The organism is Pandoraea sp. PE-S2T-3 (assembly GCF_002179965.1).
Taxonomy (GTDB): Bacteria; Pseudomonadota; Gammaproteobacteria; order Burkholderiales; family Burkholderiaceae; genus Pandoraea.
On record NZ_NGUQ01000007.1, the window covers coordinates 171,524 to 227,968 of the forward strand.

Genomic DNA, 56,445 nt, shown 5'->3' on the forward strand with positions numbered 1-56,445 from the left:
GACAGCTACCCGTCGCAACTCTCGGGCGGTCAGCAGCAGCGAGTGGCGATTGCGCGCTCGCTGGCCATGTCGCCCGCGGTGCTGCTGTGCGATGAAATTACGTCGGCGCTCGACCCGGAGCTGGTCGCCGAGGTGCTGAAGGTGCTGGAGGATCTGGCGGCGGAAGGCATGACGCTGATTCTGGTCACGCACGAGATGCGCTTCGCGCGCCACGTGTCGGATCGGGTGGTGTTCATGCATCAGGGCAAGATCTGGGAATCGGGTGAACCCGAGGCACTGTTCACGCGCCCGGCGACGCCGGAATTGCAGCGTTTTATCTGCCAATAAAGTCTCCGTGGAAAGGCGCTGCCGATCGGTCATTCGCACGATTTTGGTGCGCCCTCTAATCGTGTCAAAGAGCAGTGGCGCGGCGTGATCGCCGTGCTTATGATGAGCAGCTACAGCGCGCCTCAGGGCCTGTCCACCCTAATTGCTTCGCATTGAAATTCACCTGTCACGATGAAGCTCACTCCTCGCGAAAAAGACAAGTTACTCATCTTCACCGCCGCCCTGCTCGCCGAACGCCGGCGCGCGCGCGGACTGAAGCTGAACTATCCGGAGGCCGTGGCCTTCATCAGCGCCGCGCTCATGGAAGGCGCGCGCGATGGCAAGACGGTCGCCGAACTCATGCACTTCGGCACGACCTTGCTCACGCGCGATGACGTGATGGACGGCGTGCCCGAGATGATCCCCGACATTCAGGTCGAGGCCACGTTTCCCGACGGCACGAAACTCGTGACCGTGCATCACCCGATTCCGTAATCCGGTCATTCACGTCAGTACACATCGATAACAACACCCGAAGGACGCACCATGTCACGCGATCGCTCGTTCACCGTATCCGCCACTTCGTCGGCACGCCGCTGGTCACGCGCGGCCGCCGGCCTTGCCCTGCTCGCCGCGTCGGGCGCCGCCCTCGCGCATCCGGGTCACCCGGGGCATGACGCCGCCAGCAGCTTTGCCGCGGGCTTCGTCCATCCGCTCACCGGCGCCGACCACTTGTGCGCCATGATCGTCGTCGGTCTGTGGAGCGCGCTCACCTCGCGCCGCGTCTGGCTGGCGCCCATTGCGTTTGTCGCGATGCTTGCGGCCGGTGGCTTGCTCGGCATGTCGCATTGGTTTGCGTTGCCGGGCGTCGAGCCGATGATCGCCGTCTCGCTGCTGGTACTCGGGCTGATGCTCGCCACGCGCACGAAGTTGCCCGGTTGGGCTGGCGCGGCCGTGGTCGGTGCGTTCGCTATCTTCCACGGCTTCGCGCACGGTGCCGAGTTGCCGGACGAAGCCAGCGCCATGCATTACATGGCCGGCTTCCTGCTCGCCACGGGCATGCTGCATGGCATCGGTATCGCGGCGGGTGTGGCGCTGCGTGAGCGCACGGTGTGGGTGCCGCGCCTGTTAGGCGCGGGCGTGCTGGCGTACGGCGTGTCGCTGCTGGCTGTTGCGGCCTGAGCGCGGACGTAGCCCCCTTGAGGAGACACGCATGATTCCCGGAGAGCTGCTGACTGCTGCTGGCGAGATCGAGCTGAACGTGGGACGCCCCACGATCAGCGTGACGGTCGCCAACACCGGTGACCGGCCGATTCAGATCGGCTCGCATTTCCATTTCTATGAAGTCAACGATGCGCTGCAATTCGACCGCGAGGCTGCGCGCGGATTTCGTCTGAACATTGCCGCCGGGACTGCCGTGCGGTTCGAGCCGGGTCAGCAACGCACCGTCGAGTTGGTTGCGCTGGCGGGCGATCGGCGCGTGTTCGGCTTTGCCGGGCGTGTCATGGGGGCCTTATGAAGATTTCACGCCGCGCTTATGCGGAGATGTTCGGCCCGACCACCGGTGACCGGCTGCGGTTGGCCGATACGGAACTCATCATCGAGATCGAGCGCGATTACACGATCTACGGCGAAGAGGTGAAGTTCGGCGGCGGCAAGGTCATTCGCGACGGCATGGGCCAGTCGCAACGCACGCGCGCCGACGTGGTTGACACCGTCATTACCAATGCCGTGATCATCGATCACTGGGGCATCGTCAAAGCGGATATCGGGCTGAAAGACGGCCGCATCTGGGGCATCGGCAAGGCCGGCAATCCGGACATTCAGCCGGGTGTGACGATTCCCCTCGGTGCCGCCACCGAAGTCATCGCGGGCGAAGGCATGATCGTCACCGCGGGCGGCATCGATTCGCACATCCACTTCATTTGTCCGCAACAGATCGAGGAAGCGCTGTCGTCGGGCGTAACGACGTTGCTCGGCGGCGGCACTGGCCCGGCCACGGGCACCAACGCCACGACGTGCACACCGGGGCCGTGGCACATCGAGCGCATGTTGCAGGCGGCGGACGGCTGGCCGATCAACCTCGGTTTTCTCGGCAAGGGCAACGTGAGTCAGCCCGAGCCGCTCACCGAACAAATCGAAGCCGGCGCCATCGGGTTGAAGCTGCACGAGGACTGGGGCTCGACCCCGGCGGCCATCGATGCGTGTCTGTCGGTCGCTGACGCTACCGATACGCAGGTCGCCATTCACACCGACACGCTCAACGAGGGCGGTTTTGTCGAAGCGACGGTCGCGGCGATCAAGGGCCGCACGATTCACACGTATCACACCGAGGGCGCGGGCGGCGGGCATGCGCCCGACATTCTCAAGGTCTGCGGCGAGCCGAATGTGTTGCCGTCGTCGACGAACCCGACGCGGCCTTACACGATCAACACGCTCGACGAGCATCTCGACATGTTGATGGTGTGCCATCACCTCGACCCCGCGATTGCCGAGGACATTGCGTTCGCCGAATCACGCATCCGGCGCGAGACGATTGCCGCCGAGGACATCCTGCATGACTTGGGCGCGTTGTCGATGATCTCGTCGGATTCGCAAGCCATGGGGCGGGTGGGTGAAGTGGTGCTGCGCACGTGGCAGACGGCACACAAGATGAAGGTGCAGCGCGGCGCGCTCGGTACGGATTCGGCACAGGCCGACAATTTCCGCGTGAAGCGTTACGTGGCGAAGTACACGATCAACCCGGCCATCACGCACGGCATGGCGCATGAAATCGGGTCGATCGAAGTCGGCAAGTGGGCGGATCTGGTGCTGTGGGAACCGGCGTTTTTCGGCGTGAAGCCGTCGCTGATTCTCAAGGGCGGCATGATCACGTCAGCGCTGATGGGCGACCCCAATGCATCGATTCCGACGCCGCAGCCCGTGCACTATCGCGAGATGTTCGGGGCACGTGCCGGGGCGATGGCGCGCACCTCGCTGACGTTCGTGTCGCAAGCGGCGTACGATGGCGACGTGGCTGGCCGTTACGGCCTGTCCAAGCGCATCGTGCCGGTGCGCAATATCCGGCAGGTGACCAAAGCCAACATGATCAACAACGACTGGCTGCCTCAGATCAGCGTCGACCCCGAGACCTATCAGGTCATCGCCGACGGACAACTGCTGACGTGCGAGCCGGCGACCGTGCTGCCGATGGCGCAACGTTATTTCCTTTTCTAGACCATGTCGCAAGCCTCCGATTCCGCGCCCGATTCCTCGCCCGATTACGCGCCCGATTCCTCCTCTCATTCGCACGCTGACGATGCGGCGGATGCTGTGTCGTCTTCGTCGTCGGCTTCTTCGTCGGCGACGCTGCGTCGTGTCGAGAAGCGCTTCGAAGCCGGCCGCATCGCTGCACCGCTCGCACGGCGTGCGCCTGCGCTGGTGCTGCCTTTCGATGCGCGCGGCAAAAGCCGTCTGCGTGCCACGCTGGAAACCGGTGAAGAAGTCGCAGTGTTCCTGCCGCGCGGCACGGTGCTACGCGGTGGCGATGTGCTTGTGGCAGATGACGGTGGATTGATTCGCGTGGAAGCCGCGCCGGAAACGGTGTTGCTGGTGACGGCGTCGACGCCGCTCGCGCTCACTCGGGCGGCGTATCACCTCGGCAATCGTCACACGCCGGTCGAAGTTGGCGACGGGTATCTCAAGCTCGAATCCGATCCGGTACTGCGCGACATGCTGCTGCGACTGGATGTCGACGTGGCCGAAGCGCTGATGCCCTTCGAGCCGGAAGCGGGTGCCTACGGTGGCGGACACAAACACGGCCACGACTCGACGTTCGCGGAAGACTATGCGCTCGCGCAGCAGGTTTTCCATGAGCACCATGGACATTCGCATGACCACGATCATGAACATGGTCATGCGCACGTTCATGGCCCCGACTGCGGGCATGACCATGCGCATCATGGCCACACGCACGCGCCTGCACATGTGCACGGCCCTGACTGCGGCCACGCTCACGCGCATACGTCTTCCGGCGAGGACGATGCGTCGGTGAAACCCTCTCCTTCGAGCGCTCCCGATGACGGCAAGTCTGGCCAGTCCTCTCACTGAGCCCGTTGCGGCTGCGTCGCTGCAATCGCTTGCGGCGCTGCTCCACCTTGCGTCGCCCGCGCTGCCCATCGGGGCGTTCAGCTATTCGCAAGGACTCGAAGCCGCCGTTGAGCACGGCATCATCGTCGACGCCCCCGGTGCGGAGCGCTGGATCGCAAGCCAACTCGACGGCGTGTTCACCACGGGTGAGCTGGCACTGCTGGCGAGACAATGGCGTCACTGGCAAGCGAACGACTTCGCTGCGCTGATCCGTGTGAACGACTGGCTGCTGGCGACGAGAGAAGCGGCTGAACTTCGCGCCGAAACCGAACAAATGGGCTGGTCGCTCACGCAACTGGCGATGTCGCTCGAATGGGGCACGGCTGCGCAGCGCGAGCAACTGGCGTCGATTCGCCCGATCGCGTTGCCGACGGCATTCGCGTTCGCCGCACTCACGCATGGCGCGCCGCTCGCGGACATGCTCGTCGCTTACGCATTCAGCTGGCTGGAGAATCAGGTGGCCGGTGCACTCAAAGCGGTGCCGTTGGGGCAAGTCGCAGCGCAACGGGTGATCGTGGCACTGCGGCCGCGCATCATCGACGCTGCACATCGCGCCGCGACATTGCCCGACGATCGAATCAATACGTTTTCCCCGGCGCTCGCGATTCTGGCGTCGCGCCACGAGACGCAATACTCAAGGCTGTTCCGTTCCTGAGGGGTGAGCGTGCTTCACGCGCTCGCCGCTTCGCTCCCTCACTGGACCCTCATCACTCTGCGCCACTCACGACACTCCTTATGACGACATCTGCCAACGCCCGTCGTACCAAGAAGAACCCGCCGCTGCGTGTCGGTATCGGCGGCCCGGTCGGCTCCGGTAAAACTACGCTGACGGAGATGCTCTGCAAAGCCATGCGAGACCGTTACGATCTCGTGGTCATCACCAACGATATCTACACGAAGGAAGATCAGCGCCTGTTGACCGTCGCCGGCGCCCTCGAACCCGAGCGCATTCTAGGCGTGGAAACGGGAGGTTGCCCGCACACGGCAATTCGCGAAGACGCATCGATTAATCTCGAAGCGGTCGAGCGCATGCTGGAGCGTTTTCCCGATGCCGATGTCGTGTTCATCGAATCGGGCGGCGACAATCTCGCGGCCACGTTCAGCCCCGAGTTATCCGATCTGACGATCTATGTGATCGATGTGGCCGGTGGTGAGAAGATTCCGCGCAAGGGTGGCCCGGGCATCACCAAATCGGATCTGCTGATCATCAACAAGACCGATCTCGCGCCGTACGTTGGCGCGTCGCTCGACATCATGCGCGCCGACACGCAGAAAATGCGCGGCATGCGCCCCTTCGTCATGGGCAACATGAAGGAAGGCAAAGGCCTTCAGGAAATCATCCAGTTTATTGAAGCGCGGGGGATGTTGGCTTGAGGGGATGCGAGGGCCACCGGCCGAATCGACGGGTCAAAATAGACGGGTCAATCGTGATACGAATGGACCTTCGGAGGCCAAGGGCGACCGACGTTATGTAGTGCAATGATGGTGACTGCGTTCTCTCCTAGTCGATAAACCAATCGGTAATGTCTGTGAGCAACTAGCTCACGTGTGTTTCTCAGCTCGCCCAGGCGACCTATCGATGGAAAAGCGCGCAAGTTTTTCATTGCGTGCTTTATCCGTTCTTCAAAATGTACCGCGGCTCTCAGACTTAGGTTTGCCAGCGTATTTCTCATGACGATACGATCCCGTTGCGCACGCTGCGTCCAGCGAATCGTCGTGCTCACAAGCGTTCCAATGCGCTCCTTACCCACGCATCAGCTTCAGCGCTGACCACCTCATCCGGGATCGTCCGCCCGGCCTCAAGATCGGCGAGACCTTCGAGGACGCTCTGAATCATGCCCTCGTCGTACGCCTCGGTATCGTAGTGTGGCGTCGAATATTCCCGCATGGAAACAGAGGGGAATTCCGTTGTCATGCGCTGCGTGGCAACGACTTCTTTGGCAGCGTCGTTGTAAAACTCCATGTCGATGGTCATCGTGATGACAGCGTTCCGTTGGCTGGGGGGCCACTCAAGCGAGTGATCACAAATTAACCGTCCACGGCAGGGAGCGTCAATACAGGTCGGGGAGTTATCGGGCGATTCCTAACGGAACCGCCCTGATGTCCGAAGCGGGTTTCGGACTAGCGCTGCGCGACCGAGAAGCCATGCTCTCGCAGCAGTTGCAGCACGCCATGCGGGCCGCCAAGATGCAGTGTACCGATGGCAACGAACACCGGCTTGCCCGGGTCCGCGAGAAACAGCATCCGCGCCAAAAAGCGGCGGTTGCGTGAGTACAGAATGCGCTCGTCGATAGCGTCGGCCAGCGCCACGTTGCGTCGCACTTGTGCCGCCTTGCCCTGCGACCAATCGAACACCAGCTCCGCATCGCCCGCGCGCCAAAGACGGTGCAACTCCTCCACCTGTGCCGTGGCCTTCTTCGGGGTCAGCACCAGCTCCTGCGCAAGCAACTCGTTTTGCTGTGCCGCCGACAACCCCGTGAATGCATCCATCTGCTCGGCCAACGACTCCAGCCCGACAATGCGCCCGCGGTAAATATTCTCCAGCTGGTTCTCGGTGCCGTATTCCGTTTGCAGATCGGCGCCCATCGAGTCGAGCGTCTCCACGAGCAGCGCCGCCAGCCAGGGCCGCATGTGGCGAATCTCGGTGAGCATCGCCGGATTGCCCTTGAGGCGGTCGCGCAACTTGCGCCATAACGGCGCCGGAATCATCCTCGGCAGACACGCGCGCGTGCACATGCCGTACTTCTGCACGTCGTCCTGCGACATCGTCAGATCGTCAGGCGAGAGCTCGAACGCCACCACCTTCGAGACGCGCAGCGCATCGACCACTACTTTGCGGAACGGATAGTCGTCGGGCTTGCCGACGTGCAGGGTACCCATGACGTAGATCGTCATGTCGCCCTTGCGGGCTTCGTAGAACGGCAGATTGGCGCCGGGCGGCGATTCGCCCGGCTCGGGCACCACCAGCGGCAACGCCCGCGGCGTAACGACGCGGGGTGTCACCGTCGATGCCGCATCGAGCGTGACGGCGAGCGTCATCAGCAGGCAGCCCAGCAGCCAACCGGTCAAAGCGACGCCCCGACGGACATGCGTCGCGCGTGGTGGTCCACCCAATCTCGTCATCCCTCAATGTCTTCAACCCGATGGCACGCCACCAGACGTCCTTCGAGCTCGCGCAATTGCGGCACTTCCTCTCGGCAATGGTCGACGGCATACGGACAGCGCGGCGCAAACGCACACCCCGGCGGCGGACGCAGCGGCGACGGCAACTCGCCGATCAACGCAATCTTCACGCGCCGCTCGCTCGGCTTGATGGCCGGCGTCGCCGACATCAGCGCCTTGGTGTACGGGTGCAGCGGCTTGCCGAACACGGCGGCCTTGGGACCGTGTTCGACCGCGCGGCCGAGATACATCACCATCACGTCGTCGGCCACGTGCTCGACTACGGCGAGATTATGCGACACGAATACGTAACTCGTCGCGTATCGGTCCTGCAAATCCATGAAAAGATTCAGGATCTGTGCCTGAATTGAGACATCCAGGGCCGAGACCGGCTCGTCCGCCACCACGATCGCCGGCGACAGAATCATCGCCCGTGCGATCGCCACGCGCTGCCGCTGCCCGCCCGAGAACATATGCGGATACCGCGCCACATGCTCCGGCCGAAGCCCCACCGTGCGCATCATCGCCGCAATCTTCTCGCCCCGCTCGGCGCGGGTGAGCGCCGTATTGATGGCCAGCGGCTCATCCAGCGCCTGCCCGACCGTCTTGCGCGGATTGAGCGACGCGTACGGGTTCTGGAACACCATCTGCACCCGCGTACGCAACGGGGCCAGATCGCCTGCCGATGCCCCGGTCGTCTCGGTCGCGTCGATGGCGAGTGTGCCGGACGTCGGCGGCTCGATCAACGTCAGCACCCGTGCCAGCGTCGATTTGCCGCACCCCGACTCGCCCACCACGGCCAGCGTCCGGCCAGCCGACAACTCGAACGACACGCCGTTCAGGGCCTTGACGCTCGCGTCCGCGCGGAACATGCCCCGGTTGACGGTGTAAAAACGCTTCAGATCGCGGGCGGCCAACACCGTGCGATTCGGCTCGCGCTCACGCGTCGTAGCGTGCGGGGTATGTGGGGTGTCCGGGCCGCCCGGCGGCGTCGCGAAAACGGTTTCACTCATTGCGCACCTCCGGTAACTAGTCCACGTGCCGCACCACCCGCCAGACCACCCGCCGCATGCGGCAGTGGCTTGAAACACCGCACACGCGGCGACCCGACAGCACTCGGCCCGGTATAGGGCTCAAGCTTGGGTTGCACCGTACGGCAATGGTCATCGGCATAAGGACAGCGCGGCGACAGCAGACACCCGGCCGGCCGATCGTCACGGCCCGGCACCACGCCGGGCAAGGTGTGCAGGCGTCGCACGCCCCGGTTGTGTTCGGGAATCGCCGCGAGCAGCGCCTCGGTGTAGGGATGATGCGGCGCGTCGAACAGCGCCGGCACCTGCTGCACCTCGATCACCTGCCCCGCATACATCACGGCCACCCGGTGCGCGACTTCGGCCACCACGGCCAGATCGTGCGAAATCAGCACGAGCGACATGCCGTGGTCGCGCTGCAAACGCAGCAGCAGCGCCATGATCTGCGCCTGAATGGTCACGTCGAGCGCGGTCGTCGGTTCGTCGGCAATCAGCAACTTCGGCTGGCACGCAATCGCCATCGCGATCATCACGCGCTGGTTCATCCCGCCCGAGAGTTGATGCGGATACGCGCTGAGCCGGTTCGCAGCATCGGGAATTTCCACCTGTTCGAGCAACTCCACGATGCGATCGCGCAGCGCCCGGCCACGCAGCCCCATGTGCCGGCGCAGCACTTCACCGATCTGATAGCCGATGGAATAGCTCGGGTTCAGGCTCGAGAGCGCGTCCTGAAAGATCATGGAAACGTCGCGCCCGACGATGTTGCGCCGCTGCCGCGCCGAGGCGTGCAGCAGATCGCGCCCGTCGAAGCTGACTTCGTCGGCAGTGACGCGCCCGGGGGCGTCGATCAGCCCCATAAGCGCGAGCATCGTCACGCTCTTGCCGGAGCCGGACTCGCCGACCACGCCGAGAATCTCGCCCTGGCCAACGTCGAGGTCGATGCCTTCGACGGCGCGCGCACCTTCAAAGTCGACCGATAGATTGCGGATAGTGAGCAGACTCATGCGATTCGCTTCAGTTTGGGGTCAAGGGCGTCGCGCAGGCCGTCACCGACCAGGTTGATCGCAAGGACCGAGATGACGATCGCAAGACCCGGCAGCGTCACAATCCACCAGGCACTTTCCATATAGTCGCGCGCCGACGCGAGCATCGAGCCCCACTCGGCGAGCGGCGGTTGCACGCCCAGGCCGAGAAAGCCGAGCGCCGCCGCATCGAGAATGGCCACCGAGAAGCTCAGCGTCGCCTGCACGATCAGCGGTGCCGCACAGTTCGGCAGCACGGTCGAGAACATCAAGCGCAGCGTGCCGGCACCGGCCATGCGCGAGGCGGTCACGTACTCGCGCTGCAATTCGCCGATGGCAGCCGCGCGCGTGAGACGCACATACGCGGGCAGCGTCACGATCGCAATTGCGATGGTCGTGTTAGCCAGCCCCGGGCCGATGATGGCCACGACGGCCACGGCCAGCAGCAGCGACGGCAGCGCCATCATCATGTCCATCAGGCGCATGATCGGCGTGTCGAGCCAGCGCGGGAAAAACGCCGCGAGCAGCCCCAGCAGAATGCCCGGAATCAGCGACAACACCACCGACGACAGACCGATCCAGAACGACAGGCGTGCGCCGAAGATCAGGCGTGAAAGGATGTCGCGGCCGGCTTCATCGGTACCCAGCAGAAAGCGTGCGTTGCCGCCTTCAAACCAGGCGGGCGGAATCTTCACGAAATCGCGGTATTGCTCGATGGGACTGTGCGGCGCGATCAGCGGCGCAAAGATGGCCGCAAGGAACATCAATATCAAGATAATCGCGGCGAACGTCGCGCCGCGATTGGCGGTAAAGCTGCGCAGGAATTCCCGCACCAGGCGCGCGCGAGGCGTGGCCGTAATGGCGGCGGGCGGCGGCAGCGTAGCAGGCGTGTCACTCATTGTTGACCTCCTTCAGTGCCGAATGCGCGGATTGACGACGCCGTAGAGCACGTCGACCAGCAAGTTGACCAGAATGACGCCCGTCGCGATGAGCAGAATCCCGCCCTGCACCACCGGATAGTCGCGTCGCAAAATGGCGTCGATCAGCCACTTCCCGATGCCGGGCCACGAGAACACGTTCTCGGTGAGCACCGCGCCCGCGAGCAGCGTGCCGACTTGCAGCCCGATCACGGTAATCACCGGAATGAGCGCGTTGCGCAGCGCATGCACGACGATCACGCGCCAAGGCGACAGCCCTTTCGCGCGCGCCGTCCGGATGTAGTCCTCACGCAGCACTTCGAGCATGGCCGAGCGCGTCATGCGCGCGATCACCGCCAGCGGCACGGTGCCGAGCACGATGGTCGGCAGAATCAGATGGCTCACGGCGGACGAGAACGCACCCGGTTCGCCCGAGAGCAACGTGTCGATGAGCATGAAGCCGGTCACGAACGGCACGTCGTATTCCACACCGATGCGCCCTGACACGGGTGTCCATTGCAGATCGACCGAGAACAGCATGATCAGCAACAGCCCCCACCAGAAGATGGGCATCGAATAGCCGGTCAGCGCCGCCCCCATGGTGGTGTGGTCGAGCATCTTGCCGCGCCGCAACGAGGCGGCGACACCGGCAGGCAGACCGATGATCAGCGCGAAGAGCATCGCGCAAGTGGCCAGTTCGAGCGTGGCGGGGAAGCGCGAGAAGAACTCGTGCAGCACGCCCTCGTTGGTCACGATGGAGCGCCCGAGGTCGCCTTGTGCGGCGTGCTTCAGGTAGACGAAGTATTGGGTGGTGAGCGGTTGATCGAGCCCGAGCCGTTTCATGGCTTCGGCGTGCATGACGGGGTCGAGGTTTCGCTCGCCCACGAGCACTTCGATCGGATCGCCGGGAATGAGGTGGATCAGCGCGAACGCCAGGACGGTGATGCCGATGAAGGTCGGGATCACCATGCCCAGTCGTCGCAGGACGAATCTCAGCATATGAGGGTTCCGTGGGCTTGCGCACCGCCCGCCCCCGGCGGCAGGACGGGTGGCGCTGTGCCGCGTTATTCAGTCGTGAACGACCGTTTGTCTTGGTGCGGCGGGCAGATCCGGCGCGGCGGCCGGGTCTGCCCGCTTGATACCAATCTATTGCTTGTTCCCGGCAAAGGCCGTTGCCGAGCCATTGCCGGGTGGCGAAACTCGATCAGTCGAGTATCAGTCGAGCATCAGTCGAGAGATACGCCAGCAAAACTGTTACGGCTGAACGGGCTGAGCTTGAAGCCCTTCACGTTCGTCGCCATCGGCTTGTACTGCGTGGAGTGCGCGATCGGCGAGAACGGCAGTTGCTGCGCGAAGATTTCCTGCGCCTGCGTGTACAGCTTCGTACGCGCTGCAACGTCCGTGGTCTGACGCGCCTGCTTGATGAGGTCGTCGAACGGCTTGTAGCACCACTTCGAGAAGTTGTTGCCGTTCATCGAGTCGCAACCGAGCAGCACGCCGAGCCAGTTGTCCGGATCGCCGTTGTCGCCGGTCCAGCCAATCAACAGCGCATCGTGCTCGCCAGCCTTCGCGCGCTTGATGTACTCACCCCACTCGTACGTGACGATGTTCGCCTTCACGCCGATCTTCGCCCAGTCGGCCTGAATCATTTCCGCCATGAGCTTGCCGTTCGGGTTGTACGGACGCTGCACCGGCATCGCCCACAGCGTGATTTCGATACCCTTCACGCCTGCCTTGTCGAGCAACGCCTTGGCTTTCTCGGGATCGTAGCCGGACGGCTTGATGTTCTTGTCGTAGGACCATTGCGTCGGCGGCATCGGCGCGCCGTTCGACAACTGTCCGGCCGAGCCGTAGACGGACTGGAGAATCGCCTGCTTGTTGATCGCCATGTCGAGTGCCTGACGCACTTCCACGCGGTCGAGCGGCTTCTTCTGCACGTTGTACGCCACATAGCCGAGGTTGAAACCCACCTGATCCGGCATCTTCAGCTTCGACGCCTTGCCCTGTGCCGAGATATCGGCCTTGAGCGAATCGACGTCCGCCGGGCGCGGGTACGTTGCGACCTGGCATTCGTTGCGCTTGAGCTTCTGGATACGGACGTTGGCGTCGGTGGTGATCGCGAAGATCAGCTTGCCCACCTTCGGCGGCAGATTCGTATTCCAGTAGTCCTTGTTGCCATCCAGACGCAGCGTGGCGTCCTTCGTGTAGCTGCGGAAGATGAACGGCCCGGTGCCGACCGGCTTGAGCGCGATGTCGCGGGAATTGTTCGCGGCGAGCAGCTTGTCCGCGTATTCCTTCGAGAGGATCGACGCGAACGACATGGCCAGATTCTGGATGAACGGTGCGTCGACCTGCTTCAGCACGAAGCGCACGGTGTACGGATCGACGATCTCGATACGGTCGATATCCTTCTGGAGTCCCATATCGACGAAATACGGGAATTCAGCCGGATAGGCCTTGCGGAAGGGCATCTCGCGATCGCCCATGCGCTCGAACGTGAACTTCACGTCTTCGGCATTGAAGTCCCGCGTGGGCGTGAAGTATTCGGTGGTGTGGAACTTGACGCCTTTTCGCAGATGGAAGGTGTAGACCTTGTTGTCCGGCGAAATGTCCCACTTCTCGGCGAGCGACGGCATCACCCCGGTTTCGCCCGGCACGAAGGCGATCAGACGGTTGTAGATGGCGTCGGCGGGATCGAAGTCCGTGCCGGTGGTCAGTTGCCCCGGATCGAAGCCGGCCGGGCTGCCCTCAGAGCAGTAGACAAGGGTCTTGTTCGGGAGCTCGACTGCTGCGGCGGACTGGATCGCGGTCGCGCCGGCAAGCAGAGTCGCAGCCAAAAGCAAACGCAGGGTGTGGGTTCGTTTCATAGGCTCCTCGGAATGATATTTTTCGAGGCTCAGGATCAGGTCGTCCGGTTAGGGGTCGCCGCCGAGCACCCGGGAATATTACTGAAGGTTACCTCGCGTCACAACACGCCAAATCCCTAGCAATTCGCCGATTTGCAGCGTTTTCAATTAGGAAATCACTTAATTTTGATTAGGATTGACATTCAGGTGCCTGATCGGCGCAATCGCCGCCCAGCCAGCGATGACGCGCGAAGGTGCAGCGCTGCACCGGCGCGGGGAGCGAAGGCGGCCACGATTTGAAAGCCGTAGCGCGTATGGGAAGTGTCTGAAGTGCCGAGGGGGCAAGGGGCAAGGCCCGGCGAGTGCGCGGCGCGCGGCCGTGAGACCTGAAGACGATCGATGCGCCCTGTCATGGGGCGCACCGACATTGACGCCGTTTGCGATTGCTGGAAGTCAGCCGGGCTTACAGACCCAGCCGCTGCCACATCGCCTTGGTGGCGGCTGCCGCGTTGAGCGTATAGAAATGCAACCCCGGGGCGCCGTCGGCGAGCAGGCGCTCACACAGTGCGGTCACCACGTCGAGGCCGAACGCGCGAATCGACTCGCGGTCGTCGCCGAAGCCTTCGAGGCGCTTGGCGATCCAGCGCGGCACTTCTGCCCCGCACATTTCCGAGAACCGCATCATCTGCGAGTAGTTCGTGATCGGCATGATGCCCGGCACGATCGGCACGTTCACGCCAAGGCGCGCGGCATCGTCGACAAAGCGGAAGTAGGCGTCCGCATTGAAGAAATACTGCGTGATCGCGGCATTGGCCCCGGCCTTCACCTTGTTGGCGAAGTGTTCGAGGTCCAGACGCGGCGACTTCGCCTGCGGGTGGTACTCGGGGTAGGCCGCCACTTCGATGTGGAACCAGTCGCCCGTCTCCGCGCGAATGAATTCGACCAGCTCCGACGCGTAACGAAATTCACCGATTTCGCCCATGCCCGACGGCAGATCCCCGCGCAGCGCCACGATGTGACGGATGCCGTGACTGCGGTACGTCTGCAAGATGTCGCGGATGTTGTCTTTGGTCGACCCCACGCACGACAAGTGCGGTGCCGCTTCGACGCCTTCGCGTTGGATTTCCACCACCGTATCGATCGTACCCTGCTGGGTCGAACCGCCGGCACCGAACGTCACCGAGACGAATTTCGGACCGAGCGGAAACAGTTGCTGGCGCGTCGCGCGCAGCTTCTCCGCGCCTTCGGCGGTCTTGGGCGGGAAGAATTCGAAGCTGAAAGAGGGTTGCGTCATGATCTTCTGATTATCGAGAGAGTCGCTCGCAGGGCACTCATGCCGCCTTGGCATGCGTGGCGTGTACGAAAAACTCCCGGTTACCGTCACCGCCCGTAATCGGGCTGTCGAACCAGCCGGCCACCGTGAGGCCGAGCGATTCGCAGGCGGTGCGGATCTTTGTCTCCACCTGCGCGTATTGCGCGGGGTCGCGCACGAGGCCGCCGCGCCCGATGTTCTCGCGTCCCACTTCAAACTGCGGCTTGACCAGCATCAGCAAGTTGCCGCCCGGTGCCAGCAGCGGCGCAAGCGCCGGCAGCACCAGCGTGAGCGAGATGAACGACACGTCGCCCACGATCACGTCGAAGCCCGCCTCGGGGGTCGTCGGTGCGGGCGCCGACGCAGCCGCGCCCTCGCTCGCCGCAGACGACTTCCACTGCGCCAACTGCTCATCCAGCATTTCACGCGTCAGGTGCCGCGCGTTGATCCCTTCCAGCGAGATCAGTCGCGGCTCCGTCACCAACCGGCCATGCAGTTGCCCATGGCCGACATCCACACCGACGACCTGCGCCACACCCTTCTGCAAGAGGCAGTCGGCAAAGCCACCGGTCGACAGTCCGACGTCGAGCGCCGTGCGCCCTGCCAGCACATCCGCCCCCAGCCCGGCAGCCGCAAGCGCGCCTTCGAGCTTGAGGCCGCCGCGAGAAACGTAGCGATCCTCGCCCGGCAACCCATCGACGGCGGCACGCACTTCGAGCACTTCATCGCTCGCCACGAGCTGGCTGGCTTTCTTGAGGACGGTGTCGGTGTCGGCGACGTACACCCGCCCCGCATCGATCAAACGCTGCGCGACAGTCCGCGAAGACGCGAGGCCTCGCGACACGAGTGCCTGATCGACACGAAGGGATGGCGACATGACAACAAATTCCTGCGGAGAAAAGCAGGCACGCTGGCGGCAGCGTGCCGGTTGAACGGTGGATTAAACGTTAGTCGCGCGATCGCCGCCGAACACCAGCGCCGACAGAATCCACGAGATCAGGCTGTACAACAGCGAGCCGAAGAGCGCCGCCCAGAAGCCCGAGACTTCGAACCCCTTGACCACGTTGGCGGCCAGCCAGAACAGCAACGCATTGATCACGAAGATGAACAATCCGAGCGTGACGACCGTGACCGGCAGCGTAAGCACCACGAGCAGCGGACGCAGGAATGCGTTGATCAGGCCGAGCACGACCGCAACGATCAGCGCCGTACCGATGCCCTTGAGCTGAACGCCCGAGATGATGTGCGGCAAAACGAGAAGTGCGATGGCATTGATGAGCCAAATCAGCAGCAGACGCATGGCAAGCTCCGAAGGACAAGCCGGTGCGAGACGTCGACGTCAACACCGGCAGTTACAAGAATTCGTACGCGGCTGCGCGTGTGGCGCAGCCGCGTGGGTACTGCCCGTTACTTAATAGCGCGACCCAATGGGCCGGCCTGACAGGCCGGCCTGATCGTGCAACTTAATAACGGTAGTGCGACGGCTTGAACGGACCGTTCTTGTCGACGCTGATGTACTTCGCCTGATCGTCGCTCAGCACGGTCAGTTCGGCACCGATACGGCCCAGGTGCAGACGCGCGACCTTCTCGTCCAGATGCTTCGGCAGCACGTACACGCTGTTCTTGTACTTGGCGCCGTCCACGAACAATTCAATCTGCGCAAGCGTCTGGTTGGTGAACGAGTTGCTCATCACGAACGACGGGTGACCCGTGGCGCAGCCCAGGTTCACGAGGCGGCCTTCGGCCAGCAGGATGATGCGCTTGCCGTCCGGGAAGATGATGTGGTCGACTTGCGGCTTGATGTTTTCCCACTCGTACTTGCGGGTCGACGCGACGTTGATTTCCGAGTCGAAGTGACCGATGTTGCACACGATCGCCTGATTCTTCATCGCAGCCATGTGGTCGTGATCGATCACGTGGAAGTTGCCCGTGGCGGTCACGAAGATGTCGGCCTTGTCGGCGGCATATTCCATCGTCACGACGCGGTAGCCTTCCATCGCGGCTTGCAGTGCGCAGATCGGGTCGATTTCGGTGACCCACACCGTCGCGCCCAGACCACGCAGGCTTTGTGCGCAGCCCTTGCCCACGTCGCCGTAGCCGGCCACGAGTGCGATCTTGCCGGCGATCATCACGTCGGTCGCGCGCTTGATACCGTCGACGAGCGACTCGCGGCAGCCGTACAGATTGTCGAACTTCGACTTGGTCACCGAGTCGTTGACGTTGATGGCCGGGAACGGCAGCGTGCCGTCCTTTTCCATCTGATACAGACGGTGCACGCCCGTGGTGGTCTCTTCGGTCACGCCTTGGATTTTCGACAGGCGCTTGCTGTACCACTGCGGATCGAGGGCGATGTGACGCTTGATCGCCGCGTACAGGGCCACTTCTTCTTCGTTGGTCGGGTTGGCGACGACCGAGAGGTCCTTCTCGGCCTTGCTGCCCAGAATCAGCAGCAGCGTGGCGTCGCCGCCGTCATCGAGAATCATGTTGGCGAACTCGCCGTTCGGCCATTCGAAGATGCGGTGGCTGTATTCCCAGTATTCGTCGAGCGATTCGCCCTTGAACGCGAACACGGGGATACCGGCGGCAGCGATGGCCGCAGCGGCGTGATCTTGCGTCGAGAAAATGTTGCACGAGGCCCAGCGCACTTCGGCGCCCAGCGCGGTCAGCGTCTCGATGAGCACGCCCGTCTGGATCGTCATGTGGAGCGAGCCGGCAATGCGGGCGCCCTTGAGCGGCTGGGTGGCCTTGAACTCTTCACGCGTGGCCATCAGACCCGGCATTTCGCTCTCGGCGATGCGCAGTTCCTTGCGGCCCCAATCGGCCAGCTTGATATCAGCTACGTGGAAATCGGTGAATTTCGAATCGACTACGGCGTTCATCACGCCTCCTTTCTCTAAATGTCTAGATAGTTGGGACGTGAGCGCCGTTCTTGGGGCTTACGCGCCGAACTATCCGGGGGAAACCGGGGGCCGGCGGGGGCCAATGGGAAGGATCTTGAGCCTGGCAGCGGTATCCGCTGTCGCAACGCTCCTCAAGACTGGCGCATTGTAGCAAAACTCATGCGGCGCGTCGGGTCAGGGGCGACGTTCGAAGGGTTATTTTTTGGGGGAGCAACGGCAGGAGGAACGGCGAAGAAGGTGCACGGGGTGCACCTTCCCATCATCAGATCGGCAAGTGCGTGAGCAGCGGCGCGGCAAACACCATCACGATGCCGTTGATCATCATCACAAGGCTCGCGACCACGCCCTCTTCGCTGCCGATCTGGCGCGCCTTGGCCGTGCCGAACCCGTGAGCCCCAGCGCCAAACGGTGCGCCACGCGCCATGCGGGTACGCAACGGCAGCCACGACAGGAGCGCCTCGCCGAGCAGCATGCCGATAAAGCCGGTGACGATCACGAACAACCCCACCAGATCGCGCGAGCCGCCGACCTTGTCGGAGACCACGAGCGCAAACGGCGTCGAGATCGACCGGGCGAGCAGACTGCGCGCCATTTCCGGCGGCAACTCAAACAGACGTGCCAGCACGAAAGAACTGCCCACCGCCACGATCATCGCGACGAGCACGCCCACGGTGAGCGCAAACGCGTGACGGCGAATGATGTCGCGGTGTTCATAGATCGGCACGGCAAACGCGATGGTCGTGGGGCCGAGCAGCCAGACGAGCCAGCGCGAATCCGAGATGTAGGTGGTGTACGAGATGTCGCCGCCGACCATCACGGCGATGAGCAGCACCGGCGCGAGAATGGCCGGGCCGAGCCACACCTTGCCGAAGCGCGCGTAAAGACGCTTCGACACGTAATAGAAGACAACCGTAAGAGCGAGCAGAAGCAGCGCCGTATGATTCATGACAGTATCCGGCGAGAGGTTAAGGCTGGGGTTGTGGCGCCATCCGCGGCGCCCGCTGCCACTATCGAAGTGAAGCGAGCGAGCCGTCAGGCGCCATCAGCGACGATTAGCAACGATCAACGATCAGCGAACGTCGTGAGCGTGTAAGGCGCGGCGTGCCGGCAGTCGCACGAAGGCGGCCTTCATGCGGCGCTCGGCGCGGCAGGCAAGATCCACGGCCAGTGCCGTCGAGACCATCACAAGCACGGTGCCCACGCCAATCACGGCGAGCAATTGCAGGCCTTCGTGGCGCAGCAGATCGGTGTATTGCATGACGGCGGCGACCATCGGCACGAAGAACAGAATCATCTCGGCCAGAAACCAGTCGGCGCCGCGCTTGATCTTGTCGGCCTTGAGCACGCCGCTCATGAGCAGACCGACCACGGCGAACAAGCCGAGCACACCACCCGGCAGGGGCAAATGAAAATGACGCGACGCAGCATCCGCCACCAGATAAATGCCGGTGAGCAGGGCGATCTGCCACACCACGTCCACGGCGCGCTTGCTGCGGCTATACAGACGGCTGGCGATCATCTTGGTCATGGCACTCTCCCTGGGGTTTTGCATCAACATGGAGTGCAGTATAGGAAGCGCTGCAACATAAATATAATGAATTACAATTATCAAATCGATTCCAAATTGGAATAATTTAAGTATTAACCCTAATAGTGCATGAGAAAGCCTTATCTGGCGGGGCTTTCCGGCTTTTAGCACCAAAACGGTGCAATCGGGAGCCCCGAAATGGAACTGCGTGCCTTGCGAGGATTTGTGGAAGTTGTGCGACAGCAGAGCTTCACGGCGGCGGCCGAAGCGCTCTTTGTCACGCAGCCAACGGTGAGCAAAATGGTCAAGGCGCTCGAAGACGAGCTCGGCACGCCGCTCATGTTGCGAGAAGAGCGCGGCATGGGCCGCCGGCTGCAACTCACCGATGCCGGCCGGGTGGTCTTCGAGCGCGGTCAGGATGTGCTCGCCGCCTACGCCCGTTTGCAACAGGAGTTGTCGGATCTGGAGTCGGTCGCGCGCGGTGAACTGTCGATCGGCATTCCGCCATTGGGCGGCGATCTGTTCATCCCGGTGATCGGGGCGTTTCACCAGCACTATCCGGATATCGAGATGAAGCTGTTCGAGACCGGCTCCCGGGCCATCGAGCAGGCACTGCTGGCGGGCGACATCGAACTGGGTGCCGTGTTGCTGCCGATCGACCCGGCGATTCTCGACGTGCTCCCGGTGTGCCATTACCAGTTGCGCTTGATCGCACCGCGCGAGTCGTCGTGGGAAGGCCGCGCGTCGGTCGGGCTGGGCGAGCTTCGCGACGAGCCGTTCGTGTTTTATGGCGAAGGCTTCGCGCTGTCGGAATTCGTGATTGCGGCGTGCCGGCGGGCGGGCTTCACGCCGAAGATTGCCGGACGCTCAAGCCAGTGGGACTTCATTGCGTCGATGGTCGATAACGGCGTCGGCATTGCCTTGCTGCCCGAGCCGTTCTGCGCGCGGCTCGATCCGAAGCGCTTCGTGATTGCGGACATTCGCGATCCGGAAATTCCATGGGATCTCGCGATGGCATGGCGACGCGATTCTTATCTCTCGCACGCGGCGCGACGGTGGCTCGCACTGGCGCGCGACATCCTCGGCCCCGGCGGCGACGGCGACGTCAAGGCCGCACAAGCGGCGATTGCGGGCGCCACACGGCGCCAGCCTGCGCGCTGACAGACTGACCAACCGACACATCGACATGCGGGCCAACGCCGCCCGCCTTCAAACGATTGCGGTATCCTTGCCGCTTACAAATTCTTCCCCCCGGCCGCGCGACGAGCGCGGCACATCGACACCTATGCGCATCATCACTGCGAATCTGAACGGCGTGCGATCGGCCTCCAAGAAAGGCTTCTTCGAGTGGTTCGGCAATCAGGACGCCGACATCCTGTGTGTGCAGGAAATCAAGGCGCAGTTGCCGGACATGACGCCGGACTTTCTCAAGCCGCACGACTATCAGGGCTACTTCCACTACGCCGAGAAGAAGGGTTACAGCGGTGCGGGCGTGTACGTGCGCCGCGAGCCCGACGACATCGTGATCGGCTGGGGTCAGCAAGAGTTCGACGCCGAAGGGCGTTATGTCGAAGTGCGCTACGGCAACCTGTCGGTGATCTCGGTGTACATCCCGTCGGGTTCCAGCGGTGAAGAACGGCAGGCGGCCAAGTTCCGCTTCATGGCCGACTTCATGCCGCACTTGCTGGCGTTGAAAGCCGCCGGACGCGAAGTCGTGTTGTGCGGCGACGTGAACATCGCGCACAAGGAAATCGACATCAAGAACTGGAAGGGCAATCTGAAGAACTCGGGTTTCCTGCCGGAAGAGCGCGCGTGGCTCACGCAGTTGTTCGACGACCACGGCTATGTGGATGTCTTCCGCACGCTGGATCAGCGCGCGGAGCAATACACGTGGTGGAGCAACCGCGGGCAGGCGTATGCGAAGAACGTCGGGTGGCGCATCGACTACCAGATCGCCACGCCGGGTATCGCCGGCAAAGCCAAAACCACATCCGTCTTCCGCGACATCAAGTTCAGCGATCACGCACCGCTGATCATTGACTACGATCACGCGCTGTAACGGATCGCCCGATGAAGACCCTGTTGTTTTGCACTTGCTACATGAAGGATGCCGAGGCTTGGCAGCAACGGTATCAACGCTGGCTCGACTTCTACCGGAACGGACCGATCCACGCCGACAAGATGGTGATGATCGACGACGGCTCGCCGTATCTCCCGCCGGCCGAGTTCGTCCGTACGGTAGCGGCCGGGAGCGATCTCTCGGCACATGACGACGTGCACGCCATCGTTCGCTTCGAGAACAATCTGGGGCGCCAGAGCATGAGCCTCTACCCCGGATGGTGGCGCAGCTTCCTGCACTCGGTGACGCTCGCGCGCGCCATGGGCGCCGACAAGATCGTTCACATCGAATCCGACGCCTACACGCTGAGCCAGCAGATCGTCGACTTCATCAATGACACCCAGTCGGGCTGGCACGTCATGTGGGCGCAGCGCTACGCCATGCCGGAGACCGCCATTCAGGTCATCGGCCGGGATCAGTTCGACGTGCTGGAGACACTCGCGAAGGAATATCCGAAGTTCGATTTCCCGGACATCGCGGAGCGTCTGCTGCCCTTCACCTCGGTGAACCGGCAGTTCACGGGCGATCGGTATAGTGAATTCAAGCGCAACCGGGGCATCTTCCGGTCGCGTAAATTCAACTTCCTGCCGATCTTCCAGCGCGACTTTTTCTGGGAGCCGATCCCGCCCGATGCGGACTTCGCCACACAAGTGGTCAAGCGCCAGAAGGTAACCTATCGCGGCGTCTGAGCGACGCTGCCCTCATCGTCTGCATCGTCGGCATCGTCTGCGCCCCAAGGCGCGACCTTCGGCAGCAGCAACATGCCGGGTACCGCCAGCACGGTGCAGATCAGGAAGAACGTCAGCCAGCCCACCCCATCCACGATGTACCCCGTGCCCGCGTTCGCGAACGTGCGCGGCACGGAGGCGAGACTGGTGAACAGGGCGAATTGCGTCGCGGTATAGCGCGGGTCCGTCGTGCGGGCGATGTACGCCGTAAATGCCGCCGTCCCCAGCCCCGCCGTGAACGCCTCGAACGCGATCACCGCGCCGAGTCCCGCCACGACGGCACCGGCTTCTGCCAGCCACGCAAAGCCGAGCACCGACACCAGTTGCAGCACGCCGAACACCCACAGCCCGCGATTGATGCCCAGCTTGATCAGCCAGATACCACCGATGATCCCGCCTGCCACACTCGCCCACAGGCTCGTGGCCTTCGCGACCACGCCAATCTGCGTCTTGGTGAAACCCAAATCCAGATAGAACGACGTCGCCAGCGACGTCGCCATCGAATCGCCCAGCTTGTACAGAAAGATGAACGCGAGCACCAGCAGCGCTTTCGTCCAGCCACCGCGCGTCACGAACTCATGGAACGGCTCGACCACGGCTTCGCGCAACGTCTTGGGCGGCGTGCCGCGAATCGCCGGCTCCTTGACGACCAGCGTCATCACCAGCCCCGGCAGCATGAACGCCGCCGTCACGAAGAACACCTGCGACCACGGCAGATGATCGGCCATGATCAGCGCGAGCGACCCGGGCACCAGCCCGGCTACCTTGTACGCGTTCACGTGCATCGCCGTGCCCAGCCCCTGCTCCCGGTCAGAGAGCAACTCGCGGCGGTAGGCATCCAGACAGATGTCGAGACTCGCGCTGAAGAACGCGAGCGCCGCCGCGAGCGCGGCAATCGTCATCAGATCGCGTTGCGGCGAGTACGTCCCCATCAGCGCCACGGCCCCGGCCACCAGCAACTGCGTGACAAACATCCAGCCGCGCCGGCGCCCGGGCTTCCACCCGAACAGATTCGGCGCGAAGCGATCCATGAGCGGCGCCCACAGAAACTTCCATGTATAGGGGAATTGAATCAGCGCAAACAGGCCGATCGCCTTGAGGTCCACCTGCTCGCTGCGCAGCCACGCCTGCACAAGATTGAGCAGGATGAACAACGGCAAGCCGGAGGTGAAGCCGAGAATCACGCAGATGATCATCCGCGTGGGGTGGAACACTCGCCCGTCGTCGGGCGGCATCGAATCGGTCATGGACAGGACAATTGGGGCCGGCTGCGCGCGACGAACGGCCTCCGCCCCTCGCTCCCGTGCGTCGATCGTTGTCGACGTCGAATCAGGAGCGCCCGGCGCGCCGCCCCGCCGCCGCAACCGTCGGTTCAGGAACGCTTGACGCGATAGACCGCAAGACTACCACGCCAGTTCGCGCCCACCGACACGAGACGCCCGTTATGCAGCACCGCGCGATCCAGAATTTCCACACCGACCTCGGGGGCCAGCGCCTCGAAATCCTTGATCGTGAGCACCCGCACGTTCGGCGTGTTGTGCCACTGGAACGGCAGACTCTTCGAGACCGGCATCCGGCCCTGCAACACCGAGAGCCGATGCGGCCAGTAGCCGAAATTCGGGAACGACACGATGGCTTCGCGGCCGACCCGCACCGTCTCGCGCAGAATGTCTGCCGTGCGGTGAATGGTTTGCAGCGTCTGCGACAGGATGACCGTGTCGAAGCTGTTGTCTTCGAACAGCGCGAGCCCGCCTTCCATGTTCTGCTGAATGACGTTGATGCCGCGCTTGGACGAGGCCAGCACGCCCGCGTCGTCGATCTCGATGCCGTAGCCGCTCACATCGAGTTCATCGACCAGCAGACGCAGCAGCGAGCCGTCGCTGCATCCGAGATCGAGCACCTGCGAGCCCGGCTCGATCCAGCGTGCGATCACGCGGAAGTCGGCGCGGTCGGCGAGCGATGCCGTAATCTGATTGCCCGATGCCGCGAGACGCGCGGCTTGCGCACTGGTCGTGGGCGTCTTGGACGGTTCCGTGGACTGGCTCATACCCCCACCTCCTCGGCGATACGTTCGTAATAAGCGCGCACCAGATTGTGATAGCGCGGATCGGTCAGCAGGAATGCGTCGTGGCCGTGCGGCGCGTCGATTTCGGCGTAGCTCACGGTGCGGCGCGTATCGAGCAGCGCCTTGACGATTTCACGCGAGCGGGTCGGCGCGAAGCGCCAGTCGGTCGCAAACGACACGATCAGATACTTGGCCGTGGTGTGGGCGAGCGCACGCGAGAGGTCGCCGCCGACCGTGCGTGCCGGGTCGAAATAATCGAGCGCACGCGTGATCAACAGATAGGTGTTGGCGTCGAAGTACTCGGCGAACTTGTCGCCCTGATAGCGCAGGTACGACTCCACCTCGAACTCCACATCGAAGCTGAAGCGATAGCTGTCGTCCTGTGCCGCAGCGCCGCCTTCGCCCCCCTTCACGCCATCGACCAGCACCTCGGCGCGACGCAGCGCACGGCCGAACTTGGTCGCCATGTCTTCGTCGGACAAATAGGTGATGTGGCCGATCATGCGCGCCACGCGCAGGCCCCGGCGCGGCACGACACCGTGCGCGTAGTAGTCACCGCCGTGGAAATCAGGGTCGGAGAGAATGGCCGAGCGGGCCACTTCGTTGAAAGCGATGTTCTGCGCCGAGAGCTTCGGGGTGGACGCAATCACCAGACAGTGCCCGACGCGATCGGGATACATGATGCTCCACGCCAGCGCCTGCATGCCGCCGAGGCTGCCGCCCATCACGGCTGCGAATTTCCGGATGCCGAACACGTCGGCCACACGCGCCTGCGCGTTGACCCAGTCTTCGACCGTCACTACAGGGAAGCGGGCGCCGTAGGGCGTGCCCGTGGCTTCATCGAGACTCATCGGCCCGGTCGAGCCGAAGCACGAGCCGAGGTTGTTCACCCCGATGACGAAGAAGCGATTGGTGTCGAGCGGCTTGCCGGGCCCGACCATGTTGTCCCACCAGCCGATGTCCTTGGGGTTATCGGCGGCGATGCCCGCGACGTGATGCGACGCGTTGAGCGCGTGGCACACCAGCACGGCGTTGCTGCGATCGGCATTCAACTCGCCGTAGGTCTCGACCATCAGGTCGTAGCCCGCGAGGGTGCTGCCGTTTTGCAGTGCCAGCGGCTGCGCAAAATGCATCCGCTGTGGCGTGACGATTCCGATTGACGATTCCATATTTCCTGTCCGAAACATGCCGGTCGCGCTGTCCGTAACAACGGCAGCGTTTCTTAGGCGTTCTTTGCGGGGAAAAAGGTCGACGAAAAACGGGCGGGGTGCGCGAACGACCTCTTTAGCCGCATTTGTATTGAGTGCCGTCGACGGAGCATCCCCCTGTCAAAGCCACTCGCGCGCCCGCAATCGAGTCACCAAATCGGCGCGCCAGTCATCGTAACAATACCGTCTGCATGGCAGCGGCTCATCACGAGTTGCAAAAGTATAACGTAATCTGCGTAATCGACGCTGAGCACCGCCGGACACGCCCGACACATACATGCCCCATACATGAGGACGAACGTCAGGGAGCGGCAGCGCTCACATGGGCAAACGCATGGGCGAACGGTGTCGTTCGCCCACGGATACCGCTTAGCGCAGCAGCGCCGTCACTTGCGGGTCGGCGCCTTCGGTCGGCGTGCGCTTGAAGCCGCTCTTGGCGAAACGGTGCCAGCGGCCCAGCACGTAAGACACCAGCAGGTTGGCTCGCGAGTTCGCATCGAACGTTTCCGGCAGCGTGCCCTGTGCGGACGCCAGACGCAGCACCTGGCGCAGCGACGCCTCGATGCGGTCGAGCAGTTGGTTCATGCGCTCTTGCAGACGCTCATGCTCGCCCACCAGCGCTTCGCCCGTGAGCACGCGGGTCATGCCCGGGTTCTTCTCGGCGAAACCGAGCAGCATCAGCACGATGGCGCGCGCTTGCGTCACGCCGTCCTGATCCTGTGCGGAGATCTGATTGATCAGACCAAAAATGGTCTGTTCGATGAACTCGATGAGCCCTTCGAACATCTGCGCCTTGCTCGCGAAGTGGCGATAGAGCGCCGCTTCCGAGACATCCAGGCGCGCGGCGAGCGCGGCCGTGGTGATCTTCTCGCCCTTGGGCGTCTCGAGCATGGCCGCGAGGGTTTGCAGAACCTGCACACGGCGCTCGCCCGGTTTGGGGCGAGTGGTCTTCACCGGCGCGGGGGCGGCCTCCAGCGCATCGGCGGTGCCGTAACCGGCCCCGCTCGAAGAGTTTTCCTGCTGCATCGTCTGGTCGTTATCGGTAGGGATTTGATTGTCGGGCGGCCCGGGCGATGCGTCTCGCGCCGGCCCCGGTCGCAAGGCGCGCCCGTAACTCGCGCAGAGATTGTACTTTGATATCCACATAGTGTGGGCGCCCACTGCGCGGCATCACGTCGCCGTGGCTGTTTCTCGTCGGCAGATGCCCCGTAATCCATACGGTGCCGATGCCGAAATGCCGCAGGTGCTTCAGATGCGAGCGCGTATCTTCGACCAGCCACGTCCGGTGCGGCGCGAGGTCCTCCTTCGCCAACAACCGGCGCAGCATGATCGCGTCCGGCTTGGCTCGCCATGCATGCCGGTCGGCCATGTCTTCGATGCTGACGCAGCGCTCGAAATGCCGGCGAATGCCCAACGCATCGACAATCGCCATCGCGTAAGCCGCGGGGGCATTGGTCAGCAGAATCTTGCGCCCGGGCAACCCCGCGAGCAGCCGGCCGAGCCCTCGTTCGGCGCGCAACACCTCGGCCAGCGGCGGCAGCTCGTGCACCCGCGCCAGAAAGTCATGTGGATCGATGGCGTGATGCTTGATGAGTCCAAGCAGCACCGCGCCGTATCGTTGCGTATAGGAAAACCGCAGACGGTTCGCCTCGTCGTGCGGCAAGCCCAGCTTTTCGACGATATACGCCGTCATCGCGCGGTTAATACGCGGAAAGATCGCGTGCGATGCGCGATGCAGGGTGTTGTCGAGATCGAACAGCCAGACCGGGCCGCGTCCGCCATGTTCGCTGCGGGCGCGGTTCGCCCGGCGGCGTCGGCTCAGTACGTGAGAAGGAGACACTGGAGACACCGGCATTGGGGCGCGCAGTGCCCGGCGGGCACCGCAGCGAAACCACGGAAAGGCACGATGCTATCGCGCAAGGCCCGCTTTGACAAATCGACTCAGCCAGCCTTACGAGGACGGTAGCGGGAACGGCACCGGGAACGGAAGCAGGGTCAGAAGCCGGAACCCTTGTGCAGCGCACGTCGCGACCATCGCGACCGTCGCTCACGTCGCTTATGCCTTGGCGCTGGCCTTCGCTCTCACCCGCAGCAGACTCACCGCACCACCCACCGCCGCCAGCACCGTCGCTGCCACCATCGCCGCGTGCGCCCCGGCATCGCCATAGACATCGAAAAGCAACGCGACGAGCGCGGCCCCCAGCGTCATGCCAACCGTGCGGGCAATCGTCATCAGCCCGCTGGCCGCGCCGCTGCGCTCACGCGGCGCGCCCATCATGATGATGCGATTGTTGGGCGTCTGGAAGAACCCGAAACCGATACCGCACACTGCCATGCGTGCGGCGATGCCCCAGTTCGAAGCGTCCGCCGGCAACCACGCGAGCGACGCCAGCCCCACGGCAAACACCGCCAGCCCCAGCGCGCTCATGCGAGCGCTGTCGAAGCGGTCAGACCAGCGGCCCGCGAGCGGTGCGACAAACACGATCACCAGCGGCCAAGGCGTAATCAGCAACCCCGTCACCGCCTCACCGCGCGCGAACGCATGCTGCAACAAAAACGGCATGCCGACGTACGCGAGCGTCTGCGCCATATAACAGGCGATCGACGTGAGCGACGACAACGCGAGCACCGGCACGCGCATCAGATCCAGCGGCAGCAGCGGCGACGTCTGCGTGCGCTGATGACGCACGAGAATCACGGCGGCCACCAGCCCGAGCACGATCTGCAACGCCGCCACGCCATGGTGCCCGGCCTCACCCACATGCCCTAACCCGATGATGATGAGTGCCAACGCCACGGCGTTGAGCAATGCCCCCGGCACGTCGAGCCGCCGCTCGGCCCCCGGTGTCGCAGGCAGAAAACGCGACGAGGCGACGAAAGCGGCCACACCGATCGGCAGGTTGATGGCGAACAGCCAGCGCCAGTCGGCCAGCGACAAAATCACAGCCGCGACACTGGGGCCCGCCGCCGTCGAGAGCGCGACGGTCAAGGCCAGTAACGAGATCGCGCGGCCACCCATGTTCGGCGGAAACACCATCCGCAACAGCGCGGGCACGATGGTCGACATGCACGCACCGCACAAACCCTGCACGACCCGCGCCGCCACCAGCCACGCGAGATTCGGTGCGAGCGCACAGCCGAGCGATGCCACAGTAAAACCAGCCACGCCGAACAAGAACACACGCCGGTAGCCGAGCTTCTCGCCCAATGCAGCGAGCGGCAGCACGGCCATGGCGAAAATCAGTTGATAGGCGTTGACGACCCACACCGTCGACGCCGGGTCGGCCACCAGATCGCGCGCGATGGTCGGCAGCGCAACGTTGGCAATGGACGCGTCGAGATTGCCCAGAAAGGTGCCGAGCAAGATGGAAGGCACGGCGATGCGCCGGGCGCGGGCGCTCAGTCCATCGGCCAGCGGCGCGGAAGGTGGCATGGGTTGGGTCACGCTTTGGGACATGCGCAGGTTACCGGAAATGCAAAACGAGAGCGCGGCGGGGCACGGTCGCAAGGGCGCGATATCCGCGGCGCAAACCCCACCGTCGCCGACAGTGACGGGGGAAAAATGGACGGCCCGGGGAACGGTTGACTGAACCACCCGGGCCGGGCAGGAAGATCGCGCGCGAAGGTGCAGCTCGGGGAATGTACGGCTGCACACGGTACGGCCACGCGACGTCTGCCGGATCACTCTCTCGTGGTGCGCGGCACCGCCACCACGTCGTATGCCGCAGCAGGAGGGAGTGACGCGGCGCCGCACGGCATGTGAATCGCCCCCCCGGACGAATTCACGCGCGCGGCGCCGCGTATCGGTATCGCCGTCCGGCAAACGCGAAGCAAAGTTCGCGTCAGCGGATCAGCGATGCAACGACGCAACGAGTCAGCGCGATCAGAACGTGTGCTGAATACCCAGCATCGTGCCGAACTGGTTTGCACCCGTGACCACCGAGCCACCGGCGGCGATCGCCACGACACCCTTCTGGCTGTTCGCTACCCAGCCGGCCATGCCGTACAGCGACGTACGCTTGGACAGCGAGTACGTAGCGCGGCCGATCAGCATGGTCGCGTTGGCACGGCTCTTCAGTTGGTAACGGATTGCCTGTGCATCGAACGCCCAGGTGATCGTCGGCAGATACGTGAAGCCGAGGAAGTAGATGTCCGAGCTGAGCGATGCGGCATCGGCGCTCACGTTGCGGTGAATCCAGCCACCGCCCACGCGGCCCGACGACCACTTGTAGTACGCATTGATCACGGCGTGCGAGTCGGTGTATTGCGAGCTCGTCAGCGGCGCTGCGGCGCCCGTGTTGCCGCGCATCTGGTCGTACGATGCCGAGATACCGAAGTTCTCGTAGTCGTAACCGATCAGGCCGGTGAATTGCTTACATGCCTGATAGTTGCCCGCCACGTTACCCGCGCAGTTCGTGGCCGACGGACCACCGGCGGCCGAACCATCGCGCCCGAAGCTGTACGTCGCGCCCAGCGTCACGCCGTAGAACTTGCCCATGTAACCCACGGCGCTGTCGCTGCGCGCGTTGGCGATGTACGGGTCGATACTCGCGAGCGAGAAGATCGACGGTCCGATCACGTCGGCGTTGCCGGTCACGTAGAACGTCATGTTGTTCTGACGGCCGATGAGGAACGTACCCCACGCGCCCGACAACCCGACGTTGGCCTGACGGCCGAACAGACGCCCGCCGTAGTTCAGGCCGCCCGTGCCCGGCTGGAAACCGTTTTCCAACGTGAAGACGGCCTTGAGACCGCCACCCAGATCTTCCACACCCTTGAAGCCGAAGCGCGACGGCACCTTGCCGGTCAGCGTCGGTTCACCGACGAAGCTGCCACCACCCGCGGCATTGTTGTAATAGGCGATGCCGGTATCGATGATCCCGTACAACGTGACGTTGCTTTGTGCTTGTGCCAGGCCTGCACCCAGCATCAGGCCTGCGGCCAATGCGTATTTCAATTTCACTTCTGTCCCCTAATTTTATGAATGCACTACTACCCCACGCCAAACGTCGGACTGGTGGCAATGACGCCGGCCCGCCTTTTGACTTCTTTTGCCCTGCTACCTCCAGACTGCAAACTGCCAAATCGTGAATCGCGCGTTACGTGTTACGCGCAACGTGTTGCGTGACCCCTCACGCTTCACGCACGAAGGTGAAGCGCGCCTCGCGTCTCGCGATGCGCCAACCCTGTGCCGTCTTGACGAACGTGTCTTCGAATTCGCCCATCACTTGCCGGCCCTGCGCGGGACGCCCGAACGGCCCCGCCACGTCTTGCGTCGACCCGCTCCACAGCAGCACGGTGCTGCTGCCGATGGCACCAGTGGCCGACGTCACATCGATCAGCACGTTGCCGACGAGGTGCCGCGTGAGCCGTTCGGCAGGACGGTCGGCATACGCCGCCGCGATCGCTGCCTGCCCGACCAATGGGTCGCTGCCCGGACGCACCAGCACGCCTTTCTCCGTGAAGAGCGCGGCGAGTCCTTGCGGATCGCGCCGGTCGTTGCACGCGGCAAAACGCATCACGAGGTCCTGACACGCCTGCTTGGCGAGCATGGCGTCGAGGGTGTTCTGGTCAATCGCGTGTGTCGTGTCTTGAGCGCTCATGCGAGTCGTGCCGTGCTATCGGAATCGGAATCGGAATTGAAATCGGGATCGGCGGGCGCCGTAGCGAGCCATGCGCGCAGCGCGGCGGCAACGGCTTGCGGGCGCTCCATCGGGCTCATGTGGCCGCTCTCTTCGATCACGCACAACGTGGCGTGCGGCATCATCCCGGCCATGATTTCGTGGCGGGCGAGCGGGCTCCACGTGTCTTGCCGGCCGCACAGGACCAGCGTCGGGCAATGAATGCCGGCGAGTTGCGGCGTGGCGTCCGGGCGGCCCAGCAGCGCATGAATCTGTGCGGCGAACTGGTCGGGATGACTGCGCTCGATCATGTCGAGAATCGCGTCGAACAGCGGCGTGCCAATCTGGTCGGGATGCACCATGCCGGTGGCCCACACCAGCCCCATCGCGCGCATGCCCGCTTCACGCGAGCGCGCCAGCAACGCGGCGCGGCCTGCGCGCTCCTTCTCGGCGGCCTCCCCTTCGGGCAGTGCCTGATACCCCGTATCGAGCAGGGCGAGATGCGTGACGCGTGCCGGTGCAAGCCGCACCACTTCCAATGCGATACGCCCGCCCATCGAATGCCCGGCAACGGCGAAGCGCGGCTCAGTCACCGTCGCGAGCACGTGGCGCGCCATGGCCTCGATGGTGTCGAGTGCGCCCCATGCAGGCACGCGGCAGTCGTATTCCGGCAGCAGCGCGGCCGTAGCGGCCCACGCCACCTGATCGCAGAGCAAGCCGGGAAGCATGAGCAACGGGGGACGTTCGGTGCTCATGGCTTCCCTCCCTGCACCCAGACGCTACGCGGTATGCACACCTGACCGTCGAAGAGCCAGCGCGCGGTGCGCAGCAGCCCGGCGCCCGTTACTTCGCTCTCACCGGCGTCATTGCATGCGAGCGTCAGGCGCACGGTGAACTCACCGGTCGGATGTTCAATCGACAACAGCGGCGCAGCGTCATCGGGCACCAATGCCATCTCGTGACAGACGGTGCCCGGCAATGCCGCCGCCGTCGCCACACTCACCGCCGCCAGCACGCCGATCGACGAGTGGCAGCGATGCGGAATGAAACAACGCGTGAGCAGCGCGCCGCCCGCTTGCGGCGGTGCCACGAGACACATTTTCGGCACCGTGCGCGAGCGCACGTCGCCAAGGTTCATGCGCGGGCCGATGGCGAGACGAATCGCTTCGATCTTCTCGCGCAGCGGCTGAAATTCCGCGCCCGTTTCCAACTGTTCGCACGACTCCGCGCCGGTGCAGCCCAGATCTGCCGCGCGCATCAACACGAGCGGCATGCCGTTGTCGATGCAGGTCACGGCCACACCGTCGACGACGTCCTGACGTTGTCCGGTCGGGAACAGCGCGCCACAGGTCGAACCGGCGGTATCGCGGAACATCAGCGGAATCGGGGCGGCCGTACCCGGCACGCCGTCGATGGCCACGTCGCCGTCGTACTTCACGGCGTCGGCGGGCGTCTGCACAGTAGCGAGCGCCACCTGCCCCGTATTGACCATGTGAATGCCGACGCTCGTCACATCGCCCGTCGTCGCCACGAGCCCCCGCTCGATCGCGAACGGCCCGACCCCGGCGAGCAGATTGCCGCAGTTCTGCCCGTAGTCGACGCGGGCTTCGTCCACGACGACTTGGGCAAACAGGTAATCGACGTCGGCATCGTCACGCGTCGCGCGCGAGACAATCGCCACCTTGCTCGTGAGCGGATCCGCGCCGCCCATGCCGTCGATCTGGCGCGCGTCGGGCGACCCCATCGCGGCGAGCAGCACGGCGTCGCGCGTTGCGGCATCGGCGGGCAGATCGTCGGCGAGAAAGTACAGTCCCTTCGACGTGCCGCCGCGAATGACCGCTGCGTCGATGCGCGTCTGCGAGTGCAGGTGCAATGGCTTCACGAGTTCGCCCACGGTCATCGTCACTTGTCTTCAGATGCGTCGAGCTCGTCGAGCGAGTCGACGTAGCGCAGGCCCTTCGCGGCCAGACGTTCGCGCATCTTGTAATAGTCCAGACCCAGCGTGCCGCCCGCGAGCACCTCGCGCTTGTACGCTTCGTCGGCACCGCGCGCCGCAGCGGCTTTCGCGACCGCTTGCGCCGTGGCGTACGGCACGACCGTTACACCGTCGTCGTCGGCCACGATCACGTCGCCCGGATGCACGATCTGATTCGCGCACACCACCGGCACGTTCACCGAGCCGAGCGTTTCCTTGACCGTGCCTTGCGAAGAGATGGCTTTCGACCAGACCGGGAATTTCATTTCCGTCAGCGTGGCGATGTCACGGCAACCGGCGTCGATGACGAGGCCTGCGACGCCGCGTGCTTTCATCGACGTGGCGAGCAGATCGCCGAAGTAACCGTCGTCGCACGGCGAGGTCACGCCGACCACGACGATGTCGCCGGGCTGTGCCTGTTCGACGGCGACGTGCAGCATCCAGTTGTCCGACGGCGGTGCCAGCACGGTCACCGCGCTACCGGCCACGGCGGCACCGGCGTAAATCGGGCGCAAGTAGGTGGCCATCAGGCCGAGACGGCTCTGCGCCTCGTGCACGGTGGCACTGCCAGCGCTGCGCAGAATGTCGAGGGTGGCCGCATCGACGCGGGGAATCTGACGAACGACGACGCCGCGAATCATGACAGTTGCTCCGTAACGACGGGCGTCAGACGCATGAGCCCTTCTGCATATTTGATGTCGCGCGTGGCCGTGATGCCGATGTTGCGCTTGGCCTGCACGCCGCGTTGCAGGGCGACGCGCGTGTAGTAATCCCACAGGTGTTCCTGACCGGCCATGCACTCGATGGCCGCGCGCTTCGTTTCCCACACCGGCGTGATGTCGACAAACGTGTTGGGAATCCATTCGCACTGCTCGGTCTGGTGCGGCTCGAACGCCAGCACCGCCGGGGCGCCAATCACTTTTTCGCCCGGCTTGTGACCTTCGGCCTGCGCGATCACGCGGGCTTCTTGCGTCACGTGCATCGCGAGCGGGTGGTCGAAGTTGTACGGGTCTTTCTCCGAGTGGCTCAGCACGAACGACGGCTGCAACTCGCGATAGATATCCACGAGACGGAACAGCGTCTCGTCGGACACGCGCATCGGGTAGTCGCCGATATCGAGAAACTCGATTTCCGCGCCGAGAATGTCGGCCGCGCGTTGCGCCTCGTCACGGCGTGCCGCCTTGACCTTGGCTTCGGTCATCTCGGCACCCTTGCGCCAGAGCTTGGCCGACTCGCCCCGCTCGCCGAACGAGAGGCAGACGACCTTCATGCGATAGCCCTGCGCCACGTGCGTGGCGATGGTGCCTGCCGCGCGCCAGACGAAGTCTGCCGAGTGGGCGCTGACGACGAGGCCGGAGAGCGCCGTCGTATTTGTGTTCTGTGATGTCGTCATGATGTTCCGTCAATACGTGATGCGTAATGCGTCGTGCCATCCACAGGCGATCAAACGCTTTCCAGCCCAACGAGCGCACCGAGCAATTCCGGCGACGCTGCGAGTTCACTGCTGCGCCCTGCCCAGACCTCGCGGCCCCGGTCGAGCACGAGCGCGCGGTCGGTCAACTCCAGCCCCAGTTCGGCGTGTTGCTCCACCAGCACGACGCCCATGCCACCGTCGGCACGCAGCTTCCAGAACGCGTCGACGAGTTGGTCGACGATCACCGGCGCGAGCCCTTCGAAGGGTTCGTCGAACAGCACCACGCGGGGGTTGCCGATCAGCGCACGGCCGATGGCGAGCATCTGCTGCTCGCCGCCCGAGAGTTGGTTGCCCAGATTGCGGCGTCGCTCGGCCAGCCGCGGAAACAGGTCGTACACGCGCTCCAACGTCCACGCCTCCCCCATGGCCGAGACTTGCAGGTTCTCTTCGACGGAGAGCGACTTGAAGATCTCGCGCTCCTGCGGCACCAATGCGAGACCGGCGCGCGCCCGCTTGTAGGCAGGCCAATGCGAGATGTCGTTTTCGAGATAGCGGATCACGCCGCCGTGGCGCGTGGTCAACCCGAGCAGGCTGAGCAACAACGTGCTCTTGCCCACACCGTTGCGGCCCAGAATGGCGATGGCTTCGCCAGCGGCCAGACGCAGGCTCAGGTCTTCGAGCACGATGGTCTCGCCATAGCCCGCGCTCAGACCGCCGGCTTCGAGCAGGATGTCAGTCATGGCGACGCCCCAGATAAATGTCGCGCACACGCGGGTCGCGGCGCACTTCTTCTTTTTCGCCTTCCATCAGCACGGCGCCTTCCACCAACACGGTGATACGGCGCGCAAAACGGAAGACCAGATCCATGTCGTGTTCGATGACCATCACCGCCACGTCTTCAGGCAAACGTTCGAGCAGGTCGAACAACTTGCGGCCCTGCCCCGACGGCACACCTGCGACAGGTTCGTCGAGCAGCAGCACCTTCGGGTCGAGTGCCAGCCCCAGCGCAATCTCCACCTGACGACGCTGGCCGTAGGCGAGCTCGTCGATGCGGCGGCCCGCGAGATCGAGCATGCCGAGCGCACGCAGACGCTCCGCCGCTTCTTCCACGACTTCGGGACGATTCGCCAGCGGCTTGCCGATACGGCCGTCGAGCCCACGGCGCGAAGTGAGCGCAAGGCCGACGTTCTCGGCCACGGTCAGCGTGTTGAACAACGTGTTCAGTTGGAACGTGCGCGCCAGCCCGAGCTTCACGCGCTTGTGCGAGGGCATCGACGTGACGTCGGTGCCACCCACGCGCACCACGCCCGAGTTGGGCTTGAGCACGCCGGTAAGCAGGTTCATCAACGTGCTCTTGCCGGCACCGTTCGGGCCGATCAGCGCGTGACGTGCCCCGGCTTGCAGCGAGAGCGTCACATTGCGGGTCACGTCGAGCTGACCGAAGCGCTTCGACAGCCCTTGAATTTCGAGTGCGGCGCTCACAGCGTCACCTCCTTGTCTGCGCTCGCTTTGGCGGGCGCATGACGGCGGCGCGCACGCAACGCGAAGCGATCCACCACACCGATGAGGCCGTCCGGCGCGAAGCGCACCACCACGATCAGCAGCACGCCCAACGCGGCCAGCCAGTTGGTCGGATCGATGGCGGCAATACGGTCGGACAGCACCATGAACACCACGGCGCCGAGTACCGCGCCGTAGAGGCGTCCGGTGCCGCCCAGCGCCAGCATCACCAGCACGTTGGCCGACAGCGTGAACGACAGCGTGTCGAGCGCCACGATGTTGTTGACCTGCGCGGAGAGCGCACCGGCCACACCGGCCACCGCAGCGGCGATCGTGTACAGCATCAGGCGGCGAAAGCCCACACGAACGCCCAGCAGCGACATGCGCATGGCGTTCTCGCGAATGCCCTGCACCGTCAGGCCGAACGGCGAGTTGACGAGGAACTGCGTGAACAGAAAGACCACCACCAGCACCACCAGCGCATAGACGTACGCCGTGTGGCCGTAGATATCGAACTCGAACAGGCCGAGCACCGGGGCAATGGTGTAGCCGGTCAGACCGTCGTCGCCCATCGTGATCGACTTGGCGATGTTGCCCGCCTCATACAGCAGCGTGGCGCACGCGAGCGTGAGCATGATCTGTGTGAGGCCGCTCACGCGCAGCACCACGATGCCCGTAATCAACCCGACCACCGCCGCGACGAGCGCACCTGCGACCAGACCCAGCAGCGGGTTCGGCGAGACATGCAGCGCGAACAGACCGGCGGCATAGGCCCCGCTGCCGAAAAACGCCGCATGACCGAGCGTTTCGATACCGCAGTAGCCCTGCACGAGATCGAGCGAGAGCGCGAAGATGATCATGATCACCACGCTCGTGGCGAGCGCGAGATACAGATCGGCAAAGAAGTACGTCGCCACGGCTGCGACGAGCAGCACGGCATCGAGCACGCCAAGCCGCTTGCGGCGCAGCGCCGGGGCCACCTGCGCCACACCGGCCGCCGGCAGTTGGGAGGGATTCGTGTTTTGCATCGTCACCCTCCGCTCAGGCGCGACCGACCAACCCTTGCGGGCGGATCAGCAGAATGGCCAGCACGGCCAGATAGATCATGAAAGCGCCGAGCGCAGGCACGTAGTAGCGCCCCAGCGTATCGATGAGACCGAGCAACAGACCGGCGTACAGCGAGCCACGCAGGCTGCCCAGACCACCGGCGGCCACCACGATCAGCACGAGCACCAGATACTTCAGCCCGTAGTACGGCTCCAGCGGCAGAATCTGGCTGGACAACGCCCCACCGAGACCCGACAGGCCGCAACCGATGGCAAACGTGATCGAGAACACCAGCGGCACGTCGATGCCGACGCAGCGCGCCATGCGCGGGTTGTCGACCGCCGCGCGAAGCTTGGCGCCGAACGGCGTGCGCTCCAGCCCCCACCAGATGCCGAGTGCCACGACGGCACTGCACACCAGCGCGAAAATGCGATAGATAGACACCGAGAAACCGCCCAGATCCCACGTGCCGCGCAGCCCCTGCGGCACCGGAATGGTTTGCAGCTCCGTGCCGGCGAGATGCTTGGCGATGGCGCAGATGATGAACGCGAGCCCGATCGTCATGAGCAATTGCCCGAGACCATTGGCCGTGTAGACCCAGCGATACAGCGTGCGCTCCAGCACGGCGCCGAGCACCATCGTGCCGGCCACGCCGACGAGCAGCGCGACGAAGAAATCGAGCCCGGCGTGCTGCATGGCCCACAGGGTGAAATAACCGCCGATCATGGCGAAGGCGGAATGCGCGAGGTTGACAACGCGCATCACGCCGAGCGTGACCGTGAGACCTACGGAGATGAGAAACAGCAGCATCCCGTAAGCCACACCGTCGATCGACAACGACAGGAAAGTGGCAAGCGATTGCGTCATGAGGAAGTACCGGGGGCGGGGGGAGCGAGCGCGTGGGCGCTCGCTGTTACATCAGTCACATCAATCACATCGATGACGTTGACCGCATCGATCGCATCGAATGCGTGGATTACTTGGCCGCCACTTGCGGGTGGCTCAGATGCCACGGCTCGACCACCGACTTGAACGTCTCGATGGGCTTGTTGCCAAGCTTGCCGTCGATGGTCTCTACGCGACGGATGTACACGTTCTGGATGATTTCGCGCGTCTTCGGGTCGATCGACACCGGCCCGCGTGCGCTCGTCCAGGCGTAGCCCTTCACGGCGGCGATGGCCTTGTCGGCGTCCTTCTTGCCCTTGGTGGCCTTGATCATCTGGGCGATCAGCGTCATCGAGTCGTACGCCGACACCGAGGCAATCGACGGCAGCGCGCCCGAACCGTACTTGGCCTTGTAGGCCTTCACGAACGTCGTGTTTTCCGGTGACGTCAGGTACGGCGAGTAGTGCAGTGCGGTGATCGTGCCCAGTGCGCTGTCGCCGATGGCCGGCAGGTCCGACTCCATCGTCTCAGTCGTCGCGAAGAGCTGAATACCGGCCTTGTCGAGCTCGCGCTCCTTGAAGGCTTTCACGAAGCCGGCCGACATCGGGCCCACCGGCATGAACATGAAGACGGCTTCGGGCTTGGCATCGCGCACGCGTTGCAGGTAGCTCGAGAAGTCCGTCGTGCCCAGCGGCACCTTCACTTCGACGCTGATCTTGCCGCCGGCTTTCTTGAAGGTTTCCGAATAGGCGTCGATCGCGTCGTAGCCCGTGGCGAAGTCGGCCACCACGATGGCGGCGTTCTTGATGCCCTTGCTCGCGGCGTATTCGACCAGCGGCACGCTCACGGTCCATTGCGTAAAGCCGGTGCGCACGAAGTACGGCGACTTGAGCGTCACACTCGACGTGCCCGAGTTGCCGATCACGAGCGGCGTCTTGGTCTGGTTGGCCACGTCGGCCATCGCCAGCACGTTCGGCGTGAACGAGCCGCCGAACAGGTACTGCACCTGATCGCGCACCACGAGTTCCTGGGCGAGCTGACGCGTGCGTTGCGGATTCACGCCGCCTTCGTCGCGCTCCAGAATCACGAGCGTGTCGTCACCGACCTTGTTCTTGTTCTGCTCCATCCACAGGTTGATACCGCGACGGTACTCGGTGCCCCACCATGAGGCGGAACCGGAGAACAGGCCCAGCACGCCGATCTTGATGTCGTCGGCGCGTGCGGCCATGGAGGTGAACTGGCAAACGCTCGCAAGTGCCACAGCGAGCCACAAGTGGCGCTTCATCATGGTGTCGTCTCCTCGTCGGCGTCGCGCGCCGCTCCGTTTTTTGTTGAGGTCCGCGCCGGGGAGGCGGGCCTTTTCGATGATGTCCGGAACAGCTTAGGCAGCCGAAAAGGTGACGTCGAATGAAACTCCCGAGTCCAGCGTTGCGTTTTTCGTATATCCCCGAGATTTCCCCTACGTTATGGAACGATTTCGACGCACGCAATTTCGCGCTGCGGGACACGCGCAGCACCACCCGTGGAACGCCCGCCGTACAAGGCTGTGCGGGGAGGCGTCGTCACGGTGCTGAAACGGGAGAGTGCACTCGCGCGAGCGCGTCGCGCGACATGCAAGTCATGGCGATTCCGGCGAATTTCGCCGCGCTCGCGGAGGGAGTCGTGCGGGGGTGCCGCACGGGGTCAGTTCGGGTGCTGCACCGTCGGGGCGAGTGCCCGAAGTTCGTCGAGTAATTGCTCTGCGGCAGGCGACAACAGACCGTCGCGGCGCGTCGCGAGACCGATGGAGCGACGCGCATGCTGAAGCGTGACCGGCACCACCGCGAGTTCGCCCGTACGCAACTCGGACGTAATCTGCACTGGCGAGAGCAACGCCAGCCGGTCGCTCGACAGCAGCAACCCGCGCACCACCGGCGAACTGCTCGCATGCACTTGCGTCTGCGGCAGCGCGAGTCCTTCTGCGCGAAAAACGCGTTCGAACACGCCGCGCGCAGGGGTGCACGGCAGCGGGCTCACCCAGCCGTACTGCGCCAGTTCCGCGAGCGTCGGCTCACGCCCCATCGTCAGACACGGGTGATCGGCCCGCGCGACCACCGACAGGTGATCTTCGAACAACGCCTCCTGCCGGATGTCGGCCGGCACGTCGTTCGCCCGCAACGCGCCGACGATCATGTCGACGTCGGCCTGTCGCAGTTGGCGCACCAGCGCCTCGTACGTGCCATCGACGACGGTCACCGTGAGATACGGCGACTTGTGCAGCAGGCTGTCGATGGCCTTCGGCAACAGAAAGCCGCTCGACAGCGGCAGCGCGGCGACGATCACCGTGCCCTGCTGACGCCCGCCGAATGGCGCGAGTTCGTCTTCCGCAATCGCCAGCTCCGCGAGTGCGCGCTTGACCGGGCCGAGCAATGCCTGTGCCTCGTCGGTCAGTCGCGTGCCGCGCGGCGTGCGCCGGAACAGCTTGATGCCGATGAGGTCTTCAAGCTGATCGAGATTGCGTTGAATGGTCGGCTGCGAACATTGCAGACGGGTCGCCGCCAGCGGGCCGCTCCCCAGTTCTGCCACTGCGATGAAGCTCGTGAGTTGCTGGGGCGCCACCACCGCCGCAAAGCGGCTCGCCGCACGCGCCCCGCCGTCGGCTTGTGACGCCGTGGCGGCAAAGGCCTCGCGATAGCCGTTGGCCAATTCCGCCAGCGCACGCGTCGCCCGTACGCCGAGACGCTGACCCGCTGCGTTCGGAATCAGGCCGCGCCCGCTGCGATGAAACAACGGGAAGCCCAGCTCCGCTTCGATATCGGAGATCGAGCGCGCCACCGCCGACTGCGACAGATGCAACATGCGCGCCGCCCGCGCGACGGAGTCGCATTCGAGGACGGCGACCATCGCGCGCAAACCACGCAACTTGCGGCATAGCAGCGAGGCGTCGTTGTTCTGCGGCGCGCGGCTCCAGGTGCCGCGCTCGTGACAGGCAAGGCTCGACGTCGGGGGGGCGTTGGTGAGACTGATGACGGTGTCGATCGACATGCAAGGGGCTCGCTCAGCGCATCGTCGGCACGCGCCGCGTTGCCATGAAGTCGTCGAGCGACTCGCCACGCATGATCGCGTACACCTCCAGATTCGTCTTGCGCACCACGCGCGCAAACTTCTCCAGTACGAAGAAGTTCACGCCGTGGCGCACGAGGCCGAGCCAGTCCTGCGCTTGCACCAGCGCCTGTTCCTCGGCCGACAGGCCGGCTGCGGTCATCGCGGCGGCCGGATCGTTCAGAAACGTTTCGCGGTTCTCGGCGCGGATCATGTGCCAGAAAAAGCGATTCAGGTGCAGCGTGCGGTTGCTCACGCGCAAATCGAACGCGTAAGTGCCGGTGATCGATTCGATGCCTTCGAGCTGCGGATTCATGCGGCTTCCTCCTCGTAGAGCGCGACGGTCATCGCCGTGGTGGTCGCCAGGTAGTAGTTCAGATGCAGACGCTTGATGTTCGGGCCGAGGGCACCGCGCATCGACAGCCACATGATCTGTTCGACACTCTCGGCACCGCCGCGACGCACGTAGTCCACGTGCTTGAGTTCGGCCAGCGTCTCGGGTTCGTGCTCAAGCAATTCGAGGAATTCGCGATCCCATGCTTCGTCGTTGTAGCCAGTGCGCTCGCCGTGAATCTGGTGCGAGAGGCCGCCCGTGCCCACGACCACGACGCGCAGGTCTTCCGGATACGACTCGATCGCGCGGCGCACCGCTTGCCCCAGCCGGTAGCAGCGGCGGCCGGTCGGCAGCGGGTACTGCAACACGTTGATGGCAATCGGCACGACCGTGCCCGGCCAGTCCGGCTTGTGCGGCCAGAGCAGCGGCAGCGGCGAAGCGCAACCGTGATCGATCGGCTTGTCCTGAAACACGGTGAGGTCGAACTCGTCGTTCACGAGCGACTCGGCAATGTGCGCCTGCAACGCCACGTCGCCACGAATCGGCGGCAGCGGGCGCAGCCCCGCGCCTTCGTCGGCAATCGGGAACGACTCGCCCACGCCCAGCGCGAACGTCGGATACATGTCGAAGAAGAACGTCGTGGCGTGATCGTTGTAGAAAAACACGAGCACGTCGGCCTGCTTCTCGGCCAGCCATTTCGCCACGGGCTCATAGCCCTGAAACAGCGGCGCCCACGCGGGATCCTGCTGCTTGCCCTTGTCGTACGCCACGCCGATGGTCGGCACGTGCGACGTGCCAATCCCCCCAATGATCTTTGCCACGATATGTCTCCGTCTCTTTTGTCTTGTGATGCCGGATGGCGTCATGGCATGCATGACACCACCCGCATTTATGCAGGGCCGAGTCTATACGGGATCCCATATTTGCATAAAGCAGGGTATCTACTGATGCGATTTGGATTTACGGGATCCCATAATGAAAAAAGGCCGGAGTATTCGTGACCGGCAATGCCCTCCAGCGACCCAAAGGAAACGCATGCTGCACCCCACGCCGACCACCGTTCAATTGCGCGAGATGATTCTCAAGGGCGAGCTCGCCCCGGGCGAACGTCTGGCCGAAGCCAAGCTCGCCGAGCAGCTTGGGGTCTCGCGCATGCCCATCCGGCAGGCGCTGCCGGTGCTCGCAGAGGAAGGGTTGGTCGTACGCGCCGGACAACGCGGTTACGCGGTGCGTGCCCACACCCGGGACGAGAGCGTGGAAGCGTTGCATCTGCGCGGCGCGCTCGAAGGGTATGCCGCCCGCTTGCTCGCGGAAAAGGGCGCGAGCGCCGAGTTGCTCAAGCAACTGCGCGACCTGCTCGCCGAAGGCGATGCGTTGCTGGCCGATCACACCATGACGCCGGAAGTGCAGATCGGCTACGCGTCGCTCAACGCGCGCTTTCACGATCTGCTCGTGACGGGGGCCCGGAATCCGCTGCTCGAAGGCTTTATCGCGCGCTGCAATCTGGTGCCGTTCGTCGCGCCCCGCACGGTCGCGTTCGGGCACGAAGATCGCCGTCAGTACGCGGACATCATCGCGTACGCCCATCGCCAGCATCACGCCATCGTCGAGGCGATTGCCGCGCGTCAGCCCGACCGTGCCGAATTCATGTGCCGCGAGCACATCGTCACGCAAGAACACAGCATGGGGGCGCAGTTGCTCTGAGGGTTTCGACCCCGCGCGCCCGCCGACCTTTTCCTCATTCCCTATCGAAACAAGAGCGCGCCGTCCCCAGACGCGCCAAGGAGACAAACGATCATGTTCCTCAAAAACACTTGGTATGTGGCCTGCACGCCGGACGAATTTGCCGAGAAGCCGCTGGGCCGCAAGGTCTGCAACGAGCCGATGGTGTTCTTCCGCGACGGCGACGGTAAGGTGGCCGCGCTGGAAGACTTCTGCCCGCATCGTGGCGCGGCGTTGTCGCTGGGCTTCGTCAAGGACGGCCAGTTGGTGTGCGGCTATCACGGCCTGACGGTCGACGGCGGTGGCAAGTGCACCAAGATGGTCGGCCAGCGGGTCGGCGGTTTTCCGAAGACGCGTGCGTTCCCGTGCGTGGAGCGCTATGGCTTCGTGTGGGTGTGGCCGGGCGATGCCGCGCTCGCCAACGCGGACGAAATTCCGCATCTGGAATGGGCCGTGAGCGACCAGTGGGCCTATGGCGGCGGCCTGTATCACATCAAGTGCGATTACCGCCTGATGATCGACAACCTGATGGATCTCACGCACGAAACGTACGTGCATGCGAGCAGCATCGGGCAGGAAGAAATCGAAGAAGCGCCGCCGAAGACGGTTACGGAAGGTGACAGCGTGGTGACGGCGCGTCACATGGAGAGCATCAAGGCGCCGCCGTTCTGGGCGAGCGCGCTGCGTGCGAACGGTCTGGACGATCAGGTGCCGTGCGATCGCTGGCAGATCTGCCGCTTCACGCCGCCGAGCCACGTGATGATCGAAGTGGGTGTCGCGCATGCAGGCCATGGCGGTTACAACGCTCCTGCCGACAAGAAGGCCGGCAGCATCGTGGTGGACTTCATCACGCCCGAGACCGACGAGTCGATCTGGTACTTCTGGGGCATGGCACGCAACTTCAAGCCGGAAGACGCCGAGCTGACCGCGGCGATCAAGCGCGGCCAAGGCGGTATCTTCGCTGAAGACCAGGACGTGCTCGAAGCGCAGCAGCGCAACCTGTCGGCGTATCCGGAGAAGAAGATTCTCAAGCTCAACATCGACGCCGGTGGCGTCCAATCGCGCAAGGTGCTCGATCGACTGATCGATGCCGAGCGCGCAGGTGCAACGCAAGACACGGAGCACGCGGCATGAAAGTCAGGCTGGCGAACAAGCAGGACGTCGCAACCGATATCTGCGCCTTCGATCTGGTGAGTCTCGACGGCAGCCCGCTGCCGGGCTTCACCGCCGGCGCGCACATCGACGTGCATCTGCCGGGCGGACTCGTGCGGCAATACTCGCTGTGCAATGCGCCCGGGGACACCGAGCGTTATCGCCTCGGCGTGTTGCGCGACCCGGCGTCGCGCGGTGGCTCGACCGGCATGCACGCGCTGTCGGCCGGTGTCGAACTGGAGATCAGCGAGCCGCGCAATCACTTCCCGCTGGTGGACACGGCGAAGCACAGCATTCTGCTCGCCGGGGGCATCGGCGTGACGCCGATTCTGGCGATGGCAGAGACATTGGCTGCGGCAGGGGCCTCGTTCGAAGTGCACTACTGCACGCGTGAGCCCGCCCGTACGGCGTTCGGCGAACGCTTCGCGCAGACGGATCTCGCAGGGAACACGCGCGTCTATCACGACAGCGAGGGGGCTCGCGCCGACCTCGACGCGATTCTTGCGCAACCGTCGGGCGGCAAGCATCTGTACGTGTGTGGACCAGCCGGTTTCATCGATGCCGTGCTCTCGCGTGCGGAAGCCGCGCAATGGCCCGAGGGCAATGTGCATCGCGAGTACTTTGCAGCACCGGCAGCGACCGACGGCGCGAGCGCCACAGCGTTTCAGGTCAAGCTGCATTCGACGGGTCGCGTGATCGATGTGAAGGCGGACGAGACCATCGTGGCGGCACTCGCGGCACAAGGTGTTGAGATCCAGATGTCGTGCGAGCAAGGGGTTTGCGGCACGTGTCTCACGCGCGTGATCGACGGCACCCCCGATCATCGCGACGTCTATCTGACCGATGAAGAGCGCGCCGCCAACGATCAGATGCTGCCCTGCTGCTCGCGCAGCAAATCGACAATGCTCGTGCTGGATCTGTAGCACGATCCGATTCACCGAATGGTGACGTGAACGCCCTGCTTCGCTTTGCGAGCAGGGCGTTTTGTTTGCCGTGCGGCCGGTCGCTTTCCCAACGCCACACGCACGAACCGAAAACCCTCCTGAGCGAGACACTTCTACGATGGCTTGCGCTTGTCACCGCGTTCGCAACGCATGCGGTGCCTGAGCTGCGCACGCCCTTGTGTCTCACCATCTCCGAGAGGTTATTCCCATCATGTTCGCGCTATCCCACAACGCCTCCTTCAACGCCTCGGCCGGTCTCGCCGCCGGGCCTTTGCCCGCGCTTGTACAACTGCCGGTGCTTGCCCCGCCCGACGTCGACCGCTTGGGCAACGACTCACTCGTGGCTGTGCAGCGAGTTCGCCGCGATGACGAAGGCGTGCGGCGACTGGACGGCCGCCCGGCCGAACACGGCAGATCCGGCGCGTTCACGCCGGTCCTGACCAAGCTCGTGCCGCTCTCGCCACCGGTGCATCACGAGCCCCCCGTCTCCACGCGCAAAGGCGACGACCTGATCGACGGGTGCGCCGGGAAATGGCGAACGGCAAGCGTGCCCGACTGTGTTCACGACATCCGCAGAGCCGTGCACGACGTCGCGTTCAAGACCCTTTATACGATCCTGCCCGCCGTGAACGGCTGCCCGTCAAAGTCAGCCATGCCGTGCTTCGAGTTGGGTCAGTTGCTGGAGAAAAAGATGGCCCATCTGGGCTACGGCCAGTTGTTCGATCTGGGTCATTTCTGCCACGAAACAGGGTTGATATCGCTGATGACAAGCGACCCGGCGCTCATGATCGGCTCGCTCGACGCCCTGCAATTCGATCAGTCATTTCAACTCGGAAGTGCGATTCCGGCGCCCTACCCCTCGCTGGCGCTACACCGCAACAACTTGATGGACGCCCGGCTGTACAAAGTCGCCAAGGAACTGAACCGGCTGGCCGATCTGGGCACCACGCCGCCGGTCAACGCCATCTCGGATTTCCATCTCGTCTCGATGGGTCTGCTCGACGCACCGCCGGCCGAGAGCGACAAGTCGGAGACGGCGTTTCGAGAGCACATCTTGCGCCGTATCCGGACCGAGAACTTTCAGTTGCGTGAATACGGCCGTCGCGACCCGCTGCCCATATCCCAGCACCTTGCGCGCTGTGCGAATCGCGACACTCGGATCAGCTACCTGAGCTGAGCGCCTGCCACACCCTCACAGCGTGCGGTTCCTGGTTTCCCGCACGAGGAACGTCGAGACCAAGGCCATGGCGGCCAGCACGAGGAAGTACACGATCACCGGCCAGATCTGGCCGTGGCTCCACGCCAGCAGGCTCGCCGCGATCATCGGGGCGAGCCCTCCACCCAGCACCGTACCGATCTGCTTGCCCAGCGACACGCCCGAGAAGCGCACACGGGTATCGAACAACTCCGAGAAGAAACTGCCTTCCGGGCCGAACATCATCGGGTGGATCACCCCGGCGCCGATCACGATCGCCATCACGACCAGTGCCGTCTCCTTGCTGCCCATCATCAGGAAGAACGGGTAGATGAAGATTGCCGTCGCCGCCAGCCCCATCAGGAACATCGGGCGTCGCCCCAGCTTGTCGGAGAGCATGCCGAATGCCGGAATCGTGAGCATCGCCAGAATGTTCGCGTAGAGCACGCCGTCAGCCATCATGCCGCGCGGCAAGCCAAGCGTCTTGGTGCCATACGACAGCGAGAAAATCGCCACGAGATAGAAGAAGCTCGTCTCGGCCAGACAGATGAAGAACGTGACGAGCGTCGGGCGCCAGTAGTGCGTGAGCACTTCGACGACGGGCACCTTGGCGATCTCGCGACGCTTTTCCACCGCCTTGAAGGTCGGCGATTCTTCGACCTTCAGACGCACGTAGGTGCCCAGTGCGACGAGCAGCAGGCTCACGAGGAACGGGATACGCCAGCCCCAACTGAGCAGATCGTCTTCAGGCAGCCGCGTGATCAGAACGATCGCGAGCGACGCGCCCACGATCGACGTCGGCCCCGCCGCCTGAATCAGTCCGCCGAACAGGCCGCGCAGATGTGCCGGCGCCCCCTCGACCGTCATCAGCAAACCGCCGACCGATTCGCCGCCCAGCGCGAAACCCTGCACGAACCGCAGCGTCACGAGCATGATCGGCGCCCACATGCCGATCATGTCGTAGGTCGGCAGCAGGCCGATGAGCGTGGTCGCCACGCCCATGAGAATCAGCGTGAAGAGCAGGATCGATTTGCGTCCGATGCGATCGCCGAAGTGTCCGAACACGATGCCGCCGATAGGCCGCGCGACAAAGCCGACGGCAAACGTGGCGAACACCGCGATCATCCCCGCCATCGGATCGAGCTGCGGGAAGAACAACCGGTCGAAGACGATGGGTGCGAGAAACCCGTAGACGAAAAAGTCGTACCACTCGATGGCCGTGCCGAAGCAGCTTGCTGCCACGACCCGGCCATAGCCCGCCGCTGCGCCTTTCGGGGCGCTTGATGTTGCACTGGGCGCGGCACCTGGCGCAGCGTCATTGCGCGGCGACTCCGCCATCGGGTTGCCGCCGCCCGCCGGGGCGGTCTCATAAGGTTGTGACACGGTTGTCTCCTCCGGCCGTCTGTTCCGGTCTCCCGGCTGCGGCGGTATGGTGGTCTTGCATTACGAAACTGACTGGAACTGAATGACCGCGCTGGTCCGGCCGTATGACTTAGAACGGATAGTGACGCGGTGTCGTCTGCACCGTCACCCAGCGCAGATCGGTGAACTCGTGGATACCGGCCTTGCCGCCGAAGCGTCCCCAGCCGCTCGCCTTCACGCCGCCAAACGGCATCTGCGCTTCGTCGTGCACCGTGGGGCCGTTGATATGGCAAATGCCGGATTCGATGCGGGCGGCAACCTGCATCGCACGCGCAATATCGCGGCTGAACACTGCCGACGAGAGGCCGTAAGCGTTGTCGTTGGCGCAGGTAATCGCGGCTTCGTCGTCTTGCACACGCACGATGCCCTTGACCGGTCCGAACGATTCTTCGCTGTAGATCTTCATGTCGGGCGTGACATGATCGAGCAACGTCGCGGGCATCAGGGTCGTCTCGGCGCGACCACCGCAAAGCAGCGTTGCGCCTTTCGCCAGTGCGTCGTCGATCAGCGCGTTGCAGCGCTCGACGGTGGCCATGTCGATGACCGAGCCGAGTACCACGGGGCCGTTGCGCGGGTCACCCAGCGGCAGCGCGCGCGCCTTGGCCGCCAGCTTTTCGGTGAAGGCATCGGCGATGGTTTCGGCCACGACGATGCGCTCGGTCGACATGCAGATCTGTCCCGAGTTGGCGAATGCGCCGAAAGCCACGCCATTCACGGCGGCCTCGAGATCGGCATCGTCGAGCACCAGACACGGCGCTTTGCCACCCAACTCCAGCACGGCCGGTTTGATGTGTTCGGCACAGCGCGTCGCAATGATGCGGCCCACGCGTGTCGAGCCCGTGAAGTTCACGCGGCGCACGGCAGGCTCGGCAATCAGGGCGTCGACAATCGCGCCGGCGTCCTGCGGCGCGTTCGTCACGAAGTTCACGACACCCGGCGGCAAGCCGGCTTCTTCCAGTGCATCGGCGATCAATCCGTGCGTGGCCGGGCACAACTCGGAACCTTTGAACACGACCGTATTGCCGCATGCGAGCGGCAACGCCAGCGCGCGTACGCCAAGAATGACCGGGGCATTCCACGGGGCGATGCCAAGCACCACGCCTGCGGCCTGTCGCATGCCCATGGCGAGACTGCCGGGTACGTCCGACGGAATCACTTCGCCAGCAATTTGCGTCGTCATCGAAGCCGCTTCGCGCAAGCCCTGCGCTGCCAGATGCACGTTGAAGCCGGCCCACAGCCCGGAGGCGCCCGTCTCCGCCGCCATCGCGGCCTGAAACTGTTCGACCTTCGCTTCGAGTCGATCGGCTGCCTTCATCAGCAGTGCGCGGCGCTCGCTCGGGCCCGTCTTCGACCATGCCGGGAATGCGGACCACGCGGCACGCACGGCGGCGCGCGCATCGTCGATCGTTGCTGCCGGGGCACGCGAAGCGACTTCGCCATCGAGCGGGTTACGTCGCTCGAACGTCGCGCCGTTGCTCGCGGCAACGCGCTGGCCGCCGATCAGCATGGTGAGCGTCTGAGGGGTTTGCATGCATGTCTCCTTGTTTTGCTGAATTCGCAGGACGCAGCGAATGCGTCGTCACAGGTGGGCGTGGGCAGGTGTGTTGCACGAGACCGCACACGGTATCGGTATCGGCATCGGTATCGGTATAGGCCTGCGCGCGCTGTGCATCATGCCACCTCGATCTCGACCAGACGGGTCTCGCCGCTCGCGATGGCCTGCGACAAGACGTCGCGCAGCGCAAGCGCCTGCGTCACGTGCTCACCGCGCACGCCCATGCCTGCCGCCAAGTGAACGAAATCGAGATCCGGCAGATCGGTGCCCTGCACCGGGTCTTGCGGACCGAAGCCGAACGACGGCGCGAAGTCCTGCAACGCGGCGTAGCGGCGGTTGTTCAGAATCACAAACGTGATCGGCAAGCGCAGTTGCGCGGCACTCCACAGCGCCTGAATCGAGTACATCGCGGAGCCGTCGCCGATCAATCCGATCACGCGGCGGCCCGGGCTGGCCATCGCCACGCCGACAGCCGCGGGCATCGAATAGCCGAGGCCGCCACTGTTCATCGTGAAGAACGTGCCGGCCTGCGTGAAGGGCAAGTATTGCTGCATGACCGAGCGCGCGCTCGGGGCTTCTTCGACGACGATGTCTTGCGCGGCGCGAAGGCTTGCGAGGGTTTGCAGTGCGAAGGCCGTCGACATCGGGGCGTCGCCGTTCTCCGGCATCGCCACCGGCGGGACGGCGCGCTGCGCGGGCAAGGCCCGCTGCCGAGGGGCCGCGCGCGTCAGCAGTGCCTCGACGCCAAGGCGCACATTGCCGACCACGGAGGCGCCTACCGGCGTCCACGCGGCTACGCCCGGGTCTTCGATCAGTTGGAACAGCGCAGCACCGGCCGGCACATGCGGGCCAGCGCCTTCCACGTGATACGTGAAGGCTGGTGCGCCGATGACCAGAATCAGATCGTGACCGCCCAGCAGGCCAACGATCTTCTCGCGCATCGGCGGCAGGAAGCCTGCAAATAGTCGATGGTCTTCCGGGAAGGCGCAGCGTGCGCACATCGGCGCGGTGAATACGCGCGCGTTATGACGTTCGGCCAGCGCGACCACGGCATCGAAAGCCCCTGCACGATCAATCGACGAACCGACGACAAAGACCGGACGCTCGCTCGCATCGAGCGCCGCCCCGAGTTGATCGAGTGCGGCGGCATCCGGCTGCACCCGCGTGCTCACCTGACGCGGCGGCACGGGTTCGGCCGCACGGTCCCAGTCGTCGACCGGAATCGACACGAAGACGGGGCCCTTCGGCTCCTGCATTGCGACGTGATAGGCACGTGCCAGCGCGAGTGGCACGTCTTCGGCGCGCGCCGGTTCAAGGCTGAGCTTGACGTACGGCTGCGGCAATTCGGTGGCCCGCACCGAGGCGAGAAACGGATCGAACGGCAGGATCGAGCGCGCCTGTTGTCCGGCGGTGACGATGAGCGGCGTCTGGTTCTTGAACGCCGTGAAGATGTTGCCCATCGCGTTGCCTACGCCGGCCGCCGAATGCAGATTGATGAACGCCGCGTTACCGGTCGCTTGCGCGTAGCCGTCGGCCATGCCGACGACGACGGCTTCTTGCAGCCCCAACACGTATTCGAAGTCGGCCGGGAAATCACGGAACAATGGCAGTTCCGTGGAGCCGGGGTTGGCAAAGACTTTGGTCATGCCGTGGCGTCGCATCAGATCGATGACGACCTCGCGCACGGTGAGTTGGGTCGTGGTGCCGGCGGCTTCGCCAGCACGCAGTTCTCGGCTGTCGTTCATAACTTGCACTTGTCTCGTTGATCTTGTTGGTCCCGGCCGTCTTCGCAATCCGGGCGATGGCGATGCGTCGGGTGATGCGAGCGAGTATAGGCAGCCGATATATGCACTGGAATTGCTTTTATGTGCCAAAGTCATTACGCTTTTGCATGACTTTTCCGTGACGTCATTTCCTGAGATTGCCTGCCCATGAGCCTCAACCTTCAACAGTTGCGTGCGTTTACGACTATCGTCGCCACCGGCAGTCTCGGGCGCGCGGCGACGGAGCTGCATCTCACGCAGCCGGCGCTGAGCCGCACCATCAAGCGACTGGAGACCGATCTGGGCGCGGCGGTATTCGAGCGCCACAGCAAGGGGATGGAGCTCACGGCTGTCGGGCAAGCGTTGCTGCCGCACGCGATGCTGCTCGCCCGCGAAGCCGAGTTGGCGCGTGAAGAAATCGATGCACTGCGAGGGCTTTCCAAGGGCACGATCAAGGTCGGCGCCGTGGGCGCCATTGCCAGTCACGTGTTGCCGCTCGCGATCGACCGTGTGCTGACGCGCTGGCCGAATCTGCGGGTAGAAATCATCGAAGGGGTGTGGGACAGACTGGCGCAGGGGCTGATGCGTCACGAGATCGATCTCGCGCTATCGACGGTGGCCCCAGACACCGACGATATTGTGGCGATTGGCGACTGTCATTGGCAGGACGACAGCTTTGTCGTCGCCGCTTGCGATCATCCGCTGCGCAAACAGAAACGAATCGCGCTCGCCGATACGCTGGGCGAGCGCTGGGCCATTCCACCGCGTGGCACCGCGCCGTACGCGCATATGGAGGGCGTGTTTGCGGCGCACGGGCTGGGGCTGCCGAACATTGTCGTGGAAACGCGTTCGGTGCCGGTACTCAAGAGCATGGTGGCGCGCTGCGGCTTTCTGACGTGGATGCCGGAGCCGATGTACGACGTGGAGGCGAAAGCGCGCGTGATGGACACGCTACCGATTCCAACCGTGCGCGCGACCCGCACGCTGACGGCGTTTCGCCGCCGGCAGGGCATCCTGCCCAGCCCTGCGGTGAAGTTGCTCGATGAGTTGCGGCGGCTGACGGCCGCCGCGTGAACGAAGCGATCACCGTTGCAGCAGTCTGAGCAGCAACGGGATTGGCCGATATTTGAAGACGGTGCCCACGAAGCGCTGCCAGCGGCTCGGTTTGGCGGCCTCCCGGCAACGGCGCAAATGCGTGTTGAGCGTTGACGCATCGTTCGCCAGAAAGTCCGCCGCTTCTAACGGGCCGGTCACCGGGTGGCCGAAAGAGTCGTCGCGCGTAATGCGATCCAGCATATCGGTGGCGTCTTGCATCCCGTTGGCATGCGCATGGAATTGCAATGCCTTGAAGTAGTCGGTGAACCCCCGATAAGGATCGCGCGCGTCAGGTTTCCCAGCGAGTATCTGTCTGACTGCGGCCCTGCCAGCGGCCTCGACCCTTGCGACCGGCTTACGCTGTATCGTGCCGATGTCGCGGCCGTGGAGGCTTAGCGTTTCGAAGCCGATGTCGTAGAGAATCGCGCGGGCAGAGCCTGGCAGGTATTTCGTATCGTCGATCAGCAACGACGGAATCTTGTGCGTAATCGCCATGCCGTTGACCGACACGTATCCGTCGATTTTCAAGCACTGGATTCGTTTCCAGAGTTCGCCTCTCAGCGTGGCGTTGTCTTGAAAATAACCGCTCGGACAGCCGCGCTTCGGTCTGAGTAGCGTCAGCAGCTCCCCGAACAAGGCGCTTTCGGCATTCGCACGCAAGAATCGTGTGTGATCCTGCGGTGCGATTTCCTGCGCGGCGTATCGACTGTCGCGCGTAAATCCCCCCTGCGTCGGATAACGCGTGATACATCCATCTTTACGAATTTCGCGCGCACGGCGTGAGTGCGCGATACGCGACGCTGGCGGGCCATCGGCCCCGTTGCCCTCGCGGTTCGACACGGCGTCGAAGTGGCGATTGAACGCACTCGCGCGTGAGGTGGCGATGTCGGGCGGCGGATGGGGACCAGCGCCAGACCGCTCACATTCAGGCGTCCGTGCGTTGGGGCTGACGAAAGATTAGGCTGCATTGCGGGCATATCGATCCTCCTGAGAAATATCGGGGGGATGATGTCGTCTCGCCCCGCCGGGGGCTGTTGTGGCCCGACGTTCGAATGACGTAACTGCACGCCCGGCTTACGATCGGGAAAACCGCCACGCCTTCATCACGGGCCGCACGTACTTCGCGAGGAATTTCTCCCACGCGCTCGGTTCGGCGGCACGTTCGCACTGTCGTAGGTGTGCATCGAGCAGCGACGCCTCGTCCGCGAGAAAGTTGGCGGCGTCGGAAGGCCCCGTCACCGGCGACCCGAAGGAATCGTCGCGCGTGATGCGATCGAGCATGTCGGCGGCGTCGTGCATGCCGTTGGCATGGGCATGGAACTGCAACGGTTTGAAATAGGCGGTAAAGCCGTGATAGGGGTCCCGCGGGTTGGTCGGGTGCATCAGTATCTCTCGCACCGCCGCCCTGCCCGCCCCCTCAATGCGCAACGCCGGAAAAGCGTCCATTGCCAGGAGCGACTCGCCCTGACGCCTTAGCGCTTCGAAACCGATGTCGTAAAAGACGGCGGCGATCGTGCCCGGGAAGTACGCCGGACCGTCAACCAACAGCGATGGAATTTTGTGCTTCGTCGCCATGCGGTTCAAGGTTGTGTAGGCGAAGATACCGAGGCAATACATGCGATGCACGAGTTCATCTCTGAGTTCGACGCTCCAGACATAGCGTCGATTGGGGCATCGATCCACCGGCCGGAGCATTTCCAGCAGTTCTCCGAACACGGCGCTCTCGGCGTTTGCACGTAGAAATAGTGTGTGGTTCTGCGGCGCAATCTGTTGTGGCCCGAACAGGCTCTGGCGCGTGAAACCGCCCGCTGCCGGGTAACGGGTGTCGCAGGGCGTGGGGAACGACGAGCGAGCGTGGCGCGTGTGGCGCGTGTAGCCCGGTGACGACGCCGCAGATGTGCCACTCGAAGCGTAGTTTGCGCGGTTTGCAGCGACGCCGAAATGAGCCGCGAACACAGCCGCACGGGAGGTGGCCGCTTCGGCTTGCGCCGGTGGCGCGAGCGCGGAACCACTCGCGTTCTGCACCCCGGGGGACAGGGCAAGTGGCGATACTTGTGGCGACACATGTGGCGACAAATACGGTTGAATTGCAGGCATGACCATCCTCCGAAAAGTATCGGGGATGATGTTGCCGCGACGAACGCCCAGCTATTGCCGCCGGACGTCCGGGTGTCGCAATTACCGCATCACGATGCTCGCGCGATGGTACGGCGTGCCGCCATACTCGGCCGGGCCATGGATGGTTTCGACGCGCTCGATGCGCCACGGCACCGGTTGTGCGAAGCGTGGTCCTGCGTATGCGAACGTGTGAAACTCGCCGTTCTCGCCGCACGCATCGACGTTGTCCGGCAAGTCGGCCAGTAACGCGTCGTCGTACTCGCGACCGACGAATTCCGGCCCGAGATAGCGACCGTCGACGCACACGATGACGGCGCGATACCCCAGCGAGATAAACTCATTGGCCAGCACCAGACGCTCGCGCTGCCACAACGGCAACACCGCCGTCATGCCCGCCGCCGCGCACACCTTTTCTTCCCAATCGCGGTGCGGTTGCAGATCGATATCGCCGAAGAGCCCGTGCGTGATGCCCTCGGCGCGCATCGCCTGCAAGCGGGCGATGAATGCCGCTTCGTAGCCGCTCCAGCCCGCTTGGCCGATGTCGAGCGCAATGCCCAGCGCATCCGCCTGCGCCTGCATCAACTCACGAGGCAACCCATGCGAGCGCGAACTGTCACCCGTCTCGTCGAACATCGCCAGCAGACGGCGCACGTCGAAATGCGGCGCGCCGCTCGGGTCGCAAGACAGGGCGTGATGCAGGGCAAGGCAGGAGTCCTTGCCGCCGCTCCATGAAAAGAAGGCAGGCGTGGGCATGGTGTCGGGGCGAGATCGAACGCGTTTGATGGGGACCAATGCAAAGCGGACCCCGCAGGGTCCGCCAGTGAAGCTTAGTACGTCACGTTCAGTGCAGCGTACTTAGTGCGTCGTACTTAGTGCGAACGGATCATCGTGCCGAACGGTTGTTCGGTCAGAATCTCGAGCAGCACCGAGTGTTCGATACGGCCGTCGACGATGTGCACCGACTTCACACCGCTCTTGGCCGCGTCGAGTGCCGACGAAATCTTCGGCAGCATGCCACCGGAGATCGTGCCGTCGGCAAACAGTTCGTCGATTTCGCGTGCCGACAGATCGGTAAGCAGGTTGCCTTCGCGGTCCATCACGCCCGGGATGTTGGTCATCATCACCAGCTTCTCGGCGCCCAGCACCGTGGCGAGCTTGCCCGCCACGAGGTCGGCGTTGATGTTGTACGCCTGACCGTCTTCGCCCACACCGATCGGGGAGATCACCGGGATGAAAGCGTCGTCTTGCAACGCGCGCACTACGGCCGGGTTGATCGAGTCGACTTCGCCGACGTAACCGATGTCGATGAACTGGCCCGCGTTCTCGCGATCCGGCATCAGCATCTTGCGGGCGTTGATCAGACCGCCATCCTTGCCGGTGAGGCCGACCGCCTGACCGCCGTATTGGTTGATCAGCATCACGATGTCCTGCTGGACTTCGCCGCCGAGCACCCATTCGACCACTTCCATGGTCTCTTCATCCGTGACGCGCATGCCTTGGATGAACGTGCCCTGCTTGCCAATCTTCTTGAGTGCCTGATCGATTTGCGGGCCGCCGCCGTGCACCACGACCGGGTTGATGCCCACGAGCTTGAGCAAAATGACGTCGCGCGCGAAGCCCTGCTTCAGGCGCTCCTCGGTCATCGCGTTGCCGCCGTATTTGATCACCACGGTCTTACCGTGATATTTGCGGATGTACGGCATCGCCTCGGCCAGAATCTCGGCTTTGAGAGCGGGTGCGATGTCGTCGATGGAATTCGGTTGCAGATCGGACATGGCGGGAACGTTTTCGCAGGTGGACCAGAAACACGGCGAATTGTACAGCCAAGAAGCCCGTGCGTGCTGGGCTTTGCCGGGTTTTGGAAGCACTTCCGTCTTGCCTGCGCGCGCCCGTGCCGCTACCCTTCCGGACCTGTCGGATGGCACCCGCGAAATCGGCCGATTTCGCCCCGTGACCGGGCTACGATGTCACCCGCGTATCACCCCTTTCACTCGATGGCGGACGCCCGCTAGTGGCCGATTTTTCCGCAACGTCTTCCAAACCCCGTCTCATGGGCCGTTTACCGGTCTTCGTCGCGGGGGCTGTGGCCAACTGATGACAGCGCCAAGGCTGTTGCAGTTGTGCAACTTGGCAGGCGTCGACGGCGCTACGATAGGTAGTCCGGCGCCGGGCGCTTCTCACCGGCTGGAAATCACTGACTCAGGATCAAGTATGGAAGGTGAAGGAAAGACGTCACTGGCCACCGAAGGCAGCCGTTGCCCGCAATGCGGCAGCGTCGTGTCGTGCGGCGCGCAGTCGACCGTGGCGGACACTGCGGTTGCAGCGAGCGCGGATGCCAGTGCCAACGCAG

58 protein-coding genes and 1 riboswitch (2 of these 59 only partly in view) are annotated in these 56,445 nt (G+C 63.9%); of the genes, 17 read left to right on the forward strand and 41 right to left on the reverse strand.

The genetic code is table 11. From position 1 onward, the window contains the following. The 8 genes from CDV46_RS02840 to ureG all read left to right on the forward strand — a co-directional run. Positions 1 to 327 carry the end of an amino acid ABC transporter ATP-binding protein gene (locus tag CDV46_RS02840; protein WP_087690268.1) on the forward strand. Its footprint begins 396 nt before the window's first position, so 327 of the gene's 723 nt are visible here — the last part of the coding sequence; the start codon falls outside the window, past its left edge; its stop codon occupies positions 325 to 327. 171 nt (positions 328 to 498) lie between these two features. Next, positions 499 to 801 carry an urease subunit gamma gene (locus CDV46_RS02845; protein ID WP_087690270.1) on the forward strand — a complete coding sequence of 101 codons (303 nt, stop codon included), beginning with the start codon at positions 499 to 501 and terminating at the stop codon, positions 799 to 801. 51 nt (positions 802 to 852) lie between these two features. Next, complete coding sequence (locus tag CDV46_RS02850) at positions 853 to 1,488, forward strand: HupE/UreJ family protein (protein ID WP_087721746.1); 636 nt, start codon at positions 853 to 855, stop codon at positions 1,486 to 1,488. 31 nt (positions 1,489 to 1,519) lie between these two features. Then, positions 1,520 to 1,825, forward strand: a complete 306-nt coding sequence (locus CDV46_RS02855; RefSeq protein WP_058376875.1) for an urease subunit beta — start codon at positions 1,520 to 1,522, stop codon at positions 1,823 to 1,825. Continuing rightward, entirely contained in the window at positions 1,822 to 3,522 is a 1,701-nt protein-coding gene (gene ureC / locus CDV46_RS02860) for an urease subunit alpha (protein ID WP_087690275.1), read from the forward strand. Before CDV46_RS02855 ends, ureC begins: the two co-directional genes overlap by 4 nt. Positions 3,523 to 3,654: 132 nt before the next feature. Continuing rightward, the gene (ureE, locus tag CDV46_RS02865) at positions 3,655 to 4,395 is read left to right on the forward strand and encodes an urease accessory protein UreE (RefSeq protein ID WP_087722004.1); all 741 of its coding nucleotides are present in this window, start codon (positions 3,655 to 3,657) and stop codon (positions 4,393 to 4,395) included. Beyond that, complete coding sequence (locus CDV46_RS02870; protein WP_087721747.1) at positions 4,364 to 5,089, forward strand: urease accessory protein UreF; 726 nt, start codon at positions 4,364 to 4,366, stop codon at positions 5,087 to 5,089. The genes ureE and CDV46_RS02870 overlap by 32 nt, the downstream gene beginning before the upstream one ends. Positions 5,090 to 5,169: 80 nt before the next feature. After that, entirely contained in the window at positions 5,170 to 5,808 is a 639-nt protein-coding gene (gene ureG / locus CDV46_RS02875; protein ID WP_058376870.1) for an urease accessory protein UreG, read from the forward strand. 47 nt (positions 5,809 to 5,855) lie between these two features. Here ureG and CDV46_RS27605 read toward each other — a convergent pair whose 3' ends face one another. From CDV46_RS27605 to CDV46_RS02945, 14 genes are all read right to left on the reverse strand, one after another. Beyond that, positions 5,856 to 6,185 carry a type II toxin-antitoxin system RelE/ParE family toxin gene (locus tag CDV46_RS27605; protein WP_369597100.1) on the reverse strand — a complete coding sequence of 110 codons (330 nt, stop codon included), beginning with the start codon at positions 6,183 to 6,185 and terminating at the stop codon, positions 5,856 to 5,858. After that, positions 6,155 to 6,409, reverse strand: coding sequence for a hypothetical protein (locus tag CDV46_RS02885; RefSeq protein ID WP_058376869.1), 255 nt, complete (start codon positions 6,407 to 6,409; stop codon positions 6,155 to 6,157). Before CDV46_RS02885 ends, CDV46_RS27605 begins: the two co-directional genes overlap by 31 nt. Positions 6,410 to 6,555: 146 nt before the next feature. After that, positions 6,556 to 7,503 carry a TraB/GumN family protein gene (locus CDV46_RS02890; RefSeq protein WP_322788724.1) on the reverse strand — a complete coding sequence of 316 codons (948 nt, stop codon included), beginning with the start codon at positions 7,501 to 7,503 and terminating at the stop codon, positions 6,556 to 6,558. Positions 7,504 to 7,553: 50 nt separating this feature from the next. After that, a complete protein-coding gene (locus CDV46_RS02895) occupies positions 7,554 to 8,609 on the reverse strand; it encodes a peptide ABC transporter ATP-binding protein (protein WP_087690283.1) in 1,056 nt (351 codons plus the stop codon). Continuing rightward, positions 8,606 to 9,631: an ABC transporter ATP-binding protein gene (locus CDV46_RS02900; RefSeq protein WP_087721749.1), complete on the reverse strand. Its 1,026-nt coding sequence runs from the start codon at positions 9,629 to 9,631 to the stop codon at positions 8,606 to 8,608. Before CDV46_RS02900 ends, CDV46_RS02895 begins: the two co-directional genes overlap by 4 nt. Then, positions 9,628 to 10,548, reverse strand: coding sequence for an ABC transporter permease subunit (locus CDV46_RS02905; RefSeq protein WP_087690286.1), 921 nt, complete (start codon positions 10,546 to 10,548; stop codon positions 9,628 to 9,630). The genes CDV46_RS02900 and CDV46_RS02905 overlap by 4 nt, the downstream gene beginning before the upstream one ends. A gap of 12 nt (positions 10,549 to 10,560) precedes the next feature. After that, positions 10,561 to 11,565, reverse strand: a complete 1,005-nt coding sequence (locus tag CDV46_RS02910) for an ABC transporter permease subunit (RefSeq protein ID WP_087721750.1) — start codon at positions 11,563 to 11,565, stop codon at positions 10,561 to 10,563. 227 nt (positions 11,566 to 11,792) lie between these two features. Continuing rightward, positions 11,793 to 13,433, reverse strand: a complete 1,641-nt coding sequence (locus CDV46_RS02915) for an ABC transporter substrate-binding protein (protein WP_058376864.1) — start codon at positions 13,431 to 13,433, stop codon at positions 11,793 to 11,795. 442 nt (positions 13,434 to 13,875) lie between these two features. After that, entirely contained in the window at positions 13,876 to 14,706 is an 831-nt protein-coding gene (gene metF, locus CDV46_RS02920) for a methylenetetrahydrofolate reductase [NAD(P)H] (protein WP_087690290.1), read from the reverse strand. A gap of 37 nt (positions 14,707 to 14,743) precedes the next feature. Further along, positions 14,744 to 15,601, reverse strand: a complete 858-nt coding sequence (locus CDV46_RS02925; RefSeq protein WP_087721751.1) for a TlyA family RNA methyltransferase — start codon at positions 15,599 to 15,601, stop codon at positions 14,744 to 14,746. 63 nt (positions 15,602 to 15,664) lie between these two features. Further along, entirely contained in the window at positions 15,665 to 16,024 is a 360-nt protein-coding gene (locus CDV46_RS02930) for a phage holin family protein (RefSeq protein ID WP_058376861.1), read from the reverse strand. 163 nt (positions 16,025 to 16,187) lie between these two features. Next, entirely contained in the window at positions 16,188 to 17,603 is a 1,416-nt protein-coding gene (gene ahcY, locus CDV46_RS02935) for an adenosylhomocysteinase (RefSeq protein WP_087721752.1), read from the reverse strand. A 32-nt stretch (positions 17,604 to 17,635) separates the two neighbouring features. Next, a riboswitch (S-adenosyl-L-homocysteine riboswitch) is annotated at positions 17,636 to 17,763 on the reverse strand. Between the two features lie 123 nt (positions 17,764 to 17,886). Then, complete coding sequence (locus CDV46_RS02940; protein WP_058376859.1) at positions 17,887 to 18,570, reverse strand: LrgB family protein; 684 nt, start codon at positions 18,568 to 18,570, stop codon at positions 17,887 to 17,889. Positions 18,571 to 18,693: 123 nt separating this feature from the next. Then, positions 18,694 to 19,152, reverse strand: coding sequence for a CidA/LrgA family protein (locus tag CDV46_RS02945; RefSeq protein ID WP_087690296.1), 459 nt, complete (start codon positions 19,150 to 19,152; stop codon positions 18,694 to 18,696). A 198-nt stretch (positions 19,153 to 19,350) separates the two neighbouring features. Here CDV46_RS02945 and CDV46_RS02950 point away from each other — a divergent pair, with 198 nt between their 5' ends. The 3 genes from CDV46_RS02950 to CDV46_RS02960 all read left to right on the forward strand — a co-directional run bounded on the left by CDV46_RS02950 (position 19,351) and on the right by CDV46_RS02960 (position 21,960). Then, positions 19,351 to 20,313 carry a LysR family transcriptional regulator gene (locus CDV46_RS02950; RefSeq protein WP_058376857.1) on the forward strand — a complete coding sequence of 321 codons (963 nt, stop codon included), beginning with the start codon at positions 19,351 to 19,353 and terminating at the stop codon, positions 20,311 to 20,313. A 124-nt stretch (positions 20,314 to 20,437) separates the two neighbouring features. After that, positions 20,438 to 21,211, forward strand: a complete 774-nt coding sequence (locus CDV46_RS02955) for an exodeoxyribonuclease III (RefSeq protein ID WP_087690298.1) — start codon at positions 20,438 to 20,440, stop codon at positions 21,209 to 21,211. 11 nt (positions 21,212 to 21,222) lie between these two features. Then, complete coding sequence (locus tag CDV46_RS02960) at positions 21,223 to 21,960, forward strand: hypothetical protein (protein ID WP_087690299.1); 738 nt, start codon at positions 21,223 to 21,225, stop codon at positions 21,958 to 21,960. Here the strand turns inward: CDV46_RS02960 and CDV46_RS02965 are convergent. The 20 genes from CDV46_RS02965 to CDV46_RS03060 form a co-directional block, all read right to left on the reverse strand. Further along, positions 21,945 to 23,246 (reverse strand): AmpG family muropeptide MFS transporter, encoded by a 1,302-nt coding sequence (locus CDV46_RS02965; RefSeq protein WP_087721754.1) that lies wholly within the window; start codon positions 23,244 to 23,246, stop codon positions 21,945 to 21,947. The two genes, CDV46_RS02960 and CDV46_RS02965, sit on opposite strands and share 16 nt — an antisense overlap. Positions 23,247 to 23,371: 125 nt before the next feature. Further along, positions 23,372 to 24,046, reverse strand: a complete 675-nt coding sequence (gene metW / locus CDV46_RS02970) for a methionine biosynthesis protein MetW (RefSeq protein ID WP_246185476.1) — start codon at positions 24,044 to 24,046, stop codon at positions 23,372 to 23,374. Then, positions 24,043 to 25,233, reverse strand: a complete 1,191-nt coding sequence (gene metX, locus CDV46_RS02975; RefSeq protein ID WP_087721755.1) for a homoserine O-succinyltransferase MetX — start codon at positions 25,231 to 25,233, stop codon at positions 24,043 to 24,045. Before metX ends, metW begins: the two co-directional genes overlap by 4 nt. 408 nt (positions 25,234 to 25,641) lie before the next feature. Further along, a complete protein-coding gene (gene slmA / locus CDV46_RS02980) occupies positions 25,642 to 26,298 on the reverse strand; it encodes a nucleoid occlusion factor SlmA (RefSeq protein WP_058376852.1) in 657 nt (218 codons plus the stop codon). A 10-nt stretch (positions 26,299 to 26,308) separates the two neighbouring features. Continuing rightward, a complete protein-coding gene (locus CDV46_RS02985; RefSeq protein ID WP_174995943.1) occupies positions 26,309 to 27,127 on the reverse strand; it encodes a pyrimidine 5'-nucleotidase in 819 nt (272 codons plus the stop codon). Between the two features lie 201 nt (positions 27,128 to 27,328). Then, positions 27,329 to 28,729, reverse strand: coding sequence for an MFS transporter (locus CDV46_RS02990; RefSeq protein WP_254915910.1), 1,401 nt, complete (start codon positions 28,727 to 28,729; stop codon positions 27,329 to 27,331). Between the two features lie 426 nt (positions 28,730 to 29,155). After that, complete coding sequence (locus CDV46_RS02995; protein WP_170936079.1) at positions 29,156 to 30,202, reverse strand: porin; 1,047 nt, start codon at positions 30,200 to 30,202, stop codon at positions 29,156 to 29,158. Positions 30,203 to 30,404: 202 nt separating this feature from the next. Then, positions 30,405 to 30,875 (reverse strand): nuclear transport factor 2 family protein, encoded by a 471-nt coding sequence (locus tag CDV46_RS03000; RefSeq protein ID WP_087721757.1) that lies wholly within the window; start codon positions 30,873 to 30,875, stop codon positions 30,405 to 30,407. Continuing rightward, positions 30,872 to 31,648 carry an alpha/beta fold hydrolase gene (locus CDV46_RS03005; protein WP_087721758.1) on the reverse strand — a complete coding sequence of 259 codons (777 nt, stop codon included), beginning with the start codon at positions 31,646 to 31,648 and terminating at the stop codon, positions 30,872 to 30,874. The genes CDV46_RS03000 and CDV46_RS03005 overlap by 4 nt, the downstream gene beginning before the upstream one ends. Further along, on the reverse strand, positions 31,645 to 32,793 hold the full coding sequence (locus CDV46_RS03010) for a 4-oxalomesaconate tautomerase (RefSeq protein ID WP_087721759.1): 1,149 nt from the start codon (positions 32,791 to 32,793) through the stop codon (positions 31,645 to 31,647). Before CDV46_RS03010 ends, CDV46_RS03005 begins: the two co-directional genes overlap by 4 nt. A 2-nt stretch (positions 32,794 to 32,795) precedes the next feature. Further along, entirely contained in the window at positions 32,796 to 33,509 is a 714-nt protein-coding gene (locus CDV46_RS03015) for a 4-carboxy-4-hydroxy-2-oxoadipate aldolase/oxaloacetate decarboxylase (RefSeq protein WP_176398991.1), read from the reverse strand. Further along, complete coding sequence (locus CDV46_RS03020; RefSeq protein ID WP_087690313.1) at positions 33,506 to 34,261, reverse strand: PIG-L deacetylase family protein; 756 nt, start codon at positions 34,259 to 34,261, stop codon at positions 33,506 to 33,508. The genes CDV46_RS03015 and CDV46_RS03020 overlap by 4 nt, the downstream gene beginning before the upstream one ends. 50 nt (positions 34,262 to 34,311) lie before the next feature. Next, positions 34,312 to 35,022, reverse strand: coding sequence for an ABC transporter ATP-binding protein (locus CDV46_RS03025; protein WP_058376844.1), 711 nt, complete (start codon positions 35,020 to 35,022; stop codon positions 34,312 to 34,314). Further along, positions 35,015 to 35,764: an ABC transporter ATP-binding protein gene (locus CDV46_RS03030; RefSeq protein WP_087721760.1), complete on the reverse strand. Its 750-nt coding sequence runs from the start codon at positions 35,762 to 35,764 to the stop codon at positions 35,015 to 35,017. Before CDV46_RS03030 ends, CDV46_RS03025 begins: the two co-directional genes overlap by 8 nt. After that, positions 35,761 to 36,810, reverse strand: a complete 1,050-nt coding sequence (locus tag CDV46_RS03035) for a branched-chain amino acid ABC transporter permease (protein ID WP_087721761.1) — start codon at positions 36,808 to 36,810, stop codon at positions 35,761 to 35,763. The genes CDV46_RS03030 and CDV46_RS03035 overlap by 4 nt, the downstream gene beginning before the upstream one ends. Before the next feature lie 13 nt (positions 36,811 to 36,823). Continuing rightward, positions 36,824 to 37,696 carry a branched-chain amino acid ABC transporter permease gene (locus CDV46_RS03040; RefSeq protein ID WP_058376841.1) on the reverse strand — a complete coding sequence of 291 codons (873 nt, stop codon included), beginning with the start codon at positions 37,694 to 37,696 and terminating at the stop codon, positions 36,824 to 36,826. Between the two features lie 109 nt (positions 37,697 to 37,805). Further along, entirely contained in the window at positions 37,806 to 39,002 is a 1,197-nt protein-coding gene (locus CDV46_RS03045; protein WP_087690319.1) for an ABC transporter substrate-binding protein, read from the reverse strand. A 395-nt stretch (positions 39,003 to 39,397) separates the two neighbouring features. Beyond that, entirely contained in the window at positions 39,398 to 40,738 is a 1,341-nt protein-coding gene (locus tag CDV46_RS03050) for a LysR family transcriptional regulator (RefSeq protein ID WP_087721762.1), read from the reverse strand. Between the two features lie 13 nt (positions 40,739 to 40,751). Next, the gene (locus tag CDV46_RS03055; protein ID WP_087690323.1) at positions 40,752 to 41,111 is read right to left on the reverse strand and encodes a protocatechuate 3,4-dioxygenase; all 360 of its coding nucleotides are present in this window, start codon (positions 41,109 to 41,111) and stop codon (positions 40,752 to 40,754) included. Next, on the reverse strand, positions 41,108 to 41,950 hold the full coding sequence (locus CDV46_RS03060; protein WP_087690324.1) for a gallate dioxygenase: 843 nt from the start codon (positions 41,948 to 41,950) through the stop codon (positions 41,108 to 41,110). The genes CDV46_RS03055 and CDV46_RS03060 overlap by 4 nt, the downstream gene beginning before the upstream one ends. A 214-nt stretch (positions 41,951 to 42,164) precedes the next feature. On the opposite strand from CDV46_RS03060, the gene CDV46_RS03065 reads away from it, so the two are divergent. From CDV46_RS03065 to CDV46_RS03080, 4 genes are all read left to right on the forward strand, one after another. After that, on the forward strand, positions 42,165 to 42,833 hold the full coding sequence (locus CDV46_RS03065) for a GntR family transcriptional regulator (protein ID WP_087690326.1): 669 nt from the start codon (positions 42,165 to 42,167) through the stop codon (positions 42,831 to 42,833). Positions 42,834 to 42,926: 93 nt separating this feature from the next. Then, on the forward strand, positions 42,927 to 43,985 hold the full coding sequence (locus tag CDV46_RS03070; RefSeq protein WP_087690328.1) for an aromatic ring-hydroxylating dioxygenase subunit alpha: 1,059 nt from the start codon (positions 42,927 to 42,929) through the stop codon (positions 43,983 to 43,985). Beyond that, positions 43,982 to 44,926, forward strand: coding sequence for a PDR/VanB family oxidoreductase (locus CDV46_RS03075; protein ID WP_087721763.1), 945 nt, complete (start codon positions 43,982 to 43,984; stop codon positions 44,924 to 44,926). The genes CDV46_RS03070 and CDV46_RS03075 overlap by 4 nt, the downstream gene beginning before the upstream one ends. A 232-nt stretch (positions 44,927 to 45,158) precedes the next feature. Beyond that, positions 45,159 to 46,124, forward strand: coding sequence for a hypothetical protein (locus CDV46_RS03080; RefSeq protein WP_087721764.1), 966 nt, complete (start codon positions 45,159 to 45,161; stop codon positions 46,122 to 46,124). A gap of 15 nt (positions 46,125 to 46,139) precedes the next feature. On the opposite strand, the gene CDV46_RS03085 is transcribed toward CDV46_RS03080, so the two are convergent. From CDV46_RS03085 to mdlC, 3 genes are all read right to left on the reverse strand, one after another. Further along, positions 46,140 to 47,525 (reverse strand): MFS transporter, encoded by a 1,386-nt coding sequence (locus CDV46_RS03085; protein WP_254915911.1) that lies wholly within the window; start codon positions 47,523 to 47,525, stop codon positions 46,140 to 46,142. 109 nt (positions 47,526 to 47,634) lie between these two features. Beyond that, the gene (locus CDV46_RS03090) at positions 47,635 to 49,095 is read right to left on the reverse strand and encodes an aldehyde dehydrogenase (RefSeq protein WP_087721765.1); all 1,461 of its coding nucleotides are present in this window, start codon (positions 49,093 to 49,095) and stop codon (positions 47,635 to 47,637) included. 140 nt (positions 49,096 to 49,235) lie between these two features. Then, positions 49,236 to 50,864, reverse strand: a complete 1,629-nt coding sequence (mdlC, locus tag CDV46_RS03095) for a benzoylformate decarboxylase (RefSeq protein ID WP_087721766.1) — start codon at positions 50,862 to 50,864, stop codon at positions 49,236 to 49,238. Between the two features lie 186 nt (positions 50,865 to 51,050). On the opposite strand from mdlC, the gene CDV46_RS03100 reads away from it, so the two are divergent. Further along, complete coding sequence (locus CDV46_RS03100) at positions 51,051 to 51,956, forward strand: LysR substrate-binding domain-containing protein (RefSeq protein WP_058376830.1); 906 nt, start codon at positions 51,051 to 51,053, stop codon at positions 51,954 to 51,956. Positions 51,957 to 51,965: 9 nt separating this feature from the next. On the opposite strand, the gene CDV46_RS03105 is transcribed toward CDV46_RS03100, so the two are convergent. From CDV46_RS03105 to argB, 4 genes are all read right to left on the reverse strand, one after another. Beyond that, complete coding sequence (locus CDV46_RS03105) at positions 51,966 to 52,637, reverse strand: hypothetical protein (RefSeq protein WP_140413279.1); 672 nt, start codon at positions 52,635 to 52,637, stop codon at positions 51,966 to 51,968. A 414-nt stretch (positions 52,638 to 53,051) separates the two neighbouring features. Continuing rightward, entirely contained in the window at positions 53,052 to 54,074 is a 1,023-nt protein-coding gene (locus CDV46_RS03110) for a hypothetical protein (RefSeq protein ID WP_140413280.1), read from the reverse strand. Positions 54,075 to 54,155: 81 nt separating this feature from the next. Further along, positions 54,156 to 54,848, reverse strand: a complete 693-nt coding sequence (locus tag CDV46_RS03115; RefSeq protein WP_087721769.1) for an adenosine nucleotide hydrolase — start codon at positions 54,846 to 54,848, stop codon at positions 54,156 to 54,158. Positions 54,849 to 54,964: 116 nt separating this feature from the next. Next, on the reverse strand, positions 54,965 to 55,870 hold the full coding sequence (gene argB / locus CDV46_RS03120) for an acetylglutamate kinase (RefSeq protein WP_058376825.1): 906 nt from the start codon (positions 55,868 to 55,870) through the stop codon (positions 54,965 to 54,967). A gap of 436 nt (positions 55,871 to 56,306) precedes the next feature. Between argB and CDV46_RS03125 the strand changes: the two genes are divergently transcribed. After that, positions 56,307 to 56,445, forward strand: partial view of a hypothetical protein gene (locus tag CDV46_RS03125; protein WP_087721770.1) — the beginning only. It continues 197 nt past the right edge of the window; 139 of the gene's 336 nt are visible here — the first part of the coding sequence; the start codon lies at positions 56,307 to 56,309; the stop codon falls past the right edge of the window.

Coding starts and splice junctions, on each gene's coding strand:
- CDV46_RS02845 (WP_087690270.1), top strand. CDS start 499: ATGAAGCTCACTCCTCGCGAAAAAGACAAGTTACTCATCTTCACCGCC.
- CDV46_RS02850 (WP_087721746.1), top strand. CDS start 853: ATGTCACGCGATCGCTCGTTCACCGTATCCGCCACTTCGTCGGCACGC.
- CDV46_RS02855 (WP_058376875.1), top strand. CDS start 1,520: ATGATTCCCGGAGAGCTGCTGACTGCTGCTGGCGAGATCGAGCTGAAC.
- ureC (WP_087690275.1), top strand. CDS start 1,822: ATGAAGATTTCACGCCGCGCTTATGCGGAGATGTTCGGCCCGACCACC.
- CDV46_RS02870 (WP_087721747.1), top strand. CDS start 4,364: ATGACGGCAAGTCTGGCCAGTCCTCTCACTGAGCCCGTTGCGGCTGCG.
- ureG (WP_058376870.1), top strand. CDS start 5,170: ATGACGACATCTGCCAACGCCCGTCGTACCAAGAAGAACCCGCCGCTG.
- CDV46_RS02885 (WP_058376869.1), bottom strand. CDS start 6,409: ATGACCATCGACATGGAGTTTTACAACGACGCTGCCAAAGAAGTCGTT.
- CDV46_RS02895 (WP_087690283.1), bottom strand. CDS start 8,609: ATGAGTGAAACCGTTTTCGCGACGCCGCCGGGCGGCCCGGACACCCCA.
- CDV46_RS02900 (WP_087721749.1), bottom strand. CDS start 9,631: ATGAGTCTGCTCACTATCCGCAATCTATCGGTCGACTTTGAAGGTGCG.
- CDV46_RS02905 (WP_087690286.1), bottom strand. CDS start 10,548: ATGAGTGACACGCCTGCTACGCTGCCGCCGCCCGCCGCCATTACGGCC.
- CDV46_RS02910 (WP_087721750.1), bottom strand. CDS start 11,565: ATGCTGAGATTCGTCCTGCGACGACTGGGCATGGTGATCCCGACCTTC.
- CDV46_RS02915 (WP_058376864.1), bottom strand. CDS start 13,433: ATGAAACGAACCCACACCCTGCGTTTGCTTTTGGCTGCGACTCTGCTT.
- metF (WP_087690290.1), bottom strand. CDS start 14,706: ATGACGCAACCCTCTTTCAGCTTCGAATTCTTCCCGCCCAAGACCGCC.
- CDV46_RS02925 (WP_087721751.1), bottom strand. CDS start 15,601: ATGTCGCCATCCCTTCGTGTCGATCAGGCACTCGTGTCGCGAGGCCTC.
- CDV46_RS02930 (WP_058376861.1), bottom strand. CDS start 16,024: ATGCGTCTGCTGCTGATTTGGCTCATCAATGCCATCGCACTTCTCGTT.
- ahcY (WP_087721752.1), bottom strand. CDS start 17,603: ATGAACGCCGTAGTCGATTCGAAATTCACCGATTTCCACGTAGCTGAT.
- CDV46_RS02940 (WP_058376859.1), bottom strand. CDS start 18,570: ATGAATCATACGGCGCTGCTTCTGCTCGCTCTTACGGTTGTCTTCTAT.
- CDV46_RS02945 (WP_087690296.1), bottom strand. CDS start 19,152: ATGACCAAGATGATCGCCAGCCGTCTGTATAGCCGCAGCAAGCGCGCC.
- CDV46_RS02950 (WP_058376857.1), top strand. CDS start 19,351: ATGGAACTGCGTGCCTTGCGAGGATTTGTGGAAGTTGTGCGACAGCAG.
- CDV46_RS02955 (WP_087690298.1), top strand. CDS start 20,438: ATGCGCATCATCACTGCGAATCTGAACGGCGTGCGATCGGCCTCCAAG.
- CDV46_RS02960 (WP_087690299.1), top strand. CDS start 21,223: ATGAAGACCCTGTTGTTTTGCACTTGCTACATGAAGGATGCCGAGGCT.
- CDV46_RS02965 (WP_087721754.1), bottom strand. CDS start 23,246: ATGACCGATTCGATGCCGCCCGACGACGGGCGAGTGTTCCACCCCACG.
- metW (WP_246185476.1), bottom strand. CDS start 24,046: ATGAGCCAGTCCACGGAACCGTCCAAGACGCCCACGACCAGTGCGCAA.
- metX (WP_087721755.1), bottom strand. CDS start 25,233: ATGGAATCGTCAATCGGAATCGTCACGCCACAGCGGATGCATTTTGCG.
- slmA (WP_058376852.1), bottom strand. CDS start 26,298: ATGCAGCAGGAAAACTCTTCGAGCGGGGCCGGTTACGGCACCGCCGAT.
- CDV46_RS02985 (WP_174995943.1), bottom strand. CDS start 27,127: ATGCCGGTGTCTCCAGTGTCTCCTTCTCACGTACTGAGCCGACGCCGC.
- CDV46_RS02990 (WP_254915910.1), bottom strand. CDS start 28,729: ATGTCCCAAAGCGTGACCCAACCCATGCCACCTTCCGCGCCGCTGGCC.
- CDV46_RS02995 (WP_170936079.1), bottom strand. CDS start 30,202: ATGCTGGGTGCAGGCCTGGCACAAGCACAAAGCAACGTCACGTTGTAC.
- CDV46_RS03000 (WP_087721757.1), bottom strand. CDS start 30,875: ATGAGCGCTCAAGACACGACACACGCGATTGACCAGAACACCCTCGAC.
- CDV46_RS03005 (WP_087721758.1), bottom strand. CDS start 31,648: ATGAGCACCGAACGTCCCCCGTTGCTCATGCTTCCCGGCTTGCTCTGC.
- CDV46_RS03010 (WP_087721759.1), bottom strand. CDS start 32,793: ATGACCGTGGGCGAACTCGTGAAGCCATTGCACCTGCACTCGCAGACG.
- CDV46_RS03015 (WP_176398991.1), bottom strand. CDS start 33,509: ATGATTCGCGGCGTCGTCGTTCGTCAGATTCCCCGCGTCGATGCGGCC.
- CDV46_RS03020 (WP_087690313.1), bottom strand. CDS start 34,261: ATGACGACATCACAGAACACAAATACGACGGCGCTCTCCGGCCTCGTC.
- CDV46_RS03025 (WP_058376844.1), bottom strand. CDS start 35,022: ATGACTGACATCCTGCTCGAAGCCGGCGGTCTGAGCGCGGGCTATGGC.
- CDV46_RS03035 (WP_087721761.1), bottom strand. CDS start 36,810: ATGCAAAACACGAATCCCTCCCAACTGCCGGCGGCCGGTGTGGCGCAG.
- CDV46_RS03040 (WP_058376841.1), bottom strand. CDS start 37,696: ATGACGCAATCGCTTGCCACTTTCCTGTCGTTGTCGATCGACGGTGTG.
- CDV46_RS03045 (WP_087690319.1), bottom strand. CDS start 39,002: ATGATGAAGCGCCACTTGTGGCTCGCTGTGGCACTTGCGAGCGTTTGC.
- CDV46_RS03050 (WP_087721762.1), bottom strand. CDS start 40,738: ATGTCGATCGACACCGTCATCAGTCTCACCAACGCCCCCCCGACGTCG.
- CDV46_RS03055 (WP_087690323.1), bottom strand. CDS start 41,111: ATGAATCCGCAGCTCGAAGGCATCGAATCGATCACCGGCACTTACGCG.
- CDV46_RS03065 (WP_087690326.1), top strand. CDS start 42,165: ATGCTGCACCCCACGCCGACCACCGTTCAATTGCGCGAGATGATTCTC.
- CDV46_RS03070 (WP_087690328.1), top strand. CDS start 42,927: ATGTTCCTCAAAAACACTTGGTATGTGGCCTGCACGCCGGACGAATTT.
- CDV46_RS03075 (WP_087721763.1), top strand. CDS start 43,982: ATGAAAGTCAGGCTGGCGAACAAGCAGGACGTCGCAACCGATATCTGC.
- CDV46_RS03080 (WP_087721764.1), top strand. CDS start 45,159: ATGTTCGCGCTATCCCACAACGCCTCCTTCAACGCCTCGGCCGGTCTC.
- CDV46_RS03090 (WP_087721765.1), bottom strand. CDS start 49,095: ATGCAAACCCCTCAGACGCTCACCATGCTGATCGGCGGCCAGCGCGTT.
- mdlC (WP_087721766.1), bottom strand. CDS start 50,864: ATGAACGACAGCCGAGAACTGCGTGCTGGCGAAGCCGCCGGCACCACG.
- CDV46_RS03100 (WP_058376830.1), top strand. CDS start 51,051: ATGAGCCTCAACCTTCAACAGTTGCGTGCGTTTACGACTATCGTCGCC.
- CDV46_RS03110 (WP_140413280.1), bottom strand. CDS start 54,074: ATGCCTGCAATTCAACCGTATTTGTCGCCACATGTGTCGCCACAAGTA.
- CDV46_RS03115 (WP_087721769.1), bottom strand. CDS start 54,848: ATGCCCACGCCTGCCTTCTTTTCATGGAGCGGCGGCAAGGACTCCTGC.
- argB (WP_058376825.1), bottom strand. CDS start 55,870: ATGTCCGATCTGCAACCGAATTCCATCGACGACATCGCACCCGCTCTC.